The organism is Acinetobacter sp. 809848 (assembly GCF_000581275.1).
GTDB classification, from domain to species: Bacteria; Pseudomonadota; Gammaproteobacteria; order Pseudomonadales; family Moraxellaceae; genus Acinetobacter; species Acinetobacter pittii.
In genome coordinates this window covers 115,343-160,147 of sequence record NZ_JEXG01000003.1, presented here as the reverse complement: position 1 = coordinate 160,147, position 44,805 = coordinate 115,343, and the positions used below count along the sequence as shown (strand labels likewise).

Here is a 44,805-nt window from a genome sequence, read left to right as displayed (position 1 = left end):
TTATTTTGCGAACAAATATTGGGGCAAAATGGCGGGTTTTATGTCTGGCTGGAACTATTGGGTACTCAATGTACTCGTCTGTATGGCAGAACTAAGCGCAATTGGTCTTTACATTCAATATTGGTGGCCGCAAATCCCGACGTGGGCATCTGCTTTAGCCTTCTTTGTCTTAATTAATGGCATTAATTTGCTACACGTTAAGTTTTTTGGCGAAATGGAATTTTGGTTTTCTATTGTCAAAATCTTAGCGATTCTTGCAATGATTGGCTTTGGTTCATATCTACTTGCAACAGGCACAGCAGGTCCACAGGCAAGCATTTCAAACCTCTGGGCACTTGGCGGTTTCTTCCCGTTTGGTGTTGAAGGCTTAGTCATGGCAATGGCAGTCATTATTTTTGCTTTCGGTGGTATTGAGCTTTTCGGTATTACTGCAGCTGAAGCACGTGACCCTGATAAAACTTTACCTAAAGCTGTGAATCAAATTATTTACCGTATTTTGATTTTCTATATTGCGACGCTTTTTGTTTTATTCTCGCTGTTCCCATGGAACCAAATGGCACAAGGCGGAAGCCCGTTTGTGATGGTATTTGCTTCTTTAGATAGCCAAGGAATTGCAACGTTATTAAACTTTGTGATTTTGACTGCTGCTGTTTCAGTTTATAACGGGACAAGTTATTGCAGTAGCCGTATGTTGTTAGGCCTTGCGCAACAAGGAAATGCACCAAAAGTATTTGCACGTATTAATAAACGCGGTATTCCAACCAATGCAGTGATCCTTTCTGCGGCAGTCACTATTTTATGTGTACTGTTAAATTATATTTTCCCTGAAAAAGCATTTGGTTTACTCATGATGCTGGTGGTTGCAGCGATTGTAATTAACTGGGTTGTAATTTCATGGACGCATTTAAAATTCCGCAAATATATGCAGCGCCAAGGGCAAACAACGAAGTTCCCAAGCTTTATGTATCCGTTTAGCAACTATCTATGCATACTGTTTATGCTGGGTATTTTGGTCGTGATGTCTTTAACACCAGATATGCGTGTTGCGGTCATGATGATTCCTGGCTGGATCTTGTGTTTGATGGTGGCTTACCAATTTAAACGCCGAAAATTAAAAGCTGAGCAGTCTGTACCTGCCTTAGAAGCAGATATTTAATAAATTATTGAGTTGTATCTAAAAAGGACGTCTGACAGGCGTCCTTTTTTTATTTTTAAAATTTAGCAACAGAAATTAAAGGATTTTATTATTGTTATAATATAACATTTCATTAATTTAATGATGAGCAATTTTCCCATTTTTGGTGAAGATAGAGCATATTTATGAAGCGTTATTTCGGTTTAATTTTCTTATCTCTCACAGCATGTAGCATTCAAACACCCAAGCCAACAACCCCTCTGCATACCCAAACACCTTTACCTCAACCTACAAAACCAGTGGTCAAAATAAAGTCTCAACCCGAGGCGTATGTTGCGTGGTTAGCTTCAGCAGACCATCGACAGGCTGTACAAGCTTACAAGCAATTTCTTAAGCAAAAAGGGCTTGCCAATTTAGTTCCAGACCATGAATTATTAAGCTCAGCTCGCGATTGGCAAAAATGTGGAGTTGAGCCTTACGCGGTGCCACCACGGGAGATTTGGTCCAATATTGTTCCGACGCTTAGCATTTTAAAAGCGTTAGTTGAGGATGGCGTAATTAATGATTTTGAAGTGACTTCGGTCTACCGGGCGTTGTCTCTAAACCGCTGTGCAGGTGGTGCTGATGCTTCTCGACATGTCTTTAATGCAGCGCTTGATTTTAGAATTGGGCCAGAACAGCCCAGCGACTTAGACCAGTTCAATATTCAGCAAACTAAAACCAAACTTTGTCAGTTCTGGGCGACAAAAGGTCAAGCGCTTAAGATGGGACTAGGTGTTTATGCTTCAGGACAAATTCATATTGATAGCCAAGGATTCCGTGCATGGGGGCCTGACCATCACTATAGAACCTCAATTTGTCAGGGACTATAAAAGCAATTTTTTCAACGACTAAGTAAATTGATTTAAATAAAAGCGGAATAAAAACTTGATCAATAGTTATGTTATAACATAACATTATTGTGGTTTAGAAATAGATTACGCCTGTGATCTGGCCATACCTAGATGGCCAGCCATGATCAGTTTAAATATTATTCGAAGAGATCAAGCCATGCGCACTGCAATCGCCAACTCATTTGCCAAGCTTCCCGTCACTGTTTTATCAGGCTTTTTAGGTGCAGGAAAAACCACATTACTCAACCATATTTTAAATAATCGTGAAGGCCGCCGTATTGCCGTGATTGTCAATGATATGTCTGAGGTGAATATTGATGCTGCATTAGTACGTGAAGGTGGGGCAGAGCTTTCAAGAACGGATGAAAAGCTGGTTGAAATGAGTAATGGCTGTATCTGTTGTACGCTACGAGAAGATTTATTGGTTGAGGTGAGACGTTTAGCCGACGAAGGGCGCTTTGACCAATTGGTGATTGAGTCAACTGGCATTTCTGAACCGCTGCCTGTGGCAGAAACCTTTACCTTTGAAGATGAAGATGGAAACTCACTCAATGAGTTCGCTCGACTCGACACCATGGTCACGGTAGTCGATGCTTTTAACTTCTTTAAAGATTACAGTTCAGTTGACTCACTGCAACAACGTGGCGAATCATTAGGTGAGCAAGATGAAAGAACTGTAGTCGATCTTCTCATTGATCAAATCGAGTTTTGTGATGTGATTGTGCTGAATAAAATTGATTTGATTGACCAAGCTCAGCAAGACCAGCTTATCGCCATTTTAAAAACATTAAACCCGCGTGCCCGAATTGAAATTGCTCAATTTGGAAAGATTGCCTTAGATAAAATTTTAAATACGCAATTATTCGATTTTGATGAAGCCGCACAAGCACCGGGCTGGTTAAAAGAGTTACGCGGCGAGCATACGCCAGAGACTGAAGAGTATGGAATCAGCAGCTTTGTTTACCGCGCTCGCCGACCTTTCCATCCAGAGCGTTTTTATGATTTGGTTCAGGCTGAATGGCCGGGAGTCGTGCGTTCTAAAGGCTTTTTCTGGTTGGCTGCTGAACCGACATTGGCTTATTCATGGTCACAAGCGGGAGCAATGGCTCGACATGGCTTGGCAGGTTATTGGTGGGCCGCCGTTGCAGAAGAAGACTGGCCGAGTGACCTAGCCAGCATTGAACAAATTAAGAAAAACTGGGATGCCCGCACAGGTGATGCGCGTCAGGAACTGGTTTTAATTGGTATGCAAATGGATGAGCAAGCGTTAATACAGCGCTTAGATCGTTGCTTGTTAAGCGATGAAGAAATGGCTTTAGGGCCACAAGTTTGGCAGAGCTGGTCTAACCCTTTTAAACAAGAAGATGAAACCATGTTGATCGCTTAATTAAATAAGCCCCTATTTTAAAGGGGCTTATTTTTATGATTTGTCTTTAATAAAAACCTTTCGAATGTAGCTGTTAAGCGGTGTGGAATAATATTTTTCAATCGCTGCGCTGATGATAAAAGTCAGAACCAAATAGCCAATTAAAAGCATAATTTTGATGCTAGAGTCGGTTTGAGCAGGAATAAACGCAACTTTCATAAGGCCCAATACAACCAGATGAAACAAATAAGTTTCGTAACTTCTTTGCCCTAACCAGACCATCACTTTGGTAAATAAGTTATGCGCTTGCGTTTCGGAAGGATGCTGAAAACACAAAATAAGTAAGCCTGTAGCAAAAGCAAATAAGCTGATACCCCATGTACTGACTTCTTTAATTGGTGCATATAAATATAGAGCGGTCATACTCAAAATAATCAACCATGAAAGAGGTTTTTTATAGGACCAATTTGGCTGATATTTATGAGAAAAAATGGCAGTTAAACAGCCCACCGCTATACCATCAAAACTTGAAAAATAATGATATAAATAAGCGCCGCTTTCTTCTCCAAAATGCAGAGATCTAAAATAAGGCCCATATAAAATGACTCCAATTAGCACAGCAATAAAGACCTTATTACTGCGCGTGAGTAGACACAATAATGGAAAAACAAAATAAAAAACTTCTTCCACAGAGAGCGACCACAGCACTCCCAAAGCGTAGTTTACCCAACCGAATTTAATAATCAGGATATTCATCCAGAAGGTTAAAGCTGCAAATATGGTTAAAGGATAAGAGACTTCAATGCCATTCGGTGCTTGGTTCATAAAGGGTTTTAAGTCAAATGAACCGAGTATGCTTACCCCTAAAATGAGTAATATCAGACACGGCAAAATACGCGCTGCCCGGCGGATATAAAAATGCTTGAGGTTAATTGCGGAAAATTGTTTATCTCTTTTTAAAGTGTGATGAGTGATTAAAAAACCCGAAATCACAAAAAACATGGTAACACCATAATTTCCGTTTCTTGCGATGACTGTGCTAAATGCTTCACCTAAGAAATCAAAGCCTAACCATGTATCTTTAAGTTTATAGGGAATATTAAAATGATGTAAAAGAACCAACAGGATAGACATTCCACGCAGAATATCTATTTTATAATTACGCATTCGATGTGCTTCCAGTTTTATTAATATACTGTGTGGCAGAAGAATACTATCGATCAGTTATTTTAAATAAAAATTTTAAGCAGCATTTCGTAAACCAAAAAAGACTACATTTTTGCTTCTTTGAATTGAGCTAAGGCATAGCAGAAATAATTATTAAATAAATATTTATAAAGCATTTATATATTTGAATTTTTCTACATAAAACTTTAAATTAGCTCTTATCGAGCTATGTTTATTTTTTAAACTTTTTAAAATCTATTTAATCCATCAATTAACATGTTGTATGTGGTTGTATATACATAGCATGTCAACTAAAATACTGTTTTTGCCTGCTGCCTTTTTTGAGTAATTAGTTATGCCCAGAACATCAAAACAAGAACATGCTGAGCTTTCGATTGAAGCTGATAGTCCAGTTCCTCTATACCAACGTGTAAAACAGCTGATTTCACAAAAGATTTATGAAGGCTCTTGGGCTGTAAATAAAAAAATTCCTTCGGAAAGTGAACTCGTTAATCAACTCGGTTGTAGCCGCATGACGGTAAACCGTGCGCTACGTGAGTTAACAACAGAAGGCTTACTCGTTCGAATTCAGGGCGTTGGTTCTTTCGTAGCTGAAGGGCAAGGCCGAACTGCACTTTTTCAAATTAATAATATTGCTGATGAGATTATTGCACGAAACCATAAGCACCACGCTGAAGTTTTAGTCCTAGAACAAGTTTATGCAAATGCAGAGCAAAGCGTGTTAATGCAGACTCGTGAAGGGCAAAGATTATTTCATTCGATTATTGTGCATTATGAAAATGATGTACCTGTTCAGGTCGAAGATCGTTTAGTTGATGCAGCACTGATTCCAGATTATTTAGAACAAGATTTTAAAACCATTACCCCGAATGCTTACCTCATGGCAAAAGCACCTGTGTCAGAAGGTGAGCATATTGTTGAGGCCGTTTTAGCATCTCCTCAAGAGTGTAAGTGGTTGAAGATTACTAAAGCTGAGCCATGCTTACTGATTCGCCGTCGTACATGGTCAAATAAACAACTCATTTCAAGTGCGCGTTTGATCTATCCGGGTAGCCGCTACTATCTCGAAGGGAAATTTAACCCATGATTGAATTGATCAGGGCCGATCAATATACAAAAATGCTTTGGAAAAATGGTGCAGGTTTTACTTTAGAAATTGCCAGAAGCCAAGGTGATGCCGACTTTGAGTGGCGTATTTCGATGGCAGATGTGACCACTTCTGGGCCATTTTCGCTATTTCCCAATAAGCAGCGTATTATTAGCGTACTCGATGGACAGGGCATGGTACTGCATGTCGATGATCTTCCTGCCAAAAATCTGAAACAGGGCGATATTTTTGCTTTTGACGGTGAAAGTCAGGTCCAAAGTGAACTGGTAGGCGGTGCAATTCGGGATTTAAATCTAATTTATGATCCTGCAAAGTATCATGTCCGTTTTCAGTGGTTGAATGATGCAGCGGAGCAGGCATTTATCAGTTCGGCAGACCTGATTTTCATTTTTAATCAGGGTAGTGAAACGGAAGTGAACGTTGATGATCATTCCCTTCAGCTTGCTGCTCAAGAAACACTAAAAATTGAGAAAAACGCTGGCGTGACATCGATTAGTTTTCCCAAAAAACAACTCAAAAGTTGCTATGTCATGGAGCTAATTCAACGATAAAACAATATAATTTACTACTTAAAAAGCACGTATCGATTTAAAAGATATGTGCTTTTTTTATGCCTGATATAAAAATAAATTAATTTAATTCATAAGCTTATTCAATTTTATTAAAAAAATATCAGTCACCCTCTTCACGCCGAAAAATATTTGTGTAGTATATGGATGTATATACAAGTTAATACATTACTATACAAATGCAGAAACAAGTGATGTTCTGCTGATGTAAGCTCAAAGGAAGGAGTCCGCCTGTGACAACAATGACAACAAAATTTCGTGATGTAGAAATTCGTGCGCCACGCGGCACTGAATTGACGGCTAAAAGTTGGTTAACTGAAGCTCCATTACGTATGTTGATGAATAACCTTGATCCGGACGTTGCAGAAAACCCGAAAGAGTTGGTTGTATACGGTGGTATTGGCCGTGCAGCACGAAACTGGGAATGTTTCGACAAAATTGTAGATACTTTAAAAAATCTTGAAACTGACGAAACTTTATTGGTTCAATCAGGTAAACCAGTAGGTGTATTTAAAACTCATAAAGATGCACCTCGCGTTTTAATTGCAAACTCAAACCTTGTACCGCACTGGGCAAACTGGGAACACTTCAACGAATTAGATGCAAAAGCTTTGGCTATGTATGGTCAAATGACAGCAGGTTCATGGATCTACATTGGTAGCCAAGGTATTGTACAAGGTACTTACGAAACTTTCGTTGAAGCAGGCCGCCAACATTACAACGGTGATTTAAAAGGCCGTTGGGTGCTTACTGCTGGTTTAGGCGGTATGGGTGGTGCTCAGCCTTTAGCTGCAACACTTGCAGGTGCGTGTTCTTTAAACATTGAATGCCAACAAGCAAGTATCGATTTCCGTTTACGTACGCGTTATGTAGATGAACAAGCGACTGACTTAGACGATGCTTTAGCGCGTATTGACCGCTATACAAAAGAAGGTAAAGCAATTTCAATTGCGCTTCATGGTAACGCTGCTGAAATTTTACCTGAGCTGGTACGTCGTGGTGTACGTCCAGACATGGTGACTGACCAAACAAGTGCACACGATCCACTTAATGGCTACTTACCAGTAGGCTGGACTTGGGATGAATACCGTGCACGTGCGAAAACTGAACCGGAAGCTGTTGTAAAAGCTGCAAAACAGTCGATGGCGAAGCACGTACAAGCGATGCTTGATTTCCAAAAAATGGGTGTTCCAACATTTGACTATGGTAATAACATCCGTCAAATGGCGAAAGAAGAAGGTGTAGCAAACGCTTTTGATTTCCCAGGCTTCGTACCTGCATACATCCGTCCATTGTTCTGCCGTGGTATTGGTCCATTCCGTTGGGCAGCGCTTTCTGGTGATCCAGAAGACATTTATAAAACAGATGCCAAAGTTAAAGAGTTAATTCCTGATGATGAACATTTACATCACTGGTTAGACATGGCACGTGAACGTATTAGCTTTCAAGGCTTACCAGCGCGTATTTGTTGGGTTGGTCTAGGCTTGCGTGCAAAACTTGGTTTGGCATTTAACGAAATGGTTCGTAGCGGTGAATTGTCTGCACCAGTTGTGATTGGTCGTGACCATTTAGATTCAGGTTCGGTTGCGAGTCCAAACCGTGAAACTGAAGCAATGCAAGACGGTTCAGACGCAGTATCAGACTGGCCTTTATTAAACGCGTTGCTTAATACAGCAGGCGGCGCAACTTGGGTGTCTTTACATCACGGTGGTGGTGTAGGTATGGGCTTCTCTCAACACTCAGGCGTTGTGATTGTGTGTGATGGTACAGATGAAGCTGCTGCACGTATTGCTCGTGTACTGACCAATGACCCTGCAACAGGTGTTATGCGTCATGCCGATGCAGGTTATGAAATTGCAATTAACTGTGCGAAAGAGCAAGGCCTACACTTGCCAATGATCACGCAATAAAAATACACGGAAGAACTGGCGGTGCTTTTTGCAATTGTGAAAAGCACCGTCTCAGCAGAATATAGTGCAAAAAATTAGGAAGCCAACATGGAATTATTAATCCAACCGGGAAAACTAACCTTAGCCGATTTACGTCAAGCGTACCTCAACCCGATCAAAGTTAAATTAGATGAAAGTGCTTCATCTGCAATTAATGCAAGCGTGGCTTGCGTTGAGAAAATTGTAAATGAAGGACGTACAGCTTACGGCATTAATACAGGCTTTGGCTTACTTGCTTCAACCAAAATTGCTCCTGAAGATTTAGAAAAATTACAGCGTTCATTGGTTCTTTCGCATGCAGCAGGTGTAGGTGAAGCACTTGATGATGCAATGGTTCGTTTAATTATTCTATTGAAAGCAAATAGCTTGGCGCGTGGTTTCTCTGGTATTCGCCGTAAAGTGATTGATGCTTTGTTGGCTTTAATTAATGCCGAAGTTTACCCACACATTCCACTGAAAGGTTCAGTAGGCGCTTCAGGTGACTTGGCACCACTTGCACACATGTCTTTAGTGTTACTTGGTGAAGGTAAGGCGCGTTATAAAGGTGAATGGTTACCAGCAGTTGAAGCTTTAAAAGTTGCAGGTTTAGAACCAATTTCTTTAGCAGCTAAAGAAGGTTTAGCACTTTTAAATGGTACACAAGTTTCAACGGCTTATGCTTTACGCGGCTTATTTGAAGCGGAAGATTTATTTGCCGCTGCAACTGTTTGTGGTGGCTTAAGCGTTGAAGCAATGCTGGGTTCACGTGCACCATTTGATGCGCGTATTCATGAAGTACGTGGTCAACGTGGCCAAATTGATGTGGCTGCGGCTTATCGTGATCTATTAACAGACTCGAGTGAAATTGCACATTCACACGAAGACTGTAGCAAAGTTCAAGACCCATACTCTTTACGTTGCCAACCACAGGTGATGGGCGCATGTTTAACCCAAATCCGTCAGGCTGCTGAAGTATTAGAAATTGAAGCAAATGCTGTATCTGATAATCCGCTTGTTTTTGCTGAACAAGGTGACGTGATTTCTGGTGGTAACTTCCATGCAGAACCTGTTGCAATGGCGGCTGATAATTTAGCATTAGCAATTGCAGAAATTGGTTCATTGTCTGAACGTCGTATTTCAATGATGATGGACCGTCACATGTCGCAACTTCCACCGTTCTTGGTGGCAAATGGTGGTGTTAACTCGGGCTTTATGATTGCTCAGGTAACCGCTGCTGCTCTTGCAAGTGACAACAAAGCGCTTGCTCATCCAGCAAGTGTTGATAGCTTACCGACTTCTGCCAACCAAGAAGACCATGTATCAATGGCTCCGAATGCGGGTAAACGTCTTTGGTATATGGCTGACAACGTCCGTGGCATTTTAGCTGTTGAATGGTTAGGCGCTTGTCAGGGTCTAGACTTCCGTGAAGGCCTAAAAAGCTCGCCTAAACTTGAACAAGCTCGTAAAATCTTGCGCGCTCAAGTGCCTTACTACAGTGAAGACCGTTTCTTTGCTCCTGATATTGAGCAAGCAAGTGAATTACTCTCAAGCGGCTGCTTAAACGAGTTAATTATTCCAAAACTGCTCCCTAGTTTATCTGAAGTGTGATTGATAAAACGGTCACATGGAGTGGCCGAATCTAACTAAATATCCTCAAGGATTGGAGATTATAATGTCACAAAACTCCACACTACAGCGGGGTTTAAACACCCGCCACATTCGTTTCTTGGCATTGGGCTCAGCAATTGGAACTGGGCTTTTCTATGGTTCGGCAACTGCAATTAAAATGGCAGGGCCTTCAGTATTACTGGCGTATATCGTTGCAGGGATTGCAATTTATATCGTTATGCGCGCATTGGGTGAAATGGCTGTCCAAAACCCTGTCTCTGGTTCATTTAGCCACTATGCATCACAGTACATTGGTCCATTGGCTGGCTTTACGACAGGCTGGACTTATGTTTTTGAGATGATCATTGTGGCGTTGGCTGATGTCACTGCTTTTGGTATTTACATGGGGTTCTGGTATCCCGATGTACCACGGTGGATCTGGATTTTATCCCTGATTATGTTCTTGGGTGCAATTAACCTCATTCACGTTAAAGTCTTTGGCGAACTCGAGTTTTGGCTTTCTATTGTCAAGGTGAGCGCTATTGTTGCCATGATTTTAGGTGGAATCGGTTTAATGTTCTACGGCTTCCATGCTGACCATAGCAGTGTGGTACCGGGTATTCAAAACTTATGGATTTATGATGGCTTTATGCCGCATGGGATTGCAGGCTTAGTTGCATGTTTATCTGTGGTTGTATTTGCTTTCGGTGGTATCGAAATTATTGGTATTACAGCAGGTGAATCACAAGATCCGAAAACCACTTTACCAAAAGCAATTAATGCAGTTCCGGTTCGTATTTTACTGTTTTACGTATTAACCATTTTTGTACTGATGTCGATTTTCCCATGGAATCAAATTGGTAGCCAAGGTAGTCCATTTGTACAGATTTTTGAGAATTTAGGCATTCAATCAGCAGCTACAATTTTAAATATTGTTGTTATTACGGCAGCAGTTTCAGCGATTAATAGTGATGTATTTGGTGCTGGTCGTATGCTTTATGGCATGGCAAACCGTGGTCAAGCGCCTCGAGTTTTTCAGAAATTATCACGTAATGGTGTGCCATGGATGACTGTAGTGGTTATGGCTGGCGTGCTATTAATTGGTGTAGTGCTGAACTACCTGATTCCTGAAAATGTATTCATGATCATTGCCTCAATTGCAACTTTCGCAACCGTTTGGGTGTGGCTCATGATCTTGCTTTCGCAAGTCGCGATGCGCCGTAAGTTGTCTACTGCTGAAATTAAGGAATTGGATTTCCCCGTTATTGGTTGGCCGTATGCTCCTGCGTTTGCAATTGGTTTTATGGTATTCATTTTAGTCATGATGGGGTATTTCCCAGATTCACGCCCTGCAATTTATGTGGGAATCACATGGCTTGTTCTGTTAATGATCGCTTATCGTATTTGGGTCAAACCTCAGCAAAATTCGGGAAAGCAAAATAATTCAATTCCGCAAAATATCGAGATAGAAAGCTAACAAGTCAACTGCCCAATGGTTTAACTATTGGGCAGTTTTGAGGAAAGGCGAATGAAAAAACTTTGGCAAAATTGCCACATTGCGACCATGCAAAATGGGCAATATTCCTACATTGAAGATGCTGCAATCGTCACAGAAGGGCATCTCATTCATTGGATTGGAAAACAACAACAACTTCCTGCCGACACTTATTCCGAAACAGTTAACTTAAATGGCGCTTGGGTAACCCCAGGTTTCATCGACTGTCATACGCATAGTGTTTTTGGTGGCAACCGTAGTGTTGAGTTTGAAAAACGCTTGCAAGGTGTGAGCTATGCTGAAATTGCAGCAAGCGGTGGCGGCATTGCCAGTACAGTGCGTGCAACGCGTGAAGCAAGCGAAGAACAATTACTAAGCTCAGCACTTAAACGTATTCGTTGTATGCAACAAGACGGTTTAACCACCATCGAAATTAAGTCTGGCTACGGACTCAATTACGAAAATGAACGCAAAATGCTGCGTGTCATTCGTCAAATTGGTGAAGCTTTACCAATGACGGTAAAAAGCACTTGCTTGGCTGCACATGCGTTACCGCCAGAGTACAAAGACCAAAGCGATGCTTATATCGAGCATATCTGTACAGAAATGTTGCCTAAACTGCATGCGGAAGGTTTAGTCGATGCAGTTGATGCATTTTGCGAGCATTTAGCATTTTCACCTGCTCAGGTCGAACGTGTTTTTAAAACGGCACAATCTTTGGGTCTACCCGTTAAGCTCCATGCTGAGCAGCTTTCATCACTAGGCGGTTCAAGCTTGGCAGCACGTTATCATGCTTTGTCAGCCGACCATTTAGAGTACATGGCTGAAGATGATGTTAAAGCCATGGCAGAGTCGGGCACGGTTGCTGTGTTATTGCCGGGCGCGTTTTATTTATTACGTGAAACACAATATCCACCGATTGAAAGTCTCATTAAACATGGCGTGCGTATCGCGCTGTCGAGTGATTTAAATCCGGGTACATCTCCAGCACTTTCTTTACGTTTAATGCTCAACATAGGCAGTACACTTTTTCGCTTAACGCCTGAGCAAGCATTAGCGGGTGTCACCATTCATGCTGCACAAGCGCTCGGTTTAGAGCAAACACACGGCAGTTTAGAGCAGGGTAAAGTCGCTGACTTTGTGGCTTGGGATATTGAGCATCCATCTGAAATAGTTTACTGGCTGGGCGGAGATTTGCCTAAGCGAGTCGTTCAGCATGGACAAGAAGTTATTTTTTAGACGGTGGCATATGAATCACACATTTAAATGGCAAGGCCGCCATGATGGCGAGGGTGAAGCACACCAACGTATTCACCATATCATGAACAAAACCCAACCTGCTGAATTTGCCCTGATTGGTTTTAGCTCTGATGAAGGCGTGAAACGTAACAAAGGCCGAGTCGGCGCTGCTGATGCACCAGATGCGATTCGTACACAACTGGCTAATTTACCGATTCATCGTCCAGTCAGTATTCTCGATTTGGGTACAGTGACCTGTGAATCTGAGAATTTAGAGCAAGCGCAAACCGAGTTGGCAGAGCAAGTCGCAAATAGCTTACAAAATGGTTTAAAACCGATTGTATTGGGCGGTGGACATGAGGTTGCCTTTGGCAGCTTTAGTGGTCTGTTCCACTATGTACAAGCCCACGCGCCAGATAAAAAAATAGGCATTATTAATTTTGATGCCCACTTTGATTTACGTGAAGCTGAACATGCCACCTCTGGAACACCATTTTTACAGGCAGCTCGACTTTCAGAACAGCATCAAAAACAATTTAATTATTTATGTATTGGGGTCGCCAACCATGCCAATACTAAAGTTTTGTTTGATACAGCCGATGCGCTGAATTGTTCATATTTAAGAGATCATGAGGTTAATATTTTTAACCTAAACAACGTGCTCGCGGCGGTTGATGCTTTTATTGAAAAAGTAGACTGTTTGTACATTACGATTGATTTAGATGTCTTCGCGGCTGCGGTTGCCCCGGGGGTCAGTGCGCCAGCCGTAAAAGGAATTGATTTAGCCACTTTTGAAGCAATTTTTAAGCATATTCAAGAGACTGGCAAAATCAAACTTTTAGATATTGCCGAGTGCAATCCAAAATTTGATTTGGACAATCGAACAGCAAAACTGGCTGCGTATATTGTTTATCAATACTTCTTTAATTAATAAGTTAAAGAATATACTTTTGAGTCAGGTCTTTACTTAAGGCCTGACTTAAAAGAGTGTAAAAAATAATGAACTAGAAGAATAGCCCGATAGGAATGATTGATTCTGGTCTAGGAGGATTGTCTCTATTTATTAAGCACATTCGGCAGACCCTTCCTAATGAAGATATTATTTCCTTTGCAGACTCGAAATATATTCCCTATGGAGATAAAAATAGCGATTGGATTGTTTCAAGAAATACCTACTTAATCTCAAATCATTATAAATAACGGGAAGTACAAAACGATTATTGTTGCTTATAATATAATGACTGCGGGAGCGATTGAAACGACTAGAGCGCAAAATTAGTATTCCACTTATTGCTGCTATATAACCTGCGGTAAAACTAGCTGTAGGAATAACCTTAAGTAAATATATTATCGTTTTGGCAACTGAAACCAGCGTTAAAGGAAAAAATTTAGAAAATTTAATTGAAACTTACGCAAAAGATATCAAAGTGTCTTTACTGCCCTGTATTGGCCTGGCCGAAAAAATTGAAAATACTAAAGCACACACTGCTGAAGTTAAAAGCTATTTAAAAATATTTTGGATTCTCTGTTAGGACAAAAGGTTGATATGATCCTAGCAAAATAATGGACACAAAGTCCCTCTAAAGCTAACTACGGAGATATAAGAAATGGCGAAACGCTTTAGCACTGAATTTAAGCAACAAGCGATAGAGTATGTGCTGGCAAATTCACATGAACCATTAGCTGCCATAGCTAGGAAGTTGGGTGTGGGTTATTAAACGCTAGATAAACGGGTACGTGATACGTGAAATAAAAGTGGCTGGTGCCAGCAAACGACAACTAACACCAGAGCAACAACGTATTCTGGATTTAGAAAAAGAAGTCAAACAGCTTAGTGAAGCGAATGATATTCTAAAAAAACGCATGTGTACTTTCTGACCGCAGATCAAACTTCGAAAAGTACACGGTAATTGCGGATTTAACGATGAACAAGAAAGTCACTATCTCTTCAGCCTGTAGATGTTTAGCTGTCAGCGCTGCTGGTTATTATGCTTGGCGCAAGCGACGAGTTGATAATGCTCAGAAATATAAGGATTTAAAAGCAGTATATTAGCAACCTCATGCTCGTTTGGGCGCACCGTCATTGGTTTATGACATGCATGATCTGGGCTACAGCATGAGTGAACGTATGGTAGGAAGAATGCTTAAACATCTTGGGTTATGCAGTAAGATTTCATGCAAATATAAGCATACGACAGATTCAAATCATCGTTTGCATACAACTCCCAATTTATTGGATCGCCAATTTACAGCCACAAAACCGAATCGGGTTCGGGTATAGACAACAGACATTACATATATTTGGATCAAAGAAGGTTAGTTGTATTTATGTGTGATGCTGGATCTATTTAGCCGTCGTATTGTAGGAGGCAAACCAGCCATAGAATAGACCAATTTAAGGTCTATGAGGACACTAATTTGCCATCACACGATACGACGAATGAAAAGTGCTTTTGTAAAAAAGGCACTTTGTCGAATTATTTTATTTGTTTTCTATAAACATAATCATTATCTTCTTCATGAGTTTTTATAAAACCTGATTTCTCGAGAATTTTTATAGAAAATATGTTTCTAGGATCAACATAACTTTCTAGGTACTGCACATTATCTTTTTCTTTTAAAAAATTTTCAAGCCATTGCAAAGCAGAATATCCATAACCTTGGTTCCAATATTTTTTATAAATTACATAACCTACATAAGCTTTTTTTTCATTTTTTAATACTGTAGCTTGAATTGTACCAATTGGGTAATTTTTATGAAAGTCACTATATATTATCCAGTTCATCCACTCTTCGTTCGGATTATGAGATCCATCTATTAAAGATTGATACCTATTTCTCAATTGTTGTATATTCTCATACTTAACATCTGGAATATACAAATATAATTCATCATCCTGCAGGTAATTAAAAGTATTTTCTGCATCACTGATACTCAATAAAAATACATTTAAACTATTCATGATAAAACCTCATTAATTAAAAAAATTTATATATAAATAGATTATATAATTCAAAATGAAGATTTGAATTTTTATCATCAAATAATTTGTCATTAAAATTTAATGGTTGATTAAACAAAAATAATCTTTTTAGAGGATCTTCTTTAATTATTAAAGAAATATCATTTAAGCTTAGAATGAGATCATCATTTAAATTGAGGGATCCATCATTAAACTTTTTAAGTATAAAAATATTCTTATTAATTCTATATTTATTATCTCTTATTGCTTCGGTGAAATAATTGTTTCTTTCGACTAAGTAGTTATCTATTAATAAATAATCAACATCAAATTTTTTTAGATACCAATCTATTGCTTGATTATAATTTTCTATAATAGGCTCATCTGGACCATTGAAAGATGTGTTAACTAATACGCCAAAACCTGTTATTTCTTTAAATTTTGTTATTAAATCATATAACCAAGGATCATCTTCATAATCTAGCGTTTGGCATCTTGTCGTATTATCTGGATGTTCTAAAGCTGGCATTTTTCTTAGATTACTATCAGATATATTATATGAGAACGTCATCCAAGAGCTATTTAAGGGACCGTGAAAGATATTTCCTATTTCTTCTTTTAGAATAATAGGTGCAACTGGTCTCCATGACTGTCTCTTCTTTATTTTGTTTAATTTGTTTTTTGTACTATCCAATAGTGGAGAGGCTAATATACTTCGTCCACCAAGTGCTCTTGGGCCAAACTCTGAGCGACCTGAACAACGAGCAAATATTTTCCCATCGAATATTAATTTTGCTACTTCATGGGTATTCGTTTTTTTGAATAAAATGAAATTTTTATGCTCTTTATTTAAAATATCTATATCTAGTTCATATTTGATGCCAAGCCTATCCGTTGTAACTTTGTTAACTTGATCTTTAAGTTTAACTGCACCCCAAAATGCACAACCAATTGATATTCCAGCATCATTTGGCGCACTTGGTAAACTAACACTATCGAAAAAACTACTGTTATAGATTTTAGAATTAGCTAAAATATTAAGAAAAGAGCCGCCTGCTAATGCGATATCCTTTAAACCTATTAATTCTGATGCTTTCTTTGCATAATGTAAAAGTATATTTTCTGCAGCATTTTGACAACTATCTGCCAAATAAAATTTAGTTTCATCTGTTAATGTAAATTGATCATTATTATTTGAGGGTAATTTATATAGCATCTGTTGCCAATTATTATGATATATGATTTCTCCATCTTCTTCTTCAAAAATTTTTATTAATTCTTTACGTTTGTTATAGGCTGCTAGGGCCATCAAGGAGCCATGTTGCCCCTCTTTATTAAAAATTAATCTACTAACATTTTCATATAAGGCTCCAACACTTTGAATTATTGAAAAGTTATTAGGGTGAGGAATTTGGCTTTCTCTATATTTTAAATCAAAGTATTCACCTAATTTAATTTTATAAATACTTAAATTTTCAGATTTAAGTTTGACTGGTTTTTTACATTTAATTATTGAATTATACCATTCCGAAAACTTCATTTCATAATCTTTTAATTCTTCAGTAGCTGATCCAGCATAATCAGATACTAATACACAAATTTCTTTTTTAGGTGCATAACTTGAAGCACAATAAGCATGAGCTAAATGATGTGAAATAACGTAATGATTATTTGAATAGGGATCAAAATCATCAAAATCCTCTTCTATAACCGAATGCTGAAATCCTACACCTCCTCTTGCAGTACCCTGAAAAGAAGACACAATAATATCAACTTGTTCGATTGAAAATCCAAAAGATTCTAAAAAATTCTTTATTTCTAGTCTCTTTGATAAACCATGACAAACGAAGTTTTTTATTCTGGTTATTCGTTCTAATCGTGTAGCTGCTATAAGCGTACCATCTTGAACTAATGCTAATGAAGCATGATGTCCTAAATGAATTCCTAATGATAGTCCCATTATTATTTATCCTCTAGGAGTAAATCCAATTGTTAAAATTCCAATTGACTCATTAACAGATAGTTGTGATCTTCCATGTACTATGGAATCACCATAAGTAATCATTATTTCTCCAGGCTTGAAATAATATTTTCTCATTTTTTCTCCATTAATATCAAATGCATATAAGAAAGAATTTTTATTTCCCACTGCTTCATGCCATAGATTTATATTTACATTTATCGAGAAACTTGTTGTATCTACATGCGCAGCCAATCCATCTCCAACTTTCTCATAAAATAAATAGCTTGCTATTCCTGTTGGAGTTGATTGCGTAGTATAAGTAGTGACAAGTTCATTTAGCTCATTTGACAATGCAATTCTATCTGCAATAGTTCCTCCTAATCTTAAATAATGTCCAATTTGTTTAATTGCTCTTGGTCGTACTTCATTTTTTGCTTCATTAATAAGCTGATTTAGCAATTTATCAGTCATGAAGCTAGGTCTTCCAAAGTAATTAACCCCGGTTTCAGAAATTTTATTATGATTTTGAATTCTTGAGATCAAATATGCATAATCTTTGAATAAGGATAGTTCTTCATTATTCTTTGGTAATACTCCATTTGGACATATTTCCTGGATAGCCATAGATAAACTTCCTCTTAATAAGGCTAACTCCTTAGAGTTAAGTTTATCTTTAATTTTTAAAATTGATTCAGCAAAACTTTCAATTACCATTTAATATCTCCAAATTTTTTAATGGGAAGCCATAGGACATAATGCATACTTCCTCTCCTTCCTTTAAAGTAGTTCTTGCATGTACAGTTGTTTTTGCCCAAAATATTATATAGTCACCTGGTTTTAAATTTAATTCTATGGGATCTGATAACATTGGATATAAAATTAATTTTGATGAATCATTTATATTGTAATTATGCTTTAGCATAATAATCATGTTTATACAGAAATCTTCAATATCTATATGTGGATATGCTAATTCACCTTCATTATAAAAATTATAATTACTATTAACCTTTCCATTAAATTTTATTTTATTTTCTTTGAAAATTGTTTTGATAAAATTTTGAAAACTACTGCTATTAAAAAATTTTTTTGACTCAGAACTAGCAATATTCCATCTATGTGCTTTTTTAGGAACAGTTAGACAGTTTTTTTTAATAATTCCGCCTCTTCACTTAAATATTGTGGTAGGACTCCATTTTTAAGGAGTTGGCCATGCCATTATTCAAACTCATTTTCTTTCACAATTAATTATTTTATTTAAAATTTGGATTTTCTATATCATGATTTTTTAAATATATAAATTATTTTTATTTTATAATCTTAATTATTTTGTTTTCCTGTTTTTGTGGGAGGATTAATTATTATTTAAAAAATTATTTTAATATTTAAACGAATAATATTTTATTTAAAGATATAAATAATCATGAGAATAATATGAAACTTCATAAATTTATATTGTTTTTAAACCTTGTGGTCGGTGCTTACAGTATTACAAATGATGATGCGAACGCTCAGCAGGAATTTAAAAGAATTTGTTTGTCAGATGAACACATGCAAGCCAGTTGCAATTGTGTTTGCCAACAGCTCGCGCAACTGTATTCACCTCAAATCGTGCAACGTTTAAAACACACCAGTTTGCAAAGTCCTGTTCTCCCACAGGGCTTTGCCCCTAACTTGTTTAGCAGCATTCAACGCTGCGATAAAAATGAAATGGGCTAAGTTCGCTTAGCTCCTTTATCTCTGTGTCGCAATGATCTCTCAAACTTTAAATCAGCGCAAAAGTAAAAGTCCGTTGTGACACAGGGTCCTAGGGAAGTTTTCTACTATCAAACTAGATTTTCTTACACGCAAAAGCGTCTGCGTAGTCGTATGAACGCAATAAAAAAGCCCGATAGGCAATTAATGCATATCGGGCTTCCTAATCAACAGAAGCGATCTAGACCCCTTATGGCATAGATAGTATGTCTGATTATTATTCTACAGTTACTGACTTCGCCAAGTTACGTGGCTGGTCAACGTCTGTACCACGTAATACAGCAACGTGATACGACAACAACTGAACTGGTACGCTATAAACAATTGGAGCTAGCCATTCGTTTACTGCTGGAATATGCACAACGTGTTGACGTTCTTTTTCATTGATTCCGCTATTTTCATCAGCGAAAACAAATAGCTCACCACCACGTGCTTGAACTTCTTCCATATTCGATTTTAGCTTATCAAGCATTTCATCATTTGGAGCAAGAATCACGATCGGCATTTCATTATCAACAAGTGCTAATGGACCGTGTTTTAACTCACCAGCTGCATAGCCTTCGGCATGAATATATGAAATTTCTTTTAGCTTTAATGCGCCTTCCAATGCGATTGGATAATTCGTACCACGGCCTAAGAATAAGCAGTGATTTTTTTCAACGAATAATTCAGACAAACGCAAAATTTCTGGATCATACTTAAGCGTATCAAGAATAACTTTCGGGCTGTGCCATAACTCACGTGTAATTTCTTCAAGCAGAGCAGGGCTAATACGTTGTTTCACTTGACCAATTTTCAAGATTAACAACATAAGTGCAGCAAGCTGAGTCGTAAACGCTTTAGTTGAAGCAACACCAATTTCAGGACCAGCAAGCGTCAATAAGTGATGATCAGTTTCACGAACCATTGAAGACGTCGCAACGTTACAGATAGTCAAAGTCTGAATATCTATATTGTTTGCTTTAGCACGTTTTTGAGTTTCACGTAGTGCAGCTAAAGTATCAGCAGTTTCACCTGACTGTGAAATACAAATATAAAGTGTATTTTCAACAATTACAGGAGTGCGATAGCGGAATTCACTTGCGATTTCAACTTGGCAAGGCACGCCAATCAGTTGCTCAAACCAATATTTAGCAATCATTCCTGAGTGATAACTTGTACCACACGCAATGATTTGTACGCTTTGAATTTTATTGAAATCTGCATCAGCATTTTTCAAGAAATCATCACGTAAGCTATTGCCATCAAGCGCTTGAGAAATTGTTTGCTTGATTGCTTCTGGTTGCTCATAAATTTCTTTGAGCATGTAGTGTTTGTATTCACCTTTTGATGCACTACTTACGGTTGCATCAAGCTCTCGTACTGGACGCTCAACGCGTTCGCCATTTGCAAATACTTCAATTGAAGTACGAGTAAGACGTGCAATATCACCTTCTTCTAGGTACATAAAGCGGTTAGTTACAGGCAAAAGTGCAAGTTGGTCTGAACTAATAAAGTTTTCACCAATACCTACACCAATCACGAGTGGTGAACCTTCACGTACAGTAATGAGTTCATCTGGATAATCGCTGTGGATAATACCTAGCGCGTAAGCACCTTTAAGCTGAGGTACAACAGTTTCAACAGCTTCTAAAAGGCTATCTGTACTTTTTAATGCTTCAGCAACTAAGTGTGCAACAACTTCAGTATCTGTTTGAGAAGTAAAAACGTAACCTAAAGTTTGAAGGTCGTCTTTTAATTCTTGATAGTTTTCAATAATACCGTTATGGACTACAGCGACCTTACCTGACATATGAGGGTGAGCATTGTTTTCAGTTGGTTTACCATGTGTTGCCCAACGGGTATGCGCAATCCCGATAGCCCCCGCAATTTGGTGTTCAGCGACAGCTTCTGCAAGATTGATAACTTTACCTACACGACGCTCACGTAAAATTTGTTGGTTATTCAGTAAAGCAACACCCGCAGAATCATAACCGCGGTATTCAAGACGTTTTAAACCTTCAAGTAAAATCTCGGTTACACAACGTTGTGCAACGCCTCCGACGATACCACACATACTTCAATCCTCTTATTTTTTAACCTTTTGGGGACGTTGATAATTTGCTTTTGAAATTTGTTGTGCACGTTCAAAGGAGAGACTTTGCTCGGCTACATCTTTCGTAATCACAGAACCAGCACCAACTGTTGCGCCACTCCCAATGGTCACCGGAGCAACCAGCGAGCTATTAGAACCGATAAAAACGGCATCACCAATAGTGGTTTTGTGTTTATTTGCACCGTCGTAATTACAAGTAATCGTACCTGCCCCAATATTCGATTCAGCACCAATTTCTGCATCACCTAAATAGGTGAAATGGTTAGCTTTACTACCCAATCCAATCGTTGTATTTTTAACTTCAACAAAGTTGCCGATATGTACTTCATTTGCCAATTTCGCGCCTGGGCGTAAGCGTGCAAATGGTCCAATTTGAGCATTTTCGCCTACAACTGCGCCATCAAAAATGCTATAGGCTTGAACTTTAGTTCCGGCTGCAATTTTGGTGTTCTTTAAAATACAACCAGCCCCGATTTCTACAAAATCGCCAAGTTCACAGTCACCTTCAATAATCACATTGACGTCAATACGAACGTCATGTCCAACTTTTACAGAACCGCGTAAGTCAAAGCGTGCAGGGTCTGCAAAAGTTACGCCTTGTTGCATAAGCTCTTTTGCTTGCTGTTGCTGGAACTCACGTTCAAGTGCAGCAAGTTGTAAGCGGTCATTGACGCCTTCAACTTCAAAAGCGAGTTCTGGTTGAATAGATGCGATTTCTAGACCATCTGCAACAGCCATTGCTACGATATCAGTTAGATAATATTCGCCTTGCGCATTTTCGTTTGAAAGTTTAGGCAACCACTCATGAAGTTTTGCATTGCTAACACAGTAAATACCTGTGTTGATTTCTTGAATCTGACGCTGAGCTTCTGTTGCATCTTTATGTTCAACAATCGCTTGAATCTTACCTTCTTGACGAACGATACGACCATAACCTGTTGGGTTGTCGACATGTAAAGTAATCATGCCAATGCCCGTTTTACTTGAAACTTCAACAAGTTGCTCTAACGTTGTTTGACGTACTAAAGGTACATCACCATAAAGAATTAATGAAATACCGTCTTTAGGGAGTACGGGTAAAGTCATTTGTACCGCATGACCTGTACCTAGTTGTTCTGCTTGTTCAACCCATTGAATCTTTTCTTGTGCAAAAGTTTGTTTGACGTGGTCACCACCATGTCCATAAATCGTAATAATATTTTCTGCGTGTATTTTTTTTGCTGTTTGAATGACATGTCCTAGTAGCGGGCGACAAGCTAAAGGTTGCAATACTTTAGGTAGTTGTGAACGCATTCGCGTTCCTTTGCCTGCAGCAAGGATAATGACGGTAGTTGACATGAGTAAACCTACTTAAATGGCGTTACGCCCCAGAAAGTAATAAATATGATGATACAGAGTGCCGCCCAAAGCCCTGCAATGATGTCGTCTAGCATGATCCCGAAACCACCAGCAACTTTCTGGTCGGCAACACGGATTGGCCAAGGTTTCCAAACATCAAATAGGCGGAATAAGCAAAAACCAATTAGTGCCCATTGTAACGACATTATATTAAAAAAGATTAAAGGCAGAAGAGTAATTGATTGTCCTGCAAATTCATCCCAAACAATTCGCCCATCATCATGAACATCAAGGACTTTTGCAGTTTGACCACAAATATAAATTCCTACCAAGGACATGATAAGGATAGCGATCAAGCTTAAGTTAAAGCCAAGTGATAACCAGATTGGAACGAAAAGTAGGGCAAAGGCAGAGCCAAAAGTACCGGGAGCTTTAGGTGCGAGACCAGATCCGAAACCAACTCCACAGAAAACGATGCAGCGGTTGAACCAAGACATGTCCTTAAAATGAATCGGTGGCTTATGCAAAGTGTTGGTATCCATGAATTTGCAATGGGTAATCTGAACCCAAATGCTCAAAAGTTAGTTGTGTTTGCTCAACGATCTCTCCGATCATTGTAATCTTAATGTCTAGTTGTTTTTGCAAAAGTTTTTCATAATTTTGCGGTGTTATTGTAAAACATAATTCGTAGTCATCGCCACCAGCTAGCGCATATTGCCAGCGCTGTTGTTCTGGTAGTGCTTGTAGTGTTGAGTCAATCGGTAACTTTTCTAAAAGTAATCGGGCACCGACCTTTGAAGCTTTTAAAATATGGCCTAAATCTTGGGCTAATCCATCAGAAATATCAATCATACTTGAAGCTAATCCCTTCAACTGTTGTCCAAGCTGACAACGTGGCGTCGGGTAGTCCAGTCTTTTTTGTAATGGATGACCTAGGTGCTGTAAACCATACGCGGCATCACCCACTTGACCGCTCACACAAACATAGTCACCGACTTTGGCACCTGAACGTAACACGGCTTGTCCGGTTTCAATCCAGCCCATGGCCGTAACAGTAATAGTGAGATGAGGGCCTTGAGTCGTATCTCCGCCAATAAGAGCAACGCCAAATTGATTACAGCAGTCATAAATTCCCTGGCTGAATCCTTCAAGCCATTCATGATCAATTGTAGGTAGGCTGAGCGCCAGTAAAATACTATGCGGTTTTGTTCCCATTGCTGCAATATCTGAAAGATTAACAGCTACGCTTTTCCAGCCAATTGCATGGGCAGAAGTATCAAGAGGAAAATGACGTCCAGCAACCAGTGTATCTGCACAGATCACCAATTGTTGGTTTGCGGGAGGGGTAATTAAGGCTGAGTCATCTCCAATACCCAAGGTGACATCTGTGTAAGATTGTCTGTTAAAGTATTGGTCAATAATAGAAAACTCAGCCATAGCAACTTCAAACCTATTAGTTTGCTTGTTGTTTTTCAGCACTACGTAGTGTTGAACTTAAACGATCTAGAACGCCATTAATGTATTTATGGCTATCTGCTCCACCAAAGTGTTTAGCGAGTTCAATAGCTTCATCTAGAACGACACGATAAGGTACTTCTAAATGATCACGTAACTCGTAAGCACCCAAGCGTAATGTTGCTAGCTCTACACCATCAAGTGCACTAAGTTCACGGTCAAGAACCGGAATAAGTAATGCATCAAGATCTTCGTGCTGTGCAATCACTTGTGTTAACAGTTCGTGATAGTAGTTTAAGTCTACCTTGTGCATTGCATTTTCCGCACGGGTACGTGCTTCGATTTCATGTACAGGGTTGTGACTCATTTGCCACTCATAAATACCTTGTACAGCAAAACGACGTGCTTTACGTTTTGCTGCATAAGCGGCTTGCAGTGTTTGAGACATGCTTTAAATTGCCTTTAATAAATTAACCATTTCAATAGCAGTCAATGCAGCTTCGCTACCTTTGTTTCCTGCTTTTGTACCTGAACGTTCGATGGCTTGCTCGATGCTATCAGTAGTTAAGACACCATTGATGACAGGCAAGCTGCTTTCTAACGCGACTACACCTAAACCTTTTGCACATTCACCGGCAACGAAGTCAAAGTGTGGTGTGCTACCACGAATCACTGCGCCAAGTGCGATAATGGCATCAAACTGGTTTGATGTAGCTAATTTTTTAGCAACAATCGGGAGTTCCCATGCGCCAGGAGCGTGAATAACAGTAATGTTATCTTCATTTACACCATGACGTTTTAATGTGTCGATTGCACCATCCAATAAGTGTTCAACAACAAAGCTGTTGAAACGACCCACTAAAATCGCATAACGACCTTCGCTTGCGAGATGTAATAAACCTTCAATACGGCGAATTGCCATAGCAACCTCGATTATTTCGTTGTGATTTGATCAGCAGTGACATATTCCACTACTTCTAAATTAAAGCCAGATAAGGCATTGAAACGTAATGGTGAGCTAAGGAGCTTCATTTTTTCAACACCTAAATCACGCAAAATTTGAGCACCGACACCAATGGTTTGATATTGATGTGAAAGTGCTGCATTGGATTTCACCGGTTTTGGCTTATTTAAATCATCCAACGCTGGTCCCAAGTCTTGCAAATGATCTTGTCCGATCCAGACTAAAACACCGCGATCACTCGCTGCAATCGTCTGTAGGGCACGGTCTAAATTCCAAGCAGGTTCACCATCAGCTTTATTCAGCTTAAGCAAATCGCGAATTGGACTAAAACCATGCACACGTACTGTTGTAACACCTTCTTTTGGCTCGCCTTTAACTAAAGCCAAATGAATGTCCGGGTTACCAATCTCACGATAACGATAAAGTTCAAATGAACCATATTCTGTTTGAATGGTTTTTTGATCCAGACGTTCAACCGTTTGCTCATTGGTCATGCGGTAGTGAATCAAGTCCGCAATTGTACCAATTTTTAAGCCATGCTTCTCAGCAAAAATTTCTAAATCTGCACGGCGTGCCATTGTGCCATCTTCATTAATGATTTCACAAATGACAGAAGCTGGTTCAAGACCTGCTAAACGGGCTAAATCACAACCTGCTTCGGTATGGCCTGCACGATGTAAAACACCGCCTGGTTGTGCCATTAACGGGAAAATATGACCCGGCTGTACGATATCAGTTGGTTTTGCATGCGCTGCGACAGCAGCTTGAATTGTATGTGCACGCTCTGCTGCTGAAATACCCGTGGTAATACCTTCAGCGGCTTCAATTGATAAGGTAAAGTTTGTACTGTGCTGAGCACCGTTTTGGTCAACCATCAACGGAAGGTTTAACTGTTTACAGCGCTCACGGCTTAGCGTTAGGCAAACTAGACCACGTGCATGGGTAATCATGAAGTTAATATCTTCAGGACGAACATGCGTTGCTGCAATGACAAGATCACCTTCATTTTCGCGATCTTCGTCATCCATCAAGATAACCATTTTGCCTGCACGAATATCGGCGACAAGATCTTCAACACGACTCAGCGGCATTCGCTTTCACCTTTTTTTGTCGTAAGACAATTTCTATTTAATAAATTTTGCATAGTTTACGCTGTTTAGAGAATTTTGCCTATGATTCTGATTTATCCAAATTTGTGACATCTAAGAATAGATCGAGATTTATTTATACAAATAAATCATAAGAAAATGGAGTGGTTTTAAATAAAAGCCATGAATTTAAATAAAAAAAACCTAGCCAAAAGGCTAGGTTCTGATGCGCGTAGTAATTTTTTATGAAGCTGCACTACTTGGACTATCATTTTGTGGGATTGATTTTTTCCCCATTAAAATTTCAGTCCGGATATTTTGAGCAAGTTCAGCACATTCTGCATTCATACCATTGATCATAAATGCATGACGTGTCATCACATTGCTTGGGTTTGGCATTGCAACAAGTTGGTAGCTGTCTTGAATTGCTTTGAGCTGTTCATTTTCGAGATATAAAGCTGACTCTTTAGCGTGAAGATGCTGTGCTAAACGTTGAGCAGCTTCTTTTGCATCGATTTGCATAGCTTCTACAGCATTACACGTTGCACTACGAGTTTGCAGCGCAAAACGTTTATCTTCACGGTAACGTTTATATAAAACATCTGAAAGTAATTGGAATACGGTTCCAATCATAAGCAGACATTCTACGGCATGCGTGTGAGAGGTTGAAATCGCAAGTGTCGCGCCTTCGGCATTAAACTCATCTACTACTTCAATATCTGTGAGCTTCAATTGATAATGCTTAACGCATAACTCAATACTCTTGTTTAAAAAGAGCTGGCAGAGTTTGAAATAAGGAACAGATACCGATTGGTTAACACTGCTTAATAACTGTTTAGGATCATAAAACTGAATATTGAGTGCCAACGTATGTTGGTCAGCTGAATCTGAAGTTTTCTCAGCTTGTTGGCGAACTGCTGGTTTCGCTTTCGCTTGTTGCTGAGCTTGTGCAACCAACGTGACCGTATTTTGTTTTTCTAGAGCCAATGCTTGAGTTAACTGCTGAATTTCATGCTTCAAGCGGTTTTCTTCATTAATGCGTGCCAAATATTCGCTTCTTGTTGGACGAGCAATCGCACGATAGGCAAGCCACAATAAAACATGCAAAAACAGAGAAGCTAAAATTGCAAGCCATTGAGTACGAAGAATTTCTCCAATACTTGGCTGAATCAACGTAACTTCGATAGATCCCACTTTCTTTTCATTTTGAAGGGCATCACGAGCAAAAATTTCGCCTTGGCGGGTTTTTGAAATTCCGCTTGTTGCTAGAACCTGTTTGTTCGCATCAAGAATGCGAATAGACGCAACACTTGGATTGGTCGCATAGCGATTGGCAATCAGAGCTAAAGACACCGTATTAGCAGGTTCAAGCTCAGATAAGCTGTCTGCAACGAGCTGACTGGTCATGAGCTGACCTTGACTCGCACGGTTTTCATTAAGCTGGTGTGTCGTTGCAATGACCAATAAAAAGGTATGCAATGCAAAACTAACGATCAGTAGGCTAGCAAATAGCCCTTGTCTAGGCGCAATCAAGTTAAACTTCCAAGGCAATTATATTGAAATTCGATTATGATTCTTACAATAGTTGTCACTCAGACTAGAGTCAATTCATGCGAGAAATCATTCTTATATCCTTTTTAGGACCGGACCAACCAAACCAGTTTACCCGATTAATGCAAGTACTATCCGTACATTCATTGCAAATACTGGATGTAGGTCAGGCTGTTATTCATAATCAACTTACATTAGGCATTGTGGTCGCTTCTGATAATGAAACTGCGACCGCATTGGCAATGAAAGAGATTCTGATTTTAGCACATGATATTGGCTTAACAGTGCGCTTTAAACCAATCACGGGCGCAGAATACGATCAATGGGTAAGTGAAGGTGGTCGGACTCGTTATATCGTCACGGCTTTAGCTCCAGAACTCACTGCGGCACACTTACAAGCAGTTACAAAAATTGTGTCTAGCCAAGGCTTTAACATCGAAACAGTAACGCGTTTATCAGGTCGTGTAGACTTTGAAAAGGATAGTGCATTCCCACGTCGTGCCTGTGTACAGTTTGGTCTAAGTAGCGGCCCAACTTTAGATGCACAAGCCATGCGTGCTGCATGTTTACTTCTTTCAAGCGAATTAAATATCGATGTCGCTGTTCAAGAAGATAACGCTTATCGCCGTAACCGCCGTTTAGTGTGTTTTGATATGGACTCAACCCTAATTGAACAAGAAGTAATTGATGAGTTGGCGATTGAAGCAGGGGTAGGCGCACAAGTTGCTGAAATTACTGAAAGAGCAATGCAAGGTGAGCTTGATTTCCAGCAAAGCTTCCGTGCACGTGTTGCATTATTAAAAGGACTTGATGCTGCTGTTTTACCTAAAATTGCAGAGCGTTTAACCATTACCGAAGGTGCAGAGCGTCTTATCTCGACTTTAAAAGCACTTGGCTATAAAACGGCAATTTTATCTGGTGGATTCCAGTATTTTGCTGAATATTTACAAGGCAAACTCGGTATTGATGAAGTTCACGCTAACATTTTAGATGTGCAAGACGGCTTCGTAACAGGCGAAGTAAAAGGTGCAATTGTTGATGGTGCCCGTAAAGCTGAGTTATTACGCGAACTTGCAAATAAGATGGGAATTTCTTTAGAGCAAGCGATGGCCGTAGGCGATGGTGCAAACGATTTACCGATGCTTGCGATTGCAGGTTTAGGCGTTGCTTATCGTGCAAAACCATTAGTACGCCAAAATGCAAATCAAGCGATTTCAAGTGTTGGTTTAGATGGTGTGCTTTATTTACTCGGTATGCATGATAAAGATTTAAATCGTGCTTAACCTATATAGATAAGCTTTAAGCGCTACTTCAGAGTAGCGCTTTTTTTATGCAGAATAGTCATAAAAACAAGCAAGTTATGACAAAATTTTGCACAGAAAAAAGGCAATAAAAAAATCTGAAAAAAACTTATTTTGGTCCTTAAAAACAGCATATTTTTTTGTAATGACACGCCAGAATTGATGCCATATAGGGAATCGAACTTTTTGAATTTTGCAAAAATGTAATGACAAAAGAATGTTGCGACAAAGTATGTCGCATTAAGAAAAAACGGGTCTTTTTTTCTAAAAAAAAACATCCATAATGCATCGTAAGCTTCAACACAAATCATGAATTAAAGTTGTTTTTGGAATGAGGTCGGGTATTAAAGACCGAATGTTTTTAGACGTTTTCATTAAGACGGAGGTTTCTATGGTAACAGCGAATTTTGCCGCTATCGCCGGATTCAGCTTAATTGCTGTCGCGCTTGTTGCTGTTTTCTTTTCTCCTTACCGTCGTTGGCTTGGTTTTATGCTTGCAGGGATGTTCTTTTGGGGGCTATTGGAAGTGGTCCGTTTTGGAGTTCAAGTCACTTTTGAAATGCCAGTCACATATAGTTATTTAACTGCATTAAGTCTAGCGATGGTAATGGTTACATTTATTTTGTTACGTGAGGATAAACAAGCACAAAAGGCATTGGCAAATCGCCAATATATAGAACACACGCCAGTATATGAAGATGATCAGCAGCAATGTTCTAGCCGATAATTAAATTGTTATCTAACGGTAAAAAGGTATGCACAGCATGCCTTTTTCATTTACGAAACGTGATTTTTATTATACAAAGCATTTATTAAAAAATAGCCAGTTATGCTACGATAGATGGGTCTGTTGACGTTTCATCTAGATTGCGTTGCCAGCTAAAAAATATCAATTGATGCATAAAACATAGGCAATGGTATGTCCTTGCTAAGTTTTGCTCTAAAGTTTTCATAAAAATACAATAGGCGTGAATGTTCATGAAACTTTCTTCCATACCTGTAGTCAAGTTACCTCTTGTTGATGTCAGTACAGACCCATTAGATTTGTTGGTAGCAGGTTTAGTGCTGCGTATGAAGCAGTTGGCGCGTACTAGCCCTAAGTTTATTGAACTGATTCATGACCGCGCATTCCGTATTCAGATCGGTACAGATTTAGGTGTTGCACGTCAGATCATTATTAATAACGGTCAGATTGATACCGTTGCAGGCGCACCTGAAAAAGCTGATTTTATTTTGCAATTTGCAGACAGTGAGCAAGGTGTAAAAACTTTGATCAAAGGTGACCCAACAGCATTTATGACGGGTATGCAAGATGGCAGCATTAAAATGGAAGGTGACTTCAGCTTGTTGGTATGGTTCAACCAGGTTGCTAAGCTCATTCCACCTAAGTTACCAAAACCAGTAAAAGATAAAGTACGTCAGGCACGTGCTTTTATTAAAGAGAAAACTGGACGTTAATATCCAGCTATAAAAAAACTCCCATTTTGGGAGTTTTTTTATATCTATGCTTCGACTTCTAGATTGAATGTCACCGGACCATCATTAATCAAATGAACTTTCATATCAGCAGCAAAAATTCCGGTTTGAACGTTTTCAAATTGAGAATGTGTATATTCAACCAATTGTTCGTATAACGCTTTTGCGTCGCTAGGTGGCATTGCTGGGCCAAAGTCTGGACGCAGACCTTTTTGTGTTTGTGCCATCAAGGTAAATTGTGACACAAGCAAGATTCCACCATTTGCTTGAGACACGTTCCAGCCCATTTTGCCTTGTTCATCATCAAAAATTCGATATTTCAAAATTTTATCAATAAGCTTTTGGCCAATAGTCAAAGTATCATCTCGGCCAATGCCTAAAAACACCAGTAGGCCGTGTTGGATTTCGCCTGTAGTTTCACCGTCTACAACCACTTTGGCTTCAAGAACTCGTTGTATTAAAGCGCGCATAATTAAAGCAAATTTCTATAATTAATTGAATTAACGTAGTTTAGCAGAATTTAAATTAAATGATTTTTAAAAGGAAATTTCATGGAACTGCAACAATGGTATAAAACCTCGTAATTCATCCATAAAAATATGCTTTAATGCTAAGAAGCAAGCGAATAATCATTGACTATGTCTCCAATTATCCATTCTTTACTAGATACAGACTTGTACAAATTTACGATGCTACAAGTGGTTCTACATAAATTCCCGCAAACACATAGTGTCTATCATTTTCGTTGCAGAAACTTAGAAGATACAGTCTATCCATTAGTGGATATTTTGGATGACTTAAACGAGCAACTCGACCATTTATGTAATCTCAAATATAAAGAAGACGAGCTACAATATTTAAGAAAATTACGATTTATTAAAAGCGACTTTGTCGATTACTTAGAATTATTCCAACTCAAACGTCGTTTTATTCAGGCTAGTATTGATGCAGAAGGCCGATTAGATATTCATATTGAAGGACCGATGGTTCAGGCGATGATGTTCGAGATTTTTGTCCTAGCCATTGTAAACGAGTTGTATTTTAGCCGTATCAAAACAGACCAAGTTTGGGCCGAAGGCGAACGCCGTTTACAAGCCAAACTCGATTTGATTCAGCAATATGAAAAATCTCAACAGCCGAATGATCCCCCGTTTTTAGTTTCTGATTTTGGTACACGCCGTCGTTATAGCTTTGCATGGCAAAAGCATGTCGTAGCGGCATTTCATAAAACTGTACCAAATGTGTTCCGTGGTACAAGTAATGTGTTGCTGGCTAAAGAGCTTAACATTACACCAATCGGGACCATGGCACATGAGTTCCTACAAGCTTTTCAGGCACTTGATGTACGTTTGCGTGATTTCCAAAAAGCTGCTCTGGAAACGTGGGTACAAGAGTACCGTGGAGATTTAGGAATTGCCCTAACCGATGTGGTAGGGATGGATGCTTTCTTACGCGACTTTGACCTGTATTTTGCCAAACTCTTTGATGGTTTACGTCATGACAGTGGCGACCCGTATGAGTGGGGCGATAAGGCGTATGCACATTACCGTAAATTAAAAATTGATACCAAAACCAAAATGCTGACCTTTAGCGATGGCCTTAATTTGCCAAAGGCATGGGAATTGCATCAATACTTTAAAGATCGTTTCCAGGTGAGTTTTGGCATTGGAACTAACCTAACCAACGACATGGGGCAAAAGCCGCTGAATATTGTGTTGAAACTGGTTGAGTGTAATGGTCAGTCAGTTGCGAAAATCTCAGATAGTCCGGGTAAAACCATGACTGACAACGATACTTTCTTGGCCTATTTACGTCAGGTTTTTGAAATCGAAGAACTTGAAGAAGCGGTTTAAGTAAAAAGTAGTCTCGCTATTTTTTATTTTTAAAAGTGAGAATGCTGATATCTGATTTTTTGCTAAAGCGTAGCAGAAAATCAGAGTTTGTTAGATATATGCTTATGCTAAGATTGAAAATAAGCTGGTATAAAAAGAAACCATGACGATGACACTCCCTGATTTTAAACTCGATTTATTAATAGAAGCAGAAGAATTAGTGCCTTATTTAGGCAATGAATATATTCGCATTATAGATTTGAGCCGTGCATCGGTTTATGAACAACTCCATATTCCACATGCCATTCATTTACAGCCTAAATGGTTAGTGGCTCAGCATGAAGAAGCAACTGGTGTTTTGCCGGATGAAGCGGGTTTACAAGCACTTATTGAAAAATTGAATATTTCACCTAATCATCATGTCGTAGTGTATGACGATGAAGGCGGGGCATGGGCTGGACGTTTAATCTGGAATTTGCATTGCCTAGGATTTACCCGTACCAGTTTAATTAACGGCGGTATCCATGCATGGTTAGGTGCAGGCTTACCCACTACAGCAGAAGTCGAAAAAGTTTCTCCTGTTGCAGACTTAATTCAAATTGATTTATCACATGCTGCGCAGTTCCGTGTGAACTATGAAGAGCTACGCAAACAAGTTGAACAAGAAAGTGTGCAACTGTGGGATTGCCGAACGAGTGATGAATATAGTGGTGTCCGTTTAGCAGCGCGACGCGGCGGTCACATTCCAAATGCTCTCCATTTTGAATGGAGTACTGCACTTAATCGTCAAAATCATCTAAAATTGCATCCGCTTGAACGCACGCGGCAGCGCCTTGAACAACTTGGGTTCGATTTACAACAACCTGTAGTCGTGTACTGCCAGTCACATCATCGTTCCGGTTTGGCCTATATTCTGGCTAGACTCTTGGGCTGGGAAGCAAAAGCCTATGATGGTGCGTGGAGTGAATGGGGCAATCGCCTCGATAGTCCTATTATTACTGGAGAATCACCCTCGTGAGTTTCACATCTCGATTAAAAAAAGAATTATTTATTAAGGCACAAAATCTTGTACCACAGCATCAATTGAGCCGTGTGGTAGGTAAAGTTGCTGCGAGTGAAAATCCAGTTGTGAAAAACGCTGTTATTCATGCATTTAAAGCTAAGTATGGGATTGATTTATCGATTGCTGAACAAGGCAATGCACTGAAATATAAATCTTTTAATGACTTTTTTACCCGTGCATTAAAAGAAGGTGTACGTCTGATTGATGAAAATGCAGATAGCATTGTGTCACCAGCGGACGGCGCAATTTCCCAAATTGGTAAAATTACTGCGGGTGAAGTCTTTCAAGCAAAAGGTCAAAGTTTCTCTGTAGAGAAATTAATTGGCGATCCACAACTTGCTCAGCCATTCCAAGATGGTGAGTTCGCGACAGTTTATTTATCACCACGCGATTACCACCGTGTTCATATGCCGTTTGCAGGTACTTTAACAGAAACGTTATATGTGCCAGGCGAGCTATTTTCGGTAAATCAGGTCACTGCTGAAAATGTACCGGGATTATTTGCTCGTAATGAACGTATGGTGTGTTTGTTTGATACTGAACTTGGCCGTATGGCTGTTGTTCTAGTGGGGGCAATGATTGTTGCTGGTATTGAAACTGTGGCAACAGGCAAGGTAAAACCTTCAGGTCGTATCGAATTACAGCATCATCAGTTAAAGCTAGAGAAAGGTGCTGAGCTTGGACGTTTTTATTTGGGTTCTACAGCCGTTATTTTATTTGAAAAAGATAAGATCGAATGGGAACAACGTTTTAAAGCTGAGTCTGTAGTTGTAATGGGCGAGCGCATGGGACATACAGTTTAGTAAACGATATAACCACTATAAAATAAGTAAACCCTGACTTTAATTATTCAGGGTTTATTTTTTTGATTTGAGCTATATAAAATTAAAATATATAACTATGTTTGGATTTATATTATATAGAAAAATAATTATTATTAAGTGATCTAAATGAGTACGTTATATAAGCTAGTCTATAAATATGTATCTGAAGAGAGCAAAAATATTAATATGATTAAAAATTAATAAATAAAAATAGAATGAAATATTTAAGTTAGACTTAAGTCGAGGTTTTAATTTTATTTGAAGATAAGTTGTTAAATCTAAAAAATTATTTATTTTTTTATAAGCAAGAGGCGCTTTTTAGATATTACACAACTTTAGCCTTGGCACAATGCTTGCTGACTATTCAGGACCTTACTGTAATTTTCATATTTTTTTAGGTTCTGAAATCATGTTAAAAGTTAAACGCCTGACAGCTTCGGTTTTATCTGTACTTTGTATTTCACTCAGCCATGCCAATGATTTTAAAGTTTTAAATCAAATTTCAAAACAGCCTACTCAACTTCAAACTGGGGAATATAAAGGTAATTATTATGTTCCATCTACTTTAAATACCATTACATGGGGCTATTTACCAAATCGAGATGCTAAACCCGTGCTTACTGTTCCGTCGGGTAGTGTTGTGACATTTGATACGGTTTCTCATGAAGGTTTGCTTGAAGACCAAGGGCGTAATGCTGAAAAGTTCTTTCAATCGAAAGGTGTCAAATCTAATGAAATCTTGGAAGATGCAAAAATAATTACGCAATCAAATTTAAAGCATGATTTTCATAAAGATGGGCCGCATATTGTGACAGGCCCTGTTGCAATTGAAGGCGCACAGCCTGGTGATATTCTGAAAGTTGAAGTACTTAAAGTTGAGCCACGTGTTCCTTACGGTGTGATTTCAAATCGACATGGTAAAGGTGCTTTAGTGGGGGAGTTTCCAAAAAAAGCAAAGCAAGAAAATGCATCGGCTGAGCATCCTGAACGCTATGGAAATGTCTCAATTTTCACACCAATTGAAAAAAATGCACAAGGTGAATACGAAGGTGTATTAAAAACAGAATCTGGTAAATCAATACGTTTTCCGCTGTATCCTTTTATGGGAATTATGGGAGTAGCAGCCAATACGTCTGAGCCTGTTCACTCTGTACCACCTGCAATGTATGGCGGAAATATTGATATTAATGAACTAGGTGCAGGTTCAACTGCGTATTATCCTGTTCAGGTTAAAGGTGCATTATTCTATACGGGTGATAGTCATTTCGCGCAAGGCGATGGAGAGGTGGCATTAACGGCACTAGAAGCTTCAGCCCGCGCCACGCTGAAATTTACCTTACTCAAAGCAGGTAAGGACAAAACACCGGGCAAAGATTTAAAACAACCTTTAGCTGAAAATGCTGAGTTTTGGATTACACCGGGACTTGATGAAGATCTTGATGAAGCGATGAAGAAATCTACACGTGAAGCCATTCGTTTCTTAAACCAAGAATACGGTATTGATGAAGCGACAGCGTATGCCTATTTAAGCGCAGCAACTGATTTTGAAGTTTCACAAGTAGTAGATAAAACTAAAGGGATCCATGCAAAAATCAGAAAAGCTGATTTTAAAGAGTTTGAGAGTAAATAATTGAGATGACCCGAGCTTGGTATTTAAAATATTAAATACCAAGTTAATTTTATTTTAACTATTTATAAGTTTTATATATTTTATAATTAAGTATAATAAATCTCACATATATTGATTAGTATAAAATCTAATGCAATCACTTCCTAACGTTCTACTATATCTTGCTGCACTATTAACATTCTGTGCTGCATTACTTCATTTTGTTTGTGTGTTCTGGGGAGCAAATGGTTTTCGGTTTTTAGGGGCTGGTAAAAGTATTGTCCAGATGGCCGAAAGAGGGCATTGGTATCCGAATTTTATGGCAATTTCGGTTGGTTTTATTCTTTGTATTTTTTCTTTTTATGCTTTTTGTGCAGCAAGTAGCTTTATCAGTTTGCCAGTTGAAAAAATTATTATTTCTCTCGTTGCCATCATATTTATTTTGCGTGGTTTGGCATTTCCGTGGTTAAAGGCTAGATTTAGTGGGAATAGTGATCTATTTTGGTATATAAGTTCTTTCATTTGCCTCTTGTTGGGTTCGTTATATGCAATAGGGGCATATTTTTTATAAGTTCAATTTGAAATGATTAGAAAGTAGAGGAGTAATCCCTTGATTAAAAAAAGTAATTCTTTTTTAAAAATTTTATTTAGCAGTATTTGTTTGGCATCTGGTTCTGCTATGGCTGCTCCAATTACAGATTTGGGTAAGCAAATTGTGAGCGAAAAACCGGGTTCAATATTGTCGCTAGAACAGCAAACTGTGACGGATTTGTTTCCTCATGCAGATCAGCGTTTGTTGGTCAATTATCGTAGTCGAGGTATTCAGGGCGAACCTATTGTTGCATCGGCTTTTATTTTATTACCAAAAGGAACACCGCCAAAAAATGGCTGGCCGATACTGGCTTGGGCACATGGTACGACTGGAGTTGCTGATACTTGTGCACCTTCGGGCGACTATGTGGGTGGGCCAGTTCATTCATATCAAGAAGTTGCTTCCAAAGCTTTAGATGGTTGGCTTGCACGTGGCTATGCAGTTGTCGCGCCTGACTATCAAGGCTTAGGCACATTAGGCGCACATCCCTATATGAATGCAAAGAGCCAACTGCATACGGTGGTCGATGCAGTGCGGGCATTACATTTGCTTAAGCCCAAGAGCTTTAATAAACAGTGGTTGGTGATGGGACATAGTCAAGGCGGGGCTGCAGCAATTGCAGTGTCTGCCTATGGTCAAAAAGATGCTCCCGAATTAGATTTAAAAGGGGCAATCGCTCTTGCGCCAGGCGGCTATCAATATGAAGGCATCGCAGAATATGTGCAGAGTAATCCAAACCCAGAACCAAGTGTGGCAGCTTTCTTCCCGATTGTATTATTGGGTGCGCAAGCAGCAGATCCAAGCATCATTCCTGAAAAGCTGGTAAGTCCTGAAATGAACACTGTGCTGACTCAAGCACGTAGTCGCTGTTTATCTGAACTTCAATCTGATTTGAAGAAGTCTCCTTCTAGCATATTTCGCCCTAACGCAGACTTAAAACCTCTTTTGGCTTATCTTAAAAAGCAGTCCATTGAAAATATGGTGCCGACTGTGCCGTTAATGATTGTTCAAGGCTCTAAAGATCATTTAGTCGACCCTAGAGGGACATCTGCTTATTACCAACAGCTATGTAAATTAAAAAAACCAACTATTTATCAAACGATTGATGGTGGCGATCACCGTGATGCACTGCGTCAAAGTAATACTTTTGCCACTCACTTTTTAAATGTCATAGAGAAAAATCAGACAAAATCGTATTGCTCGAATTCTAAGTAAATTGGTTTAAATAATACAAAAAAGCCGACTTTTCATGAGTCGGCTTTTTAAATGTGAGAGGGCAACTTTAGGTCATGTTATATAGTCTTTCTTTTGGAAAAACTGCGGTAAATGTTGATCCTTCGTTTTCTTTAGACTGCACATCTAAATAAGCGCCGTGTTGCATCAGCACATGTTTTACAATCGCTAAGCCTAAACCTGTACCACCTGTTTGACGACTACGGTCGCTATCAACACGATAGAAGCGTTCAGTCAGTCGTGGCAAATGTTTAGGGTTAATTCCGATGCCTGTGTCTTGCACACTAAAGTATGCATGTTCGCCATCATCATGCCAGCCAATGGTAATGGTTCCACCTTTTGGCGTGTACTTGATAGCATTCGTAATTAAATTACTAAATGCGCTGGCAATTTCCATGTCGGAACCAATTAGGTCACAGTGGCTATCAATATGTAAATTGAGCGTGTGTCCATAATCAGCATTGTAGGCCTGAGCATCATCAAACAATTGATTCATTAAGCTCGGCATTTCAATAATCTGGTTTTTTGCGATTTTCTTATTATTTTCTAAATTTGATAACAGTAGTAAATCATTGACCAACGCATTCATACGTTTGGTTTGTGATTGCATCTGGTCAAATGCACGTTTCCAGCGTGGGCTAATATCTTCCTGATCGGTAAAGGTTTCGATATAACCACTGAGCACGGTTAATGGGGTACGAAGTTCATGCGAAATATTGTCGACAAAGTCTTTACGCATTTGCTCAAGGTTGTGCATACGCGTCACATCGTAAGCCACCAATAAACGACTTTCTCCACCAAATCGAGTGAGCTTAACCTGTACATAACGGTCATCATCAAAATTGGAATGCAGCTTAATCCCATCAGGTGCCTGATCAATATTGTTAAAATATTCAATAAAAGTAGGCTGACGTAAAATGGTTAATAAGTTGCGGCCACGGTCGAGAGGACTGATTCCTAACAAACGTTCGGCAGCAGGGTTCCACCACTCGATTTGATGTTGGTCATCAATGAGTACAACCGCTTCAGCAAGAGCAACTAATGAAGACTGAGCCCGGTCAATTAAACCGACCATTTCGGCCTGAACAATTCGTTCCTGACGCTGAGCACGGTAAACATTAAATAACAATGCCCCCCAAATCCCGTTAAGGTTTGGAGGAACGTCATAAGGTTTATTCGCAATCCAGTCATTGACCAGATATAAAGAACGCAACTGGAGTGTAAAAAACACCACGAAGGCGATAAAAATACAGCTCCAGAAATACCCAATACCGAAACCGACTAAACCGGCAATAATTAGAAAAAATAATAAAAGCCGTAAATCTTGTTTGGCAAACGTCCATAAACTACTGTAGCGAGAAAGCTTTTGTTCACGTACCTGTTCAGGGACGGGGTAGGGTTCATACATAAATCTTGGTTAACCTGCGGCTAAATCTGCACGTGTTGAGAAACGGTAGCCAGTTCCACGTACAGTCTGAACAAATCGGTCAACACCAAAAGGTTCTAACACTTTACGTAAACGACGGATATGCACATCGATAGTGCGGTCTTCAATATATACATTACCGCCCCATACCTGATCGAGCAACTGGGCACGCGTATAGGCACGTTCTGGATGGGTCATAAAAAACGCAAGTAAGCGATATTCAGTTGGGCCCATATCTAAAATACTGTTACCAAAGCTAACACGCTGGCTTACAGGATCAAGAATTAAACCATTGGCATCAATTGTTTTTTCACCACTTAATGCATTCGCGCGGCGCAGAACTGCCTTAATACGTGAAACCAGTTCACGTGTTGAGAAAGGCTTCGTCATGTAATCATCTGCACCCGCATCAAGACCTTGTACTTTATGGTCTTCTTCTCCGCGAGCGGTCAGCATAATCACTGGAATTTCTGCTAAATTCTCATCGCGTTTTAAGCGGCGACATAAATCGACACCACTTACACCTCCAGGTAACATCCAATCAAGCAAGATAAGCGCCGGACGTTGGTCGACGATAATTTGATGAGCCTGTTTGGCATCTTCTGCCTGTAAACACTGAAAACCTGCCATGTCCAAAGAAGTATGGATCATTTCACGAATAGGAAGCTCATCATCGACAATTAAAATATAGTCATCTTTCACAACGCAATATCCTATAGATTTAACGGTGAACCGTTTTGTAGTTATGACAGGCTTATTACAAAGATTAATTATGACAATTTCATTGCAGAAAAGTCTATAAAAATGAATTTAGCAATAATTTGTGACAAAACTAAGGCAAAGGTATGACCAAATTATGACATCTAAGCCTCAAACTTTCTAAAATCATTCAATAGGTTATCACCTTAATTGCTTAGCTATTTTTTCACATTTTGGCTGTCAAAAAACTTTAATATTATTTTGAAACTTGAGCTAATAAAGATAAGAAAACGATACGGCACGCAGTTAAAACCTGCTCAAGAGACTGCTCAAACCCTCCCATCACCCATCGAATTGCAATTTGAGTGACATATCCATTTAAACCCGTTGCGATTAAAGAGAGCTCATTTTCATGGTGTTGAATTTGGGGCATGGTCAGCATAACGAAGGCTTGAATCATGCGATCAAATTGCGCAAGTGTTTCTTGAATGGTGGCCTGATTATGTAATTCTTGCACCAGAACTGCATCGACATAGACAATACGAGCTAATCTCGGGTCATCTTTTAATGTTGTCAGCAGCGCTCTCAAACCCGCATCGACCATTTTTTCTGGATCGGGTGCAGCTTTAATCACGGCTTGCATCAGATTTTGCTGTAATTCTTCAATCATTTTTAAAAAGATGGTTTGGAATAAATCTTCACTCTTTTTAAATGATTCATAAAAATAACGTTCGGTGAGTTTAGCTTCTTGGCAGACATCTTTTACCGTCACTGAAAAAAAACCAAGGGTTCCGTAGGTTGCAATACCCGCTTCAATCAGTTTTTCGCGGCGTGCTTCTTTACGTTCAGATAGAGATAACCCTTTGAACTGACGTTCTTTACTCACACTTTTTGTTTTCTTTTTACTGGTTGAGTCGTTAGTCGCCATAAATAAATTTTTTCCTAAAGAATGGTTTCCTAATTTATAGGTTTTGGCCAAATATGCTCACTATGATAAAGCCCTCAGCAGAATTGTGCCATTCTATCTGAAATTACAGTGTACTATATTGACAATGTGTATTGTCAAAATTATATTGAAGGTGTCTAAAGTGCACATGCAATGAACCGATTGTGCAAATCGAAAAACAAAGGATGGACAATGAAAAATTTTAAAAACAAAGTCGCTGCAATTACGGGCGCGGGTTCTGGCATTGGGCAACAGTTAGCAATTCTTTTGGCAAAACAGGGTTGCCATCTTTCGTTGAGTGATATTAATGAAAAAGGATTACAACAAACTGTCGAGCTTTTAAAGCCTTACAGCAATATTACTGTTACCACTAAAAAGCTTGATGTGTCTGACCGTGAAGCGGTAAAGCAGTGGGCGCAAGAAACAGTACAAGATCACGGTTCTGTTAACCTGATTTTTAACAATGCTGGCGTTGCGTTAGGTTCGACTGTCGAAGGCGCGACCTATGAAGATTTAGAGTGGATTGTTGGGATTAATTTCTGGGGCGTCGTATACGGTACTAAAGAATTTTTACCGTTCATTAAGCAAACTCAAGATGGACACATTATTAACATCTCGAGCTTATTTGGTCTGACTGCCCAACCTACACAGTCTGGCTATAATGCAACCAAATTTGCTGTGCGTGGCTTTACCGAATCATTACGCCAAGAGTTAGATATTGAAAAAAGTGGCGTGAGTTCTTTGTGCGTACATCCAGGGGGAATTCGCACCAATATTGCTAAAGCTGCAAAAATGAGTGATAGCTTGAGTACTTTAGGTATGGACCCAGCTAAATCGATTCAAAACTTTGATAAGTTCTTACGTACCCCACCAGAAGAAGCGGCTCGTCAAATCTTGGATGCCGTTTTGAAAAATAAACGCCGTTTATTGATTGGTAGTGATGCAAAATTTCTTGATGCATTACAGCGTTTGTTCCCAACAGGATATCAACGCGCTTCAACCGTTGTGACCAAATGGATGAAATAAGATTTAAATTAAAAAAAGCCATCAAATGATGGCTTTTTTTATGTGGCTTGGATGGTTCTAAATAAGAACTTTGATCGTCTTTTTCTTCCAGATAAATTGATAATACAAGCCTTGAATAATACATAAACTCACAAATGCCAAGGCATAGGCAACCCAAATGCCTTTAAGTCCCCACATTGAGCTAAACCAGTAAGCGCATGGAATTTCAATAAATAAAATGGCAGAGATATTAATCAGCATTGGAACAGTCACGGTGCCGCTCGCACGCATGATAGAGGCAAAAATGGCACCTGCGCCAAAGAATAAAATCGCCCAAAGTACAATAAATAAAAGCTGTTGACCTAACACCACCACAGTTGGGTCGGTAATAAACAAAGCCATTAAATATTTTGAAAATAGATAACCAAGTGCAATTAAGGCACCTGTAAATAAAAAGTTCATTCCCAGAGCCGTACGGGTTACTCGCGCTAATAGATCTGATTTACCCGCACCAATCGCTTGCGCTGCAAAAATTGAGGCTGCTATGGAGATCGAAATCGCTGGAAACTGAATGTAGTTGAGTACCTGATTCACTGCACCATACGCTGCTGTAGCATGTGAACCATAATGGTTAACCAACCCAACAATAACTAAACCCGCCATTGAGGTCGTAATCATTTGAATACCCGTTGGGACGCCTAAGCGTAAAATAATTTTGCTTAGTTCTGGATTATGACGGATATGTTGCAGAAGTTGACGATTCGGCCGAAGTGAATGATTTTTCTTGTTAAGATAAATCGCGAGAAAAATTAATATTGCGATATAACTAATAATTGATGCTATAGCAGGAGCAATAATCCCTAGGGCAGGAAAGCCAAAATAACCTTTGAGAAGAATTGGTGTAATAATTACACCGATGACACTGGTTAAAGCTAGAGCCAGTAAAGGGGTCGTACTGTCTCCCACACCACGTAAAATTGAGGTATAGATAATATAAACGAACAGAAGTGGACTACCCGCCAACATCCATTGTACATAAGGCAAAGCAAGATGCATTACCTTGGGATCTGTACCTAAAAGCTCCAAAATATCATGGGCGAAAAACACACCAAGAATCGCGGTAATAATTCCACCAATGATGGTCATAAACAGGGTAGAACCGACCACACTTTGGACTTTCTCTATATTTTGCGCACCCCATGCTTGCCCTACTAAAACAGTAGTACCCGTTGAAATCCCAATAATAAAAGCGAGTAGCAAAAATAAGATAGGGAAATATACAGAAACTGCCGCAATTGCATCTACTCCCATCATTTGACCAACAAAGATGGTGTTAATAGTTCCCGACAAGTTCTGCAAAATATTGGTTGCAATCAAGGGTAGCAAGAAAACAAAAAATGTTTTCCATAGATTTTGCTGTTGAATTAAGGACTGTCTTGGTGGCATGTATTCTCCATCGCCCATCTCTTTGTTGAGTTGGGCGGATATTCAACTTAGCATATTTGGAGTGAATGACTTGTAGTATTTTTACAGTGCTAAGTGGCTAAATTTATTAACATTGATTCAGAATTTCTCCTGCTTTTTGCAGAGTCTCATCATTTTTAGCAAAGCAGAATCGAATCAAGCGTAAAGACTCAGGCGCTTGCTGGTAGAAAACCGAAACTGGAATTGCCACAATCTTGTGTTGCTCGGCAAGAAACTGGCACATTTCCACATCGTTTAAGTCGGGACGAATTTGACTATAATCAAGATTTTGGAAATAAGTACCTTGAGAAGGTTTAAGTAAAAAACGACTATTGAGAATTGCCTGATTAAATCGATCTCTTTTCGTTTGGTAAAACTGAGAAAGCTCTTGAATATGTTCTGGATGTTGCTCCATATATTGCGCTAGAGCAATCTGACAAGGGGTCGTACCACAGAAATTCGCATATTGATAAATCTGGCGGAATAAACGCATCAGCTCAGGTGAAGCGACGCAGTAACCCGTTTTCCATCCCGTCACATGAAAGGTTTTTCCAAAAGAACCAATCACAAAACTACGCTCTCTGAGCTCTGGAAAATGCAATGCGCTAAAGTGTTGTTGACCATCAAAAACTAAGTGTTCATAGACCTCATCGGATAAAACCAGAATATTTTTATCTTGAATCAGTTCAATGAGTTCTAACCAGTCTTGTTTTGCCCAGATCGTACCGGTTGGATTATGGGGCGTATTCACCACAATCATACGGGTTTTGTCATTAATCAAATCTTTAACTTGTTGCCAGTTCACCTTAAAGTCAGGTGCTTGCAGGGCAATATGAACCGCTTTGCCGCCTGCTAACTCGACAGAAGGGCCATAGCTATCATAACTTGGGTCAAAAATAATGACTTCATCACCTGCATTGATGCAGGCTTGTATGGCACAAAAAATTGCAATGGTTGCGCCAGGAGTAATCGTGATTTGAGTAACCGGATCAAGTTGAATTTGATCACGTTGCTGAAATTGTAAAGCGAGTTGCTCCCGTAAACCGAGAATACCATCGCCAGGCGGGTACTGATTATGTCCAGCTAAAGTCGCTTGAGATAAGGCTTCAAGTAAGGCTTGTGGCGCCGGAAAATCTGGAAATCCTTGTGACAGGTTGAGTGCACCTAGACGATGTGCCAGTGCCGTCATGGTACTAAAAATAGTCACGCCTTGAGTGGCCAATTTTGACTGTAGCTGAAGCATATTGTTCTCTTATTAAAAATATTTAAAGTTATAAAATTGATTCAATCACTGCCCGAATTACACCAAGTGTCAAACCAATAAATGCACCCACTACAACACCATTTACTCGGATCATGTGCAAGTCGCCACCGACTTCATTTTCAATTTTCCCGATCATTTCACGTGAATCCCATTCATGAATGCGTTCACTCACATAGCGTATGATTTTATGGCTATATTGATCCGTAAAATTCATGGCAAGTCCTGTCATTTCTTTGTTGAGAACTTCACGTACTTTTACATTTTGAACGAGATTTTCACCCAACTGCTGAATCGCAGCTCGCAGGTTCATTGCAATGCCAGAGTCTTCTTTCATTAAATCTTCTTTAATGGCATCACACAAAATAGTGAC

Annotated in this window: 40 protein-coding genes and 3 pseudogenes (1 of these 43 running past the window's edge); 23 read left to right on the top strand and 20 right to left on the bottom strand. The window is 39.2% G+C overall.

Annotated features, from left to right (window positions below; genetic code table 11):
- The 3 genes from J536_RS07880 to zigA form a co-directional block, all read left to right on the top strand.
- A partial coding sequence (locus tag J536_RS07880; RefSeq protein ID WP_032062548.1) for an amino acid permease occupies nucleotides 1-1,156 on the top strand: 1,156 nt, incomplete at its 5' end.
- A gap of 164 nt (nucleotides 1,157-1,320) precedes the next feature.
- Nucleotides 1,321-2,007, top strand: coding sequence for a D-Ala-D-Ala carboxypeptidase family metallohydrolase (locus J536_RS07875; RefSeq protein WP_005804352.1), 687 nt, complete (start codon nucleotides 1,321-1,323; stop codon nucleotides 2,005-2,007).
- A 142-nt stretch (nucleotides 2,008-2,149) separates the two neighbouring features.
- Nucleotides 2,150-3,415, top strand: a complete 1,266-nt coding sequence (gene zigA / locus J536_RS07870; protein WP_025464153.1) for a zinc metallochaperone GTPase ZigA — start codon at nucleotides 2,150-2,152, stop codon at nucleotides 3,413-3,415.
- A gap of 33 nt (nucleotides 3,416-3,448) precedes the next feature.
- On the opposite strand, the gene J536_RS07865 is transcribed toward zigA, so the two are convergent.
- The gene (locus J536_RS07865; RefSeq protein ID WP_032062545.1) at nucleotides 3,449-4,561 is read right to left on the bottom strand and encodes an acyltransferase family protein; all 1,113 of its coding nucleotides are present in this window, start codon (nucleotides 4,559-4,561) and stop codon (nucleotides 3,449-3,451) included.
- 355 nt (nucleotides 4,562-4,916) lie between these two features.
- Between J536_RS07865 and hutC the strand changes: the two genes are divergently transcribed.
- The 9 genes and pseudogenes from hutC to J536_RS25660 form a co-directional block, all read left to right on the top strand.
- On the top strand, nucleotides 4,917-5,669 hold the full coding sequence (gene hutC, locus J536_RS07860; RefSeq protein WP_014207981.1) for a histidine utilization repressor: 753 nt from the start codon (nucleotides 4,917-4,919) through the stop codon (nucleotides 5,667-5,669).
- Entirely contained in the window at nucleotides 5,666-6,241 is a 576-nt protein-coding gene (locus tag J536_RS07855) for a HutD family protein (protein ID WP_032062543.1), read from the top strand. The genes hutC and J536_RS07855 overlap by 4 nt, the downstream gene beginning before the upstream one ends.
- Nucleotides 6,242-6,501: 260 nt before the next feature.
- Nucleotides 6,502-8,169 (top strand): urocanate hydratase, encoded by a 1,668-nt coding sequence (hutU, locus tag J536_RS07850; RefSeq protein ID WP_014207979.1) that lies wholly within the window; start codon nucleotides 6,502-6,504, stop codon nucleotides 8,167-8,169.
- A gap of 87 nt (nucleotides 8,170-8,256) precedes the next feature.
- Nucleotides 8,257-9,795, top strand: a complete 1,539-nt coding sequence (hutH, locus tag J536_RS07845; protein ID WP_000421598.1) for a histidine ammonia-lyase — start codon at nucleotides 8,257-8,259, stop codon at nucleotides 9,793-9,795.
- 64 nt (nucleotides 9,796-9,859) lie between these two features.
- On the top strand, nucleotides 9,860-11,272 hold the full coding sequence (locus J536_RS07840) for an amino acid permease (protein ID WP_032062541.1): 1,413 nt from the start codon (nucleotides 9,860-9,862) through the stop codon (nucleotides 11,270-11,272).
- Nucleotides 11,273-11,323: 51 nt separating this feature from the next.
- A complete protein-coding gene (hutI, locus tag J536_RS07835) occupies nucleotides 11,324-12,529 on the top strand; it encodes an imidazolonepropionase (protein WP_032062539.1) in 1,206 nt (401 codons plus the stop codon).
- Nucleotides 12,530-12,539: 10 nt separating this feature from the next.
- The gene (hutG, locus tag J536_RS07830) at nucleotides 12,540-13,460 is read left to right on the top strand and encodes a formimidoylglutamase (protein WP_017398981.1); all 921 of its coding nucleotides are present in this window, start codon (nucleotides 12,540-12,542) and stop codon (nucleotides 13,458-13,460) included.
- Between the two features lie 95 nt (nucleotides 13,461-13,555).
- Nucleotides 13,556-14,084 (top strand): annotated as a pseudogene (locus J536_RS26110) (glutamate racemase); the annotation flags it as partial.
- 52 nt (nucleotides 14,085-14,136) lie between these two features.
- Nucleotides 14,137-14,923 (top strand): annotated as a pseudogene (locus J536_RS25660) (IS3 family transposase); the annotation flags it as partial.
- Nucleotides 14,924-15,006: 83 nt separating this feature from the next.
- On the opposite strand, the gene J536_RS0104245 reads toward J536_RS25660, so the two are convergent.
- Genes J536_RS0104245 through J536_RS07820 form a run of 3 tightly spaced genes read right to left on the bottom strand, consistent with a single transcriptional unit; the run spans nucleotide 15,007 to nucleotide 18,169 of the window.
- Entirely contained in the window at nucleotides 15,007-15,492 is a 486-nt protein-coding gene (locus tag J536_RS0104245; protein WP_032062535.1) for a GNAT family N-acetyltransferase, read from the bottom strand.
- A 16-nt stretch (nucleotides 15,493-15,508) separates the two neighbouring features.
- Entirely contained in the window at nucleotides 15,509-17,452 is a 1,944-nt protein-coding gene (locus J536_RS07825) for a carbamoyltransferase C-terminal domain-containing protein (RefSeq protein ID WP_032013280.1), read from the bottom strand.
- Nucleotides 17,453-17,458: 6 nt separating this feature from the next.
- Nucleotides 17,459-18,169: a hypothetical protein gene (locus J536_RS07820; protein WP_002119196.1), complete on the bottom strand. Its 711-nt coding sequence runs from the start codon at nucleotides 18,167-18,169 to the stop codon at nucleotides 17,459-17,461.
- Between the two features lie 720 nt (nucleotides 18,170-18,889).
- Here J536_RS07820 and J536_RS07815 point away from each other — a divergent pair.
- A pseudogene (locus tag J536_RS07815) lies at nucleotides 18,890-19,184 on the top strand (hypothetical protein).
- 243 nt (nucleotides 19,185-19,427) lie between these two features.
- On the opposite strand, the gene glmS reads toward J536_RS07815, so the two are convergent.
- The 8 genes from glmS to J536_RS07775 all read right to left on the bottom strand — a co-directional run bounded on the left by glmS (nucleotide 19,428) and on the right by J536_RS07775 (nucleotide 27,701).
- Nucleotides 19,428-21,266 (bottom strand): glutamine--fructose-6-phosphate transaminase (isomerizing), encoded by a 1,839-nt coding sequence (glmS, locus tag J536_RS07810; RefSeq protein WP_032062533.1) that lies wholly within the window; start codon nucleotides 21,264-21,266, stop codon nucleotides 19,428-19,430.
- Between the two features lie 12 nt (nucleotides 21,267-21,278).
- Nucleotides 21,279-22,643 (bottom strand): bifunctional UDP-N-acetylglucosamine diphosphorylase/glucosamine-1-phosphate N-acetyltransferase GlmU, encoded by a 1,365-nt coding sequence (glmU, locus tag J536_RS07805; protein WP_005804369.1) that lies wholly within the window; start codon nucleotides 22,641-22,643, stop codon nucleotides 21,279-21,281.
- An 8-nt stretch (nucleotides 22,644-22,651) separates the two neighbouring features.
- Entirely contained in the window at nucleotides 22,652-23,185 is a 534-nt protein-coding gene (locus J536_RS07800; protein WP_005804370.1) for a phosphatidylglycerophosphatase A, read from the bottom strand.
- Complete coding sequence (gene thiL, locus J536_RS07795) at nucleotides 23,163-24,080, bottom strand: thiamine-phosphate kinase (RefSeq protein ID WP_005804371.1); 918 nt, start codon at nucleotides 24,078-24,080, stop codon at nucleotides 23,163-23,165. The genes J536_RS07800 and thiL overlap by 23 nt, the downstream gene beginning before the upstream one ends.
- Before the next feature lie 16 nt (nucleotides 24,081-24,096).
- Entirely contained in the window at nucleotides 24,097-24,546 is a 450-nt protein-coding gene (gene nusB / locus J536_RS07790) for a transcription antitermination factor NusB (protein WP_002119137.1), read from the bottom strand.
- A gap of 3 nt (nucleotides 24,547-24,549) precedes the next feature.
- A complete protein-coding gene (gene ribE / locus J536_RS07785) occupies nucleotides 24,550-25,020 on the bottom strand; it encodes a 6,7-dimethyl-8-ribityllumazine synthase (RefSeq protein WP_002119264.1) in 471 nt (156 codons plus the stop codon).
- An 11-nt stretch (nucleotides 25,021-25,031) separates the two neighbouring features.
- Complete coding sequence (gene ribBA, locus J536_RS07780; RefSeq protein WP_002119278.1) at nucleotides 25,032-26,153, bottom strand: bifunctional 3,4-dihydroxy-2-butanone-4-phosphate synthase/GTP cyclohydrolase II; 1,122 nt, start codon at nucleotides 26,151-26,153, stop codon at nucleotides 25,032-25,034.
- A 240-nt stretch (nucleotides 26,154-26,393) separates the two neighbouring features.
- A complete protein-coding gene (locus J536_RS07775) occupies nucleotides 26,394-27,701 on the bottom strand; it encodes a hypothetical protein (RefSeq protein WP_078210162.1) in 1,308 nt (435 codons plus the stop codon).
- A 59-nt stretch (nucleotides 27,702-27,760) separates the two neighbouring features.
- Between J536_RS07775 and serB the strand changes: the two genes are divergently transcribed.
- On the top strand, nucleotides 27,761-28,984 hold the full coding sequence (serB, locus tag J536_RS07770; RefSeq protein ID WP_005804373.1) for a phosphoserine phosphatase SerB: 1,224 nt from the start codon (nucleotides 27,761-27,763) through the stop codon (nucleotides 28,982-28,984).
- 23 nt (nucleotides 28,985-29,007) lie between these two features.
- Here serB and J536_RS26440 read toward each other — a convergent pair whose 3' ends face one another.
- Entirely contained in the window at nucleotides 29,008-29,280 is a 273-nt protein-coding gene (locus J536_RS26440) for a hypothetical protein (protein WP_016803107.1), read from the bottom strand.
- A gap of 113 nt (nucleotides 29,281-29,393) precedes the next feature.
- Here J536_RS26440 and aciT point away from each other — a divergent pair, with 113 nt between their 5' ends.
- Nucleotides 29,394-29,729 (top strand): ciprofloxacin tolerance protein AciT, encoded by a 336-nt coding sequence (aciT, locus tag J536_RS07765; protein ID WP_002119105.1) that lies wholly within the window; start codon nucleotides 29,394-29,396, stop codon nucleotides 29,727-29,729.
- A 251-nt stretch (nucleotides 29,730-29,980) separates the two neighbouring features.
- A complete protein-coding gene (locus J536_RS07760; protein WP_002119134.1) occupies nucleotides 29,981-30,460 on the top strand; it encodes a hypothetical protein in 480 nt (159 codons plus the stop codon).
- Nucleotides 30,461-30,504: 44 nt separating this feature from the next.
- Here J536_RS07760 and dtd read toward each other — a convergent pair whose 3' ends face one another.
- Nucleotides 30,505-30,948, bottom strand: coding sequence for a D-aminoacyl-tRNA deacylase (gene dtd, locus J536_RS07755; protein ID WP_005804375.1), 444 nt, complete (start codon nucleotides 30,946-30,948; stop codon nucleotides 30,505-30,507).
- Nucleotides 30,949-31,116: 168 nt separating this feature from the next.
- On the opposite strand from dtd, the gene pncB reads away from it, so the two are divergent.
- The 6 genes from pncB (at nucleotide 31,117) to J536_RS07725 (ending at nucleotide 37,613) form a co-directional block, all read left to right on the top strand.
- The gene (pncB, locus tag J536_RS07750; RefSeq protein WP_017398994.1) at nucleotides 31,117-32,331 is read left to right on the top strand and encodes a nicotinate phosphoribosyltransferase; all 1,215 of its coding nucleotides are present in this window, start codon (nucleotides 31,117-31,119) and stop codon (nucleotides 32,329-32,331) included.
- Between the two features lie 148 nt (nucleotides 32,332-32,479).
- Nucleotides 32,480-33,328: a sulfurtransferase gene (locus J536_RS07745; RefSeq protein ID WP_025464157.1), complete on the top strand. Its 849-nt coding sequence runs from the start codon at nucleotides 32,480-32,482 to the stop codon at nucleotides 33,326-33,328.
- The gene (asd, locus tag J536_RS07740; RefSeq protein ID WP_014207963.1) at nucleotides 33,325-34,176 is read left to right on the top strand and encodes an archaetidylserine decarboxylase; all 852 of its coding nucleotides are present in this window, start codon (nucleotides 33,325-33,327) and stop codon (nucleotides 34,174-34,176) included. Before J536_RS07745 ends, asd begins: the two co-directional genes overlap by 4 nt.
- A gap of 430 nt (nucleotides 34,177-34,606) precedes the next feature.
- Entirely contained in the window at nucleotides 34,607-35,827 is a 1,221-nt protein-coding gene (locus J536_RS07735) for an acetamidase/formamidase family protein (RefSeq protein ID WP_032013283.1), read from the top strand.
- A 130-nt stretch (nucleotides 35,828-35,957) separates the two neighbouring features.
- Nucleotides 35,958-36,377: a hypothetical protein gene (locus J536_RS07730; protein ID WP_032013092.1), complete on the top strand. Its 420-nt coding sequence runs from the start codon at nucleotides 35,958-35,960 to the stop codon at nucleotides 36,375-36,377.
- A gap of 39 nt (nucleotides 36,378-36,416) precedes the next feature.
- A complete protein-coding gene (locus tag J536_RS07725; protein WP_032013091.1) occupies nucleotides 36,417-37,613 on the top strand; it encodes an alpha/beta fold hydrolase in 1,197 nt (398 codons plus the stop codon).
- A gap of 67 nt (nucleotides 37,614-37,680) precedes the next feature.
- On the opposite strand, the gene phoR is transcribed toward J536_RS07725, so the two are convergent.
- The 3 genes from phoR to J536_RS07710 all read right to left on the bottom strand — a co-directional run bounded on the left by phoR (nucleotide 37,681) and on the right by J536_RS07710 (nucleotide 40,684).
- Entirely contained in the window at nucleotides 37,681-39,039 is a 1,359-nt protein-coding gene (gene phoR, locus J536_RS07720; RefSeq protein ID WP_002121907.1) for a phosphate regulon sensor histidine kinase PhoR, read from the bottom strand.
- A 9-nt stretch (nucleotides 39,040-39,048) separates the two neighbouring features.
- A complete protein-coding gene (phoB, locus tag J536_RS07715; RefSeq protein ID WP_000650776.1) occupies nucleotides 39,049-39,759 on the bottom strand; it encodes a phosphate regulon transcriptional regulator PhoB in 711 nt (236 codons plus the stop codon).
- 253 nt (nucleotides 39,760-40,012) lie between these two features.
- On the bottom strand, nucleotides 40,013-40,684 hold the full coding sequence (locus tag J536_RS07710) for a TetR/AcrR family transcriptional regulator (protein WP_000224580.1): 672 nt from the start codon (nucleotides 40,682-40,684) through the stop codon (nucleotides 40,013-40,015).
- 210 nt (nucleotides 40,685-40,894) lie between these two features.
- On the opposite strand from J536_RS07710, the gene J536_RS07705 reads away from it, so the two are divergent.
- Nucleotides 40,895-41,728 carry an SDR family NAD(P)-dependent oxidoreductase gene (locus tag J536_RS07705; RefSeq protein WP_002121857.1) on the top strand — a complete coding sequence of 278 codons (834 nt, stop codon included), beginning with the start codon at nucleotides 40,895-40,897 and terminating at the stop codon, nucleotides 41,726-41,728.
- 57 nt (nucleotides 41,729-41,785) lie between these two features.
- Here the strand turns inward: J536_RS07705 and J536_RS07700 are convergent, their stop codons facing one another.
- From J536_RS07700 to J536_RS07690, 3 genes are all read right to left on the bottom strand, one after another.
- Nucleotides 41,786-43,153, bottom strand: coding sequence for an MATE family efflux transporter (locus tag J536_RS07700; RefSeq protein WP_017387596.1), 1,368 nt, complete (start codon nucleotides 43,151-43,153; stop codon nucleotides 41,786-41,788).
- A gap of 106 nt (nucleotides 43,154-43,259) precedes the next feature.
- Nucleotides 43,260-44,414, bottom strand: coding sequence for a pyridoxal phosphate-dependent aminotransferase (locus J536_RS07695; RefSeq protein ID WP_032013090.1), 1,155 nt, complete (start codon nucleotides 44,412-44,414; stop codon nucleotides 43,260-43,262).
- Nucleotides 44,415-44,442: 28 nt separating this feature from the next.
- Nucleotides 44,443-44,805, bottom strand: partial view of a DUF445 domain-containing protein gene (locus J536_RS07690; RefSeq protein ID WP_017387594.1) — the final stretch only. Its footprint extends 948 nt past the window's final position; only the last 363 of its 1,311 coding nucleotides appear in the window; its start codon lies beyond the right edge, outside the window — the gene reads right to left on this strand; it ends in the stop codon at nucleotides 44,443-44,445.

What these genes read in the sequence shown, in the direction of transcription:
- J536_RS07875 (WP_005804352.1), top strand. Translation starts at nt 1,321, where the DNA reads ATGAAGCGTTATTTCGGTTTAATTTTCTTATCTCTCACAGCATGTAGC.
- zigA (WP_025464153.1), top strand. Translation starts at nt 2,150, where the DNA reads ATGATCAGTTTAAATATTATTCGAAGAGATCAAGCCATGCGCACTGCA.
- J536_RS07865 (WP_032062545.1), bottom strand. Translation starts at nt 4,561, where the DNA reads ATGCGTAATTATAAAATAGATATTCTGCGTGGAATGTCTATCCTGTTG.
- hutC (WP_014207981.1), top strand. Translation starts at nt 4,917, where the DNA reads ATGCCCAGAACATCAAAACAAGAACATGCTGAGCTTTCGATTGAAGCT.
- J536_RS07855 (WP_032062543.1), top strand. Translation starts at nt 5,666, where the DNA reads ATGATTGAATTGATCAGGGCCGATCAATATACAAAAATGCTTTGGAAA.
- hutU (WP_014207979.1), top strand. Translation starts at nt 6,502, where the DNA reads ATGACAACAAAATTTCGTGATGTAGAAATTCGTGCGCCACGCGGCACT.
- hutH (WP_000421598.1), top strand. Translation starts at nt 8,257, where the DNA reads ATGGAATTATTAATCCAACCGGGAAAACTAACCTTAGCCGATTTACGT.
- J536_RS07840 (WP_032062541.1), top strand. Translation starts at nt 9,860, where the DNA reads ATGTCACAAAACTCCACACTACAGCGGGGTTTAAACACCCGCCACATT.
- hutI (WP_032062539.1), top strand. Translation starts at nt 11,324, where the DNA reads ATGAAAAAACTTTGGCAAAATTGCCACATTGCGACCATGCAAAATGGG.
- hutG (WP_017398981.1), top strand. Translation starts at nt 12,540, where the DNA reads ATGAATCACACATTTAAATGGCAAGGCCGCCATGATGGCGAGGGTGAA.
- J536_RS0104245 (WP_032062535.1), bottom strand. Translation starts at nt 15,492, where the DNA reads ATGAATAGTTTAAATGTATTTTTATTGAGTATCAGTGATGCAGAAAAT.
- J536_RS07825 (WP_032013280.1), bottom strand. Translation starts at nt 17,452, where the DNA reads ATGGGACTATCATTAGGAATTCATTTAGGACATCATGCTTCATTAGCA.
- J536_RS07820 (WP_002119196.1), bottom strand. Translation starts at nt 18,169, where the DNA reads ATGGTAATTGAAAGTTTTGCTGAATCAATTTTAAAAATTAAAGATAAA.
- glmS (WP_032062533.1), bottom strand. Translation starts at nt 21,266, where the DNA reads ATGTGTGGTATCGTCGGAGGCGTTGCACAACGTTGTGTAACCGAGATT.
- glmU (WP_005804369.1), bottom strand. Translation starts at nt 22,643, where the DNA reads ATGTCAACTACCGTCATTATCCTTGCTGCAGGCAAAGGAACGCGAATG.
- J536_RS07800 (WP_005804370.1), bottom strand. Translation starts at nt 23,185, where the DNA reads ATGGATACCAACACTTTGCATAAGCCACCGATTCATTTTAAGGACATG.
- thiL (WP_005804371.1), bottom strand. Translation starts at nt 24,080, where the DNA reads ATGGCTGAGTTTTCTATTATTGACCAATACTTTAACAGACAATCTTAC.
- nusB (WP_002119137.1), bottom strand. Translation starts at nt 24,546, where the DNA reads ATGTCTCAAACACTGCAAGCCGCTTATGCAGCAAAACGTAAAGCACGT.
- ribE (WP_002119264.1), bottom strand. Translation starts at nt 25,020, where the DNA reads ATGGCAATTCGCCGTATTGAAGGTTTATTACATCTCGCAAGCGAAGGT.
- ribBA (WP_002119278.1), bottom strand. Translation starts at nt 26,153, where the DNA reads ATGCCGCTGAGTCGTGTTGAAGATCTTGTCGCCGATATTCGTGCAGGC.
- serB (WP_005804373.1), top strand. Translation starts at nt 27,761, where the DNA reads ATGCGAGAAATCATTCTTATATCCTTTTTAGGACCGGACCAACCAAAC.
- J536_RS26440 (WP_016803107.1), bottom strand. Translation starts at nt 29,280, where the DNA reads ATGTTTTTTTTTAGAAAAAAAGACCCGTTTTTTCTTAATGCGACATAC.
- aciT (WP_002119105.1), top strand. Translation starts at nt 29,394, where the DNA reads ATGGTAACAGCGAATTTTGCCGCTATCGCCGGATTCAGCTTAATTGCT.
- J536_RS07760 (WP_002119134.1), top strand. Translation starts at nt 29,981, where the DNA reads ATGAAACTTTCTTCCATACCTGTAGTCAAGTTACCTCTTGTTGATGTC.
- dtd (WP_005804375.1), bottom strand. Translation starts at nt 30,948, where the DNA reads ATGCGCGCTTTAATACAACGAGTTCTTGAAGCCAAAGTGGTTGTAGAC.
- pncB (WP_017398994.1), top strand. Translation starts at nt 31,117, where the DNA reads ATGTCTCCAATTATCCATTCTTTACTAGATACAGACTTGTACAAATTT.
- J536_RS07745 (WP_025464157.1), top strand. Translation starts at nt 32,480, where the DNA reads ATGACACTCCCTGATTTTAAACTCGATTTATTAATAGAAGCAGAAGAA.
- J536_RS07735 (WP_032013283.1), top strand. Translation starts at nt 34,607, where the DNA reads ATGTTAAAAGTTAAACGCCTGACAGCTTCGGTTTTATCTGTACTTTGT.
- J536_RS07730 (WP_032013092.1), top strand. Translation starts at nt 35,958, where the DNA reads ATGCAATCACTTCCTAACGTTCTACTATATCTTGCTGCACTATTAACA.
- phoR (WP_002121907.1), bottom strand. Translation starts at nt 39,039, where the DNA reads ATGTATGAACCCTACCCCGTCCCTGAACAGGTACGTGAACAAAAGCTT.
- J536_RS07710 (WP_000224580.1), bottom strand. Translation starts at nt 40,684, where the DNA reads ATGGCGACTAACGACTCAACCAGTAAAAAGAAAACAAAAAGTGTGAGT.
- J536_RS07705 (WP_002121857.1), top strand. Translation starts at nt 40,895, where the DNA reads ATGAAAAATTTTAAAAACAAAGTCGCTGCAATTACGGGCGCGGGTTCT.
- J536_RS07700 (WP_017387596.1), bottom strand. Translation starts at nt 43,153, where the DNA reads ATGCCACCAAGACAGTCCTTAATTCAACAGCAAAATCTATGGAAAACA.
- J536_RS07695 (WP_032013090.1), bottom strand. Translation starts at nt 44,414, where the DNA reads ATGCTTCAGCTACAGTCAAAATTGGCCACTCAAGGCGTGACTATTTTT.